Below are 54,159 nucleotides of genomic sequence, written 5' to 3' on the forward strand. Positions count from 1 at the left end.
GCGGCTGAAACCCGTGGCGGTGACCACACGGAAGAAGGGGTCGTGCACATCCGTCAAGACCGTCGCCGTGTCACTGGTCATGGCTGCTTCCCCTCTCAGCGGTGTCCGCCGGCCGCCACGCCATCATCCCAACAGCAGCGCGGGGCTGTAAGCCAACTTCGCGTCGCGTTCCAGAGCCCGGTGGTCCTCCTCGATGGACTCCAGCGCGAGGCGACGGGCCGACTCCAGCCGGTGCTGATCGGCGTCGAGTTCGGCGTCCGGTTCCGACGGGAGGCTGTCGTGCGGCTCCGGGTGGAAGGAGTTCATGCAACGGGCTCCTCTGCGATGGTCTGCGACACTCCGTGATCGGCATCTCACTCAGAGAGTGACGGACAGCGATAGTAGGCGCAATAGCCCAGCCGGGTACGGAACTTGGGGATGTCGATCAGCCGTCCGTTTCCGTATCTCCCTCCCCTCCCCCTGCTTTCTCTTCTTTTCGCTCCGCCCGGTCCGGACGGTCGAGCAGGTCTTCGAGCGCGATGAGAAGGCGTCGATTGCGCACCGTCTCCGGGTGATGCGGACCGAGTACCCGTCGCCGGTCGTCGAGCAGGCGTTCCGTCTCCTGGTGCGCCCGGGGGATCTCCCCCTGGCACAACAGCACTTGGCACCACGTGTGCCGCAGGGTCATGGCGAGCACCGAATCGGAACCTTGCGTGGTGTCCTGAAGTGCCTGCCGCACGATGTCCGCCGCCTCGTCCGGCCGCTGGGTCTTCATCAGGCATCGCGCCAGAGTCTGTCGAATACGAAGCGTCTCCATGGTGGACGGCGACCACTTGTCGAGACTTATCCGAAGTATTTCGCGCAATTCCGCCTCGGCTTCGGAAGTGCGGCCGAGAGCGAACATGGCACGCGCGAGACTGTGTCTGACCGTGACCGTATCGGAGTGGTCGGGTCCGTGTACGCGCATTTCGGATTCCGCGACGGACCTCAGCAGGCGCTCCGCCTCGTCGAAACGGAACTGTTCGAGAATGCTCCGGGCCAGCTTGTGCCGGCTGGCGAGCGTTCTGCGGTCCTCCGCTCCCAGCAGCTCCTGGCGGGCGGTCACGATGGCCCGCAGGTCCGACTCGGCGGTCGAGTAGTCACCGCTCTCCAGGGCGATGCGCGCCTTCTCGTGACGTACTTCGAGGATCTCGTCGTCGTCCGGCTGGAACCCGATCGCGTCGCAGTTGTCCAGGACGGCTGTGGCCAGTTCCTGGGCCGGTCTGAGCAGCCCCACGGCGATCAGGTACCGCAGGGTGCGCCGGGCCAGCTCCAGGGCGTCGCGCAGGACCGTGTCCCCGCGGACGTGCTGGTCACCGGCGACGCAGTCGCGGACGACCTCCATCGCGTGCGGGGCGATCGCGGTCCACAGGTCCCAGCTCGGCGGCTCGTCGGGAGGCGAGAGCCGGGTGACGTCCAGCAGCAGGTCGACGAGGAGACCGTAGTAGTCGGACCTGCGCCGCTCCATTTCCGCGTCGCCCCGCAGCAGGGCGTGGACGACGGGGTGGAGCGTCAGGCTGGGCGTCAGAAGGCCGCTCTCCGGCTCGGTGCGGCCGGCGCGCTCGACGAGTCCGAGGTCGTCCAGCCCCTTGAGCACCGCGTTGCGCCGGCGGCGGTCGAAGTCCGGCAGGAGCGGCGATGCGTCGATCGCGGTGCTCTCCAGCAGCGGCCGGTACGGGATGGGCGCGATGCCGAGGCAGGCGAACACCCGGAGCAGGGGACCGGCCTGGGGCAGGCCACGCCTCGCCAGCAGGTCCAGCGCGATACCGCAGACCTCGGCCATGGCGGACATGCCCAGCATCTCTTCCAGACCGCTGGCCGCCGTGCCGGGCGGCGACGCGCTCCTGGCCTTGAAGACCTCGCGATAGCTGTCGAAGTCGTGGATCACCGGGTCGTCCAGGGAGGGGGCCGCACGGTGCACGGAGTTGAGGTACGAGGCGGCTCCGTACAAGGCCAGCGGCAGGCCGCCCAGCGCCTTGGACAGCTCACGGGCCTGTCTGCGGGTGCCGCCCCGCGGAGCGGCCTCCAGGAGGAGCGCCGCCCCTTCCTCCGCTTCGAGGGGCGGCACCTCGTGCACGACGCACGGCGGGAGCCACCCGGCCGCCGAGCGGTCCCGGCTGGTCACGACGACCAGTCCGTCGGCCCGTACCGGCTGGCGTATCCAGCCGGTGCCGTCGGCCACCCGGCTCGCCTCGGAGGCCAGCCGGTCCGGGGTGTCGGCATTGTCGATCACCAGCAGCCACGGGTGGGGGCAGTCCTCCAGGTACCGCCACACCAGGTCCATCGGACTGCCGTCACCGCGGAACGCCTGTTCGATCTCGCCGGTGGGGGCGCCCAGCTGGCGGGCGACCTCGCGCATACAGGTGTTGATCTGGGGCACGGTGACCCACCACACCCGCCGTGATCCCGCCGTCCGGTGAGCCGCCTCCAGCGCGATACGGCTCTTGCCCGAACCCCCCAGCCCGGTCAGGACGCGCACCCTCGGCTCGCCCGCGGCGGGCGCGGCCACGAGGCCGGCGATGATGCCGCGCGGGGCGCGGCCGTGCAGCGGGACCTCGCGTCTGCCGTAGGGCGGGCTCACCGAGACACCGCCCTGCTGCGGGGGCAGTTCCTCGCCCTGGCTCCGGGCGGGTCCGGGGAGTTCCTCCGCGCTGGTGCGCCGGGGCGGCACGGCCGGCGCGGGGCCGGGTGCCGTGGGCTCCTCCTCGGCTTCGAGGAGTTCGAGCAGGACGTCCCGCAGGACCCGGTAGGAGGCGCTGTCGTGGTCGGCGGGCTGCACGATCTGGAAGTGGTCGCCCGGCACGGTGGCACCGTCCGGGAAGACCCCCCTCGCCTCGCGCGCCGGGACGACGGCGTCCTCGGTCCCGCCGTACGCCTGGATCGGGATGTGCCAGCCGCTCTCGGTGTTGCGGTCCGCCCCCACGATCGCCCGCATGACGGTCCGCTCGGTCTCCAGGACATCACGCTGGTAGGGCCGCAGCTGCCGCTCCTGCGGGTGACGCCAGAAGAACAGCGAGCGGCGCAGCGACAGGAAGAACGTCGAACCGTGGTTGGGGCAGGCGAACATGACGATCTGCGCGATGCGGCTCAGCGCGGGCCCCTGGGCCTCGTGCAGTGTCCGGGCCAGGAAGCGCTGGACGATCAGGCCGCCCTGGCTGTGGCTGACCAGGACGACACGGCCCGTTCTCGGGATCTGGACGCGCAAGTAGGTGCGGAGCGAGTCCGCTATGTCGTCGTACTCGGCGATCGCGCGGTCGGGGCGTATTTTGATCTTCCGGCTTCCATAGGGAAAGCAGTGGGCGACCACACCGCGCAATGCCTCGTCGGCGGCGAGCAGTTTCCGGAACTGGTCCCAGACTTCGACCGACGAGAACAGGCCGTGCACGAACACCACATGGACGGTCGTCCGTGATCGCAGTTCCACTGGCATCGTCGTCATCGACCGCCACCCCCTGTACCGGTGGAATATCCACCAGCCATGCACATCGCCCGTTATACCCGTCCGCAAACCGGTGAGGCATGATCAGGAAAGAAAACAGTCCCGAATGAATCGATCGACACAAAAGGCGACCGCTGTTCTGCCTCGCTCTGTCACGAACGGGCACCTCGCCTCCCGCCGGAGTCGGCGCGATGTCGCCGTCGTACGAGAACGTCAACGGGGGCCGGCATCGGAGAGAAGTCCTTAAGGTGATCCCGTTCACCGGCGAGACGAGGACACCGACCCATGGCCCTGCAGATCAACGCGACCAACCCCGAGCACCCGGCGCTCCTGCTCGAACTGCCCTGGCACACCCCGCTGGAGGAGTGGCCGGAGAAACACCTCGTGCCGCTGCCGCGCGGGATCTCCCGGCACGTGGTCCGGTACGCCCGTGCCGGGGACGAGATCGTCGCCGTCAAGGAACTGGCGGAGCGGCCCGCGCTGCGCGAGTACGAGCTGCTGCGCGACCTGGACCGCCTCGGCATCCCGGCGGTGGACGCCCTCGGCGTGGTCACCGGCCGCACGGACGCCGCGGGCGAGCCGCTGGAGCCGGTGCTGATCACCCGGCACCTCGGCGGCTCAATGCCGTACCGGTCGATGTTCGAGACGACGCTGCGCCCGGCGACCATGCACCGGCTGATGGACGCCCTGGCGGTGCTGCTGGTGCGGCTGCACCTGGCCGGGTTCGCCTGGGGCGACTGCTCGCTGTCCAACACCCTGTTCCGGCGCGACGCGGGCGCCTACGCCGCCTACCTGGTGGACGCGGAGACCGGCGAGCTGCACCCGCGGCTGAGCGAGGGCCAGCGGGACTACGACCTCGACCTCGCCCGGGTCAACATCAGCGGCGAGCTGCTCGACCTGGAGGCGTCCGGCGCGCTGCACCCGTCCGTGGACGCCATCGAGTTCGGCACCGAGATCTGCGCCCGCTACCGGAGCCTGTGGCAGGAGCTGACCCGCACCTCCGTGTACCCGGCGGGGAAGTACCACTACATAGAGCGCCGGATACGGCGGCTCAACGACCTCGGTTTCGACGTGGCCGAGATGCAGATCGAGCACGCCTCCGACGGCGACACCGTCACCTTCGTGCCCAAGGTCGTCGACGCCGGGCACCACCAGCGCCAGTTGCTGCGGCTGACGGGCCTGGACGCCGAGGAGAACCAGGCCCGGCGGCTGCTGAACGACCTGGAGTCCTGGATGGCCACCCAGGACGACTACGCCCCCGGCGACCCCCTGGGCGCCCGCCCGGAGGTCCTCGCCCACCGCTGGGTGCGCGAGGTGTTCCGGCCGACCGTGCGGGCGGTGCCGTACGAGCTGCGCGGCGCGATGGACCCGGCGGAGATCTACCACGAGCTGCTGGAGCACCGCTGGTACCTGTCCGAGCGGGCCCAGCGCGACATCGGGCTGGACACCGCCGTCCAGGACTACATCACCGACGTCCTGCCCAAGGCCCGCGAGACGCTCCGGCCCACGACCGAGGAGTGACTCACGCGTGCGGTACGACGGCCACCGGGCACCCGGCGTGGTGCAGTACCCCGTGGGCGACCGAACCGATCCGGGCGCCGACGGCCGAGCGGCGGGCGCGGCGGCCGACGACCATCAGCTGGGCCCGCCCGGCCACCGACAGCAGGACCTGCCCGGCGCTGCCCATCTCCACGTGCTCGACCACGGGCACGTCGGGAAAGCGGTCCCGCCACGGCCTGAGCGCCTCGGCCAGCGCCTTGCGCTCATAGGGTTCCAGGCCCCCGGCGTCGTCCAGCAGCTTGAGCGAGGCGGGGCTGTAGGAGAACAGCGGCGGCAGGGTCCAGGCCCGTACCGCACGTACGGTGGCCCCGCGGGCGGCGGCGGCCTCGAACGCGAACCGCAGCACCTCGGCGCTGTCCTCCGCCTCGCCCTGCTGGCCGACGACGATCTCGTGCCCGGCCACCTCGTCGGAGGGGCGGTCACCGGCGCGAACCAGGACGACGGGCCGGGTCGCCTCGGCGATGACCTGCTGGCCCACGGAACCCAGCAGGAAGCCGACGACCGCCCCGTGGCCGCGCGAGCCGAGCACCAGCACCCCGGTGCCGGCCGCCACGGCGACCAGCGTCTGGACCGGGTCGCCCTCGACCACGTCGGTGGTGACCTCCAGGCCGTGATGACGGGCCGTCACCGTGCCCACCGCCTCGGCCAGCGTCTCGCGCACCCAGCGCTCCTGCGCGTCCCGGTCCCCGGCCCGGTCCACCGCCTCCGGCTCGAACCGCCAGACGTGCACCACGCGCAGCGCCGCCCCGTGCCGGACGGCCTGCCTGGCCGCCCAGGCCAGTGCCGCCAGGCTCTCCTCCGATCCGTCCACCCCTGCCGTGATCGGGCGCGTCATGCGGTGCCTCCCTGCGTCGCGGTAAATCCGTGCGCTGTCAGTCTTCCTTACGTACCCTGCCCGCCATGACGTTGGAGTGGGAACAAGTGATCGTCGACTCGGCCGATCCGGAGGCGCTCGGCCGCTGGTGGGCCGAGGCGCTGGGCTGGGTGGTGGTGGACGACTCCTCGGGGGTGTACGAGATCCGGCCGGAGCCGGACCGGCTGCCGGGGCTGCTCTTCGTCCCGGTGCCGGACGCCAAGACCGTCAAGAACCGGCTGCACCTCGACTTCCGGCCCGTCGACCAGGCGGCCGAGGTCGCCCGGCTGCTCGCGCTGGGCGCGCGCCGCGCCGACGTCGGGCAGGGCGAGCAGTCCTGGGTGACGATGACGGACCCCGAGGGCAACGAGTTCTGCGTGCTGGGCGCGCGCCGCGGCTGACCCGGGCCGGGCGGCACACGGGATCCGGGCCGGGCCCCGCACGCCGGGCAGCGCACGACGATCGAACATACGATGGACGGCGGCCGGTGCGGTCACGGAATCCGCCGTGCCGTGAACCCGGCCGCCCGACGTGGGGGACGCATGACACAGGCCGCCGAGACGGCACGGACCGTCATCATGACCGTGGACGACGACCCGGGGGTCTCCCGGGCCGTCGCCCGCGACCTGCGGCGGCGCTACGGCGCCGCGCACCGCATCGTGCGCGCGGAGTCCGGGGAGTCCGCGCTCCAGGCGCTGCGCGAACTGAAACTCCGCGGCGATCTCGTCGCCGTGATCCTCGCCGACTACCGGATGCCGCGGATGAACGGCATCGAGTTCCTCGAACAGGCCATGGACGTCTATCCGGCCGCGCGCCGGGTGCTGCTGACCGCGTACGCGGACACCAACGCGGCCATCGACGCGATCAACGTCGTCGACCTGGACCACTACCTGCTCAAGCCGTGGGACCCGCCGGAGGAGAAGCTCTACCCGGTCCTGGACGACCTGCTGGCGGCGTGGCGGGCCGGCGACCACAAGCCGGTGCCCAGCACCAAGGTGGTCGGGCACCGCTTCTCGGCGCGCTGCTCGGAGGTACGGGAGTTCCTGGCCCGCAACCAGGTGCCGTACCGGTGGTACTCCGCCGACGAGCCCGAGGGCCGGCGGCTGCTGTCGGCCGCCGGGCAGGACGGACAGCGGCTGCCCGTGGTGATCACGCCGGACGGGACGCCGCTGGTCGAGCCCGACGCGACCGACCTCGCCGCGCGGGTGGGCCTGGCGACCACGCCGGCCGCCGACTTCTACGACCTGGTGGTGATCGGCGGCGGGCCGGCCGGACTCGGCGCGGCCGTCTACGGGGCCTCCGAGGGGCTGCGTACGGTCCTGGTGGAGCGGTCGGCGACCGGCGGACAGGCCGGGCAGAGCAGCCGCATCGAGAACTACCTCGGCTTCCCGGACGGCGTCTCCGGCGCCCAGCTCACCGACCGGGCCCGGCGGCAGGCCACGAAGTTCGGCGCCGAGATCCTCACCGCGCGGGAGGTGACCGGCCTGGAGGTCAACGGGTCGGCACGGACGGTACGGTTCTCCGACGGCTCGGCGATCGCCGCGCACAGCGTGATCCTGGCGACCGGCGTCTCCTACCGGGAACTGGCGGCCCCGGGCACCGGCGACCTGGCCGGCTGCGGCGTGTTCTACGGATCGGCGCTGACCGAGGCCGCCGCCTGCCAGGGCCACGACGTGTACATCGTCGGCGGCGCCAACTCGGCCGGACAGGCCGCGATGTACCTGGCCCGGGGCGCCAAGTCGGTGACGCTGCTGGTGCGCGGCCCGTCGCTGGCGGCGTCGATGTCGCACTACCTGATCCAGCAGATCGAGGACACGCCCAACATCGTGGTGCGCTGCGGCACGGTGGTGGAGTCCGCGCACGGCGACGGCCGCCTGGAGCGGCTCACGCTGCGGGACACGGAGTCGGGGCAGAGCGAACTGGTCGACGCGCAGTGGCTGTTCGTGTTCATCGGCGCGGCCCCGCTCACCGACTGGCTGGACGGCACGGTGGCGCGGGACGAGCGCGGGTTCATCCTGGCCGGGCCGGACCTGACCGCCGACGGACGGCCGCCGGCCGGCTGGGAGCCGGCCCGGCCGCCGTACCACCTGGAGACCAGCGTCCCCGGCGTGTTCGTGGCGGGCGACGCCCGCGCCGAGTCCGCCAAGCGGGTCGCGTCCGCCGTAGGAGAGGGTGCCATGGCCGTGATGCTCGTCCACCGGTATCTGGAGCAGTCGTGAGCGGGCGGCCGATGCCGTGCAGCCCCGGCGAGATCGGGGAGCTGTTCCTGTTCGAGAAGCTGACGCCGGAGCAGCTCGGGCGGCTGTGCGCCGAGGGCCGGGTGGAGCTGTTCGAGCCCGGCCCGGTGTACACCGAGGGAGACCCCGCCACCTGCTTCTACGTGCTGCTGGAGGGGGCCGTCGTGCTCTCCCGCCGGGTCGGCGGGGACGACGTGGAGACCAACCGGACCTCGCAGCGCGGGGTGTACGCCGGGGCGATGCAGGCCTACCTCGGGGACCGGGTGCCGCAGGTTCACACCAACTCCCTGCGGGTCACCGCGCCGACCCGGTTCTTCGTGCTGCCCGCGGACACGTTCGCGAGCATGTCGCGGGAGTGGTTCCCGATGGCGGTCCATCTGCTGGAGGGGCTGTTCTTCGGTTCGAAGAACACCCAGCGGGCCGTCGGGCAGCGCGAGCGGCTGCTGGCGCTGGGCTCGCTGTCCGCCGGGCTCACCCATGAGCTGAACAACCCGGCCGCCGCGGCGGTGCGGGCCACCGCCACGCTGCGGGAGCGGGTGGCGAAGATGCGGCACAAGCTCGCGGTGATCGCCGGGGGGCCGTTCTCCCGGGAGGCGCTGGCCGGGCTCATCGACATCCAGGAGCGCACGGCCGAGCGGGTCGCCAAGGCGCCCGCGCTGACCCCGATGGAGGCGGCCGACCGGGAGGACGCGGTCACCGACTGGCTGGACGACCACGGCATCCAGAACGGCTGGCAGTTCGCGCCGGCCTTCGTCCAGGCGGGGCTCGACACCGAGTGGCTGGACCAGGTCGCGGCGGCCGTGGACGAGGAGATCCTGCCGAACGCGGTCGGCTGGCTCAACTACACGGTCGAGACCGAGCTGCTGATGAACGAGATCGGCGACTCCACGGCCCGCATCTCCCACCTGGTGGACGCCGCCAAGCAGTACTCCCAGCTGGACCGCGCGCCGTACCGGATCGCCGACGTGCACGAACTCCTCGACTCCACCCTGCTGATGCTGTCGGGCAAGATCGGCCCGCGGATCAAGGTGGTCAAGGACTACGACCGTGCGCTCCCGGGCGTGCCCGCCTATCCGGCGGAGCTGAACCAGGTGTGGACGAACCTGATCGACAACGCGGTCTCCGCGATGGCCGGCGCGGGCGGGGAAGGCACGCTGACCGTGCGGACGGCCCGTCACCACGACCGGCTGCTGGTGGAGTTCCGCGACACGGGGCCCGGGGTGGACCCGGAGATCCGGGACCGTATCTTCGACCCGTTCTTCACCACCAAGCCGGTGGGCGAGGGCACCGGGCTCGGCCTGGACATCTCCTGGCGGATCGTGGTCAACAAGCACCACGGCAGCCTCCAGGTGGACTCCCGGCCGGGTGACACCCGCTTCCAGGTACTGCTGCCGCTCGCCGCGGCGGAGCCCGGACCGACGGCCGAGGAGCCGGTATGAGTGATGCGAGCGACGTGGGCGACGTGAGCGACGTGAGCGACGTGAGCGACGTGAGCGACGACCGGGGGATCGACCCCGCCGTACCGCCGAGCGGCGCGGGCTGCGCCGAGTGCGAGGCGGGCGGGGGCTGGTGGTTCCACCTGCGGCGCTGTGCCGCCTGCGGACACGTGGGCTGCTGCGACAGCTCGCCGGGGCAGCACGCCACCGCGCACTTCCGGGCCTCGGGGCATCCGGTGGTGCAGAGCTACGAGCCCGCCGAGGACTGGTTCTGGGACTACGCGGCCGACCGGCTGCGCGAGTCGGGCCCGGCGCTCGCCCCGCCGGTCAGCCACCCCGAGGACCAGCCGTCGCCCGGACCGGCGGGCCGGGTACCGGCGGACTGGGCGCGGTCGCTGCGCGGCTGAGGCGGGGCCCGACGCCCACCGCACCGCACCCTCAGGATCGGCCCCCGGCGGGAACCCTCGTGCCGTTCCGCCCGTTCACCCGGCACCCCCACCGGAGCGCGAGCACGACGACAGGGCGGTGCCATGAACGAGTTGGTCCCGGGCGGAAACCTCCCCCTGCCGGGCGGTCCCGTTCAGGTACGGGTGCCGGGCGGCTTCGACGTGTCCGCGCTCATCACCGGCGACGGCGGCAAGGTCGGCGGCGACGGCGACTTCGTCTTCTACAACCAGCCGGAGGCTCCCGGCGCCCGGCTGCGCGGCGACACCCTCACCGTCGACCCGCGCACCCTGCGCACCGGCGCGACCCGGGTGACGGTCGCCGTCAGCGCGGCCGACCCGGACACCGAGCTGAGCGCGCTGCCCTCCCCCACGCTGCGGGTGACGGACGCGGACGGCCGCGCCCTGGCCCGGTTCACGCCGCCGCGTCCGGGGCGCGAGACGGTGCTGCTGCTCGCGGAGTTCTACCGGCGCGGCGAGGGCTGGAAGCTGCGGGCCCTGGGGCAGGGCTACGCCGACGGACTGGCCGGGCTCGCCCGGGACTTCGGGGTGGACGTCGACGACGAGACGCCACCGGCGGTCACCGCGACGGACCCGGGGGCGGTCCCCGCGGCGGGCGGCCATCTGAGCGCCGGACAGGTCCCCGCGGCGGGCGGTCATGTGGCCGCCGGTCAGGTCCCCCCGCCGGAGGACCCCGGCTTCCTCCGGGAGGTCAACGCCGCCCGAGCCGCCGCCGGTTCCCCGCCCGTCGCGCTCGACGCCCGGCTGGCCGCCGCCGCCCGCGCGCACGCCTCGGCGATGGCCGCCGCGGGCACGCTGAGCGTGCAGACCCGGGACGGGATCTCCGTCTACCAGCGCGCCCTCGGCGCCGGATACGCCTACCTGACCGTCGGCGAGCACCTGGTGTCCGGGCCGCGCACCCCGGACGAGTTCGTCGCCCACTGCCTCGGGACCGAGGGCGCCCGCCGCACCCTGCACGACCCGGCCCACACCCACGTCGGTCTGGCCCACGTCACCGGCGGGCCCTCGGGCGACACCTACTGGACCGCGCTGTGGGCCTCGCCCCTGACCGCGGCCGGCCTGGCCCGGACGGCCGCCGAGGTCGTCGCCCTCACCAACCGGGAGCGGGCCGCGGCGGGGCTGCGGCCGCTCGCCCCCGATCCGGGGCTCACCGCCGCCGCGCAGGCGCACAGCGCGGACATGGTGGCCCGGGACTTCTACTCCCACACCTCCCCCGACGGCGGCGGCCCCCGGGACCGCGCCGTCGCCGCCGGCGTCGCACGGGGCACCATCGGCGAGAACATCGCCTGCGGGCAGCGCTCCCCGGCCGCCGTGGTGGAGGGCTGGATGAACAGCCCGGGCCACCGCGCCAACATCCTGGAGGCCGATTTCACACACATCGGGATCGGCCTGGCCGGCGGCGGCCGGGCGGGCACGTACTGGACGCAGTTGTTCGGAGGCTGACCCGATCTTGGCGGAAGGCGCCGGTCCGGGACAGGATGCCGGTATGAAGGGTGACCTCTTTACCAGCGAGCACATGGTCCAGCCGGCGCAGGCGCCGGGCATGACCGTCGAGAACTCCAAATGCATCCGGTACGCGGTGGACGGCGAGATGCTCGCCCGCCAGGGCGCCATGGTCGCCTACCGCGGCAACCTCCAGTTCGAGCGCAAGGGCCAGGGCGTGGGCGGCATGCTCAAGCGCGCGGTCACCGGGGAGGGCCTGCCGCTGATGGCGGTGCGCGGACAGGGCGAGGCGTGGTTCGCCCACGAGGCGCAGAACTGCTTCGTCGTGGAGGTGGACCAGGGCGACGAGTTCACGGTCAACGGCCGCAACGTGCTGTGTTTCGACGCCTCGTTGGCGTACCGCATCGCCACCGTCAAGGGCGCCGGCATCAGCGGGGGCGGCCTGTTCAACAGCGTCTTCACCGGCCAGGGCAGACTGGGGCTGGTGTGCGAGGGCACCCCGCTGGTCATCCCGGTCTCCCCGCAGTACCCGGTGTACGTCGACACGGACGCGGTGGTCGGCTGGACCGCCGGGCTCCAGACCTCGCTGCACCGCTCGCAGTCCCTCGGCTCGATGCTGCGCGGCGGTTCCGGGGAGGCCGTCCAGCTGATGCTCCAGGGCCAGGGGTACGTGGTGGTCCGGCCCAGCGAGGCGACCCCGCAGAAGGCCCAGCAGCGCTGAGAGGAAGCCCTATGAAGTTGATCGGAATCGCATGAGTCTGGTCGGTATCGAAGAGATCGAAGCCGTCGCGGAGCGGATCGCCGGACATGTCCTGCGCACTCCGACGGCGCCCAGTGCCGGACTGTCCACGCTGCTCGGGGTCCCGGTCACCACCAAGCTGGAACTGCTCCAGCGCACCGGCTCGTTCAAGGCGCGCGGCGCGGCGGCGAAGCTGCTGTCGCTGGGCGAGGCGGAGCGGGCCGCCGGGGTGGTCGCGGTCAGCGGCGGCAACCACGGCATCGCGCTCGCGGTCATGGCCGCCGACCTCGATGTGAAGGCCACGGTGGTGATGCCGCGCTCGGCGCCCGCCCGTTCCGTACGGATCGCCGAGGAGGCGGGCGCGTCGGTGCGGCTGACGGACGGCATGGCCGAGGCGTTCGCGCTCGCCGGGCGGCTGGGCGAGGAGGGACTGACGCCGGTGCATCCCTTCGACGACCCCGTGGTGATCGCCGGGCAGGGCACCGTCGGCCTGGAGTTCGCCGCCGACGCCGGTGACCTCACCGACGTGCTGGTGAGCATCGGGGGCGGCGGGCTGATCGCCGGGGTGGCGGCGGCGCTGCGGGCCGCCCGTCCGGACGTACGGGTGTGGGGTGTGGAGACCGAGGGTGCCGAGGCGATGTCCCGGGCGCTGGCGGCGGGCGGTCCGCTGCCGGTGGAGCTGTCGTCGATCGTCTCCACCCTCAGCGCCCCGGCCGTCTCGCGGCTGACCTACGACCATGTGTCGGCCCTGGTGACCGAGGTGCTCGTGGTGTCCGACCGGGAGGCCGTACAGGGGTCGCTGGAGCTGGCCGAGCACGCCAAGCTGTGGACCGAGCCGGCCGCCGGCTGTCTGCTGCCCGCCGCCCGGCGGGTACGGGACCGGGTCGGCGACGGGGCCCGGCTGGGGCTCGTGGTGTGCGGGGGCAACGCGACGGTCCCCGACATGGCGGCCTGGTCCGCCCGCTTCGGGCTGGACGGCGCGCCGCTCCCCCGCCGCTGACGGCGGGCCGCCGGGTCCCCCGCCGGGCTGTTTTCTCCCGGCCCGGCAGGGGACCCGGCGGTTATGGTGCAAATCGGATACACGATGATGACCGAGCAGGCCGGCCCCCGTGAACTGGTCGGCCATGTGGTGCGGGCCGAGGAGGTCGGGTTCGACTTCTCGGTCACCTCGGACCACTACTTCCCGTGGCTGCGCTCCCAGGGGCACTCCCCCTACGCGTGGAGCGTGCTGGGCGCCGCGGCCCAGGCCACCCGGCGCATCCCGCTGATGACGTACGTGACGTGCCCGACCCTGCGGTACCACCCGGCGGTGATCGCGCAGAAGGCGGCGACCGTGCAGTTGCTGTCCGAGGGGCGGTTCCGGCTGGGGCTCGGCTCGGGCGAGAACCTCAACGAGCACGTGGTGGGGCGGCGCTGGCCGACCGCCGACGTACGGCACGAGATGTTCGAGGAGGCCGTCGAGATCATCCGGGCGCTCTTCGAGGGCGGCCACGTCACCTACCGGGGCAAGCACTTCGACGTGGAGTCCGCCAAGCTGTGGGACCTCCCCGACAGTCCGCCGCCCATCGGCATGGCCGTCTCCGGCGAGCGGTCCTGCGCGCTGGCGGGCCGGCTCGCCGACCTGGTGATCGCCACCGAGCCGAAGCCGGAGCTGCTGGAGTCCTTCGACCGGCACGGCGGCACGGGCAAGCCGCGGGTGGGCCAGCTGCCGGTGTCGTACGACCCCGACCGGGAGACGGCGATCAGGCGCGCCCATGACCAGTTCCGCTGGTTCGGCCTGGGCTGGAAGGTCAACTCCGAGCTGCCGCACCCGGATTCCTTCGCGGCGGCCACCCAGTTCGTCACCCCGGACGACGTCGCCGGGTCCATCCCGTGCGGCGACGACCCGGACGCCTTCGTGGAGGCGGTACGCCCCTACGTCGAGGCCGGGTTCACCGAGATCGCGCTCGTGCAGATCGGCGGCGAGTCCCAGCCGGCCTTCCTGGACTGGTCCGAGAAGACCCTGCTGCCCGCGCTGCGCGAGGCACTGGGCGGGTCCTGAGCCCGGCCGCCCGGGACAATCACCCGGACGCCGGAGCATTGTGCCGGAGACGGGGGTACCCGGAAGGTTCCAGGCAGGTTCTTTCCCGGAGGCCCTTTCGTGAACTCCCTCGTGCACCACACGCTCGTCGTACAGCTCCAGGCGGGTGACACGGAACGCTGTCCCGTCTTCGCCCACCTGGGCTACGACGCCGCGGACCCGTTCGCGCTCACCATGGTCTTCAGCCACGACGGCCACGTACTGGCGCGCTGGACGCTGGACCGCGAGATGGTGGGCGAGGGACTGCTGCGCCCGGTCGGGACCGGCGACGTACGGCTGCGGCCCGTGTCGCGGGGGACGCTGGACGAACTGCGCATCGAGTTCCTGGGCGACCCCCGCGCCGACGGGGACCGTCATCACGCCGTGGTGTTCGCCTGGGCCCCGGCCGTCGCGGCCTTTCTGCGCGAGACGTACGCCGTCGTGCCGCCGGGCCGGGAGGAGTTCCGCGTCGACGACTTCCTGGCGGAGGTCATCGACGCGGGCTGAGGCTCCGGTTCAGTCCGAGGTGTGGCGGTACCTCGTCCACAGGGGGATGACGAACCAGCACAGCAGGTACCAGGCCACGACGCCCGCGACCAGCCACGGCACGAACCCGTCGTGCGTGGCGACGCGCAGGATCAGCAGCAGGGACGCGGTCGTCGTGGCGAGCAGCAGCACCAGGCCGAGCAGGGTGAGCCGGGAGGCCCACCGCACGGCCTGGGGCTTGACGCGCCGGCCCGAGACGAGCCGGTGCAGCGAGACCGGTCCGATCAGCGCGCCGGTCGCGGCGGCGCCGAGGACCACGGTGATCAGGTAGATGCGCTGGTCCGTGTCGGAGAGCTGCTCGTACTTGGGCTGGAACACGACCGTCAGCAGGAAGCCGAACAGGATCTGTACGCCCATCTGCGCGACGCGGACCTCCTGGATGAGCTCCGTCCACATCCGGTCGGCGCGCTCCTCCTCGGTCTCGTCGCGCCCCCGGCGCCTGCCCGTGTCCTTCGCCGCGCCCGCGCCCGCGTCCGCCACTGGTCCTCCCGGCTGTCACGACTGTCACGAATGACTGACAGCTTCCCGGGTTCCCCCCGCTCAGACACGGCGACGGGCGGACGCCCTGTTTGGGAGGGGCGGGCACGGTTACACGGACGGCGACCGAAGCACCGTACGAGGAGGTCGCCAAGGATGTCCGACACGCAGCTCACCGTGACGCTCAGCGGCGGCGGGATCGACGACGCGCGGGCGGTCGTGCACGCGCTGGAGGGCGTGTTCGGGGCGCCGGACGACCTTCCGGCGGACGACCGGGCCACGGTCCGCACCGCCACCTTCAGCTCCCCGTCGGCGCCGGACGCCTCCCGGGCGCCCGCGGCCGGCGCGCGGCTGTCCGCTCCGGTGACCGTCACCGTGCAGGGCACGCCGCAGGCCGTGACGGCGGCGAGCGAGACGCTGGCCCACGCCTTCACGACCCGCGACGAGGGCGCCGCCTCCGGCGACCAGGAGCAGGAGCGGGAACTCCACCTGGTGCCCTGAGGCGGCCTGGGCCTGCCGTCACCAGCGGCTTTCCACCTGGTCCTTGATCCGCCGCTCGTACAGCTCCGTGACGGCCGCCAGCGTGGCGTCGGACAGCTCGGGCAGCGTGGCGGCGTCCGCGTTGGCCCGGGCCTGCTCGGGCGAGCGGGCGCCGGGGATCACCGTGGTCACGCCGGGCTGCTGGACGATCCAGCGCAGCGCCAGCTGGGCCGGGGTGTACCCGTCGGGGGCCAGCGCGGCGAACTCCGCGGCGGCCTCGACCCCGGTGGCGAAGTCGACGCCGGAGAAGGTCTCGCCCTGGTCGAAGGCCTCGCCGTGCCGGTTGAAGGTGCGGTGGTCGTTGGCCGCGAAGACGGTCTCGCGGGTGTACTTGCCCGACAGCAGGCCGGAGGCGAGCGGCACCCGGGCGATGATCCCGACGCCGGCCTCCCGGGCCGCCGGGAGGACCTCGCGCAGGGGCTTCACGCGGAACGGGTTGAGGATGATCTGGACACTGGCGACGTTCGGCCGGGCGATCGCGGTGAGCGCCTCGGCGCAGGTCTCCACGCTGACGCCGTACGCCTTGATTCGCTCCTCCGCCACCAGGGTGTCCAGGGCGTCGAACACCTCGTCCGTGGAGTAGACGGGGGTCGGCGGGCAGTGCAGCTGGACCAGGTCGAGGACGTCGACGCCGAGGTTGCGCCGGGAACGGTCGTTCCAGGCGCGGAAGTTGTCGAGGACGTAGTTCTGCGGCAGCTGCTCGACGCGGCGCCCCATCTTGGTGGCGACCATGACGTGCAGATCGGGCCGGCCCCGCAGGAACGAGGCGATGGTCTCCTCGCTGCGGCCGTCGCCGTAGACGTCGGCGGTGTCGAAGAAGGTCACCCCCGCCTCGGCCGCCGCCTCCAGTACGGCCAGGGCTTCCTTGTCGTCGACGTCGCCCCAGTCGGCGCCCAGCTGCCAGGTGCCGAGACCGAGCACGGAGGCGTGCTGACCCGACCTGTCGAATGCGCGTTCTTCCATGGCGTCAGTCTGTCATCCGCCGTCCTTGGCGAGGACCCTGGTCTGGGCGAGGCGGGCCATCTTCGGGCCCAGCCGGCGCTTGGCCCGGCGCAGCGGCGCGAGCCGTCCCGCCGCCCGGTCGAGCCGGTAGTACAGACGGGGCGGGACGTGCGGCAGCAGGGGTGAGTGCCGCTGTCCGAGCAGCGCGAACATCTGCTCGGGCGGCAGGGCGAGGTAGCGCGGCAGGTTCTCGTAGAACCGGGCGCTGTAGCGGGCGGCGCTCTGCACGGGGAGCAGGGCCGCCCGGCGTTCGGCCTCGTAGCGGGCGAGGGCGTCCGGCACGGCGGAGTGCTCGCGCAGGGCGGTGGCCAGGGCGATGGCGTCCTCCAGGGCCAGGGTGGTGCCGGCGCCGATGGAGTAGTGCGTGGTGTGGGCCGCGTCGCCGAGCAGGACCAGGTTGCCGCGCGACCAGACGCGGTTGGTCAGGGTGCGGAAGGGCTGCCAGGGGAGGGCGCCGCCGGCGGCCGGCCGGGCGATCAGCGGATGGCCGTCGAGGACGTCGGCGAAGAGCTTCTCCAGCAGCACCAGCCCCTCCCCCTGGTCCGCCCGGTCCAGGCCCAGGCCGGTCCACGTCTCGGGCGCGCACTCGACGACGCAGGTGCTGTGGCCGGGACCGAAGCCGTAGCCGTAGGCCCAGATCCAGCCGTGGTCGGTCGCCGTGAAGGCGAAGGTGAAGGCGTCGAAGACCTTGGTGGTGCCGAGCCAGAGGTAGCGGTTGCGTCCGGGACGCACCTCGGTGCCGAAGTGCCCGGCGTGCCGGGCGCGCAGCGCGCTGCCCACGCCGTCGGCCGCGACGACCAGGTCGGCGGCGGGCGGCCGGTCGGCGCCGGCCTCGTGCCCGTACTCCAGCCGTACGCCGAGCGAGCGGGCCCGGGCGGCGAGGATCTCCAGCAGCCGGTGGCGCCCGATCCCGTGGCCGGTGTCCCCCCGGTGACGCGCCGTCAGCGCTCCGACGTGGGCGACGCCGTCCCGCCAGGTCACCGAGTGCTCCTCGACGGCGCGCGCCGACTCGGGGTCGTGGTGGTGGAGCCGGTCGAGCAGGGGGCGCCAGTAGGTGACGCCCCAGCCGTAGGTGGAGCCCTCCGGGTCTCGTTCGTGCACGGTGATGTCGTGCCGGGGGTCGTCCCTCTTCAACAGGATCGACAGATACAGCCCGGCGGGCCCGCCACCGACACAGGCGATCTTCACGCACCCTCCTGAAATACCGCAAAACGGTCATATGGTCCGCAGGGTAACAGTGAAGTGACGGGCGATCAGGGGATTCGCCCCGCGGGCCCCGGGTACCCGGACCGTCCACCCGACGAAAGCCGAAGGAGGCAGTACCTGATGTCGCAGGTCGAGGAATCCATCGAGGTCGGCGTGCCGGTCCACACCGCGTACGACCAGTGGACCCAGTTCGAGTCGTTCCCCGAGTTCATGAGCGGGGTCGAGCGCATCGAGCAGCGCACCGACACCCTGACGCACTGGGTGACGAACGTGAACGGGGTGCGCCGGGAGTTCGACGCGCGGATCACCGAGCAGATCCCGGACGAGCGGGTCGCGTGGACCACGGTCGCCGGTGAGACCGAGCAGGCGGGGGTCGTCACCTTCCACCGCCTCGACGACGACCACACCAAGGTGATGCTCCAGATGGAGTTCCGGCCGGACGGCGTCGCCGAGAAGGTGGGCGACAAGCTCGGGGTCGTGCAGCGGCAGACCAAGGGCGACCTGGAGCGCTTCAAGCACTTCATCGAGCGGCGCGGCCACGAGACCGGGGCCTGGCGCGGCGTGGTGTGACGCGCGCCGCCGCTACCCGGCCGCCGCGGTGCGGCACTCCGGGTGGCCCCAGCCCTTGTCGTTCTTGGCGATGGACTCGCCGGCCGCGTAGGAGCGTCCGCACAGGCAGCGCCCGGCGAACTTGGCCTTGATCGTCCGTGCGGAGCCCCCGCCGCCCTTCCGGGCGGTGGGGGCTTTGCGGCGCGGGGCCTTGGCCGGGGTGTCCGGCGCGGGCGGCGGCTCGGGGGAGCCCAGGGTGCTGCCCGCCGCCTCCTGGACGACGGCCGCGTGGCTGGCGGCACGGTCGGCGAAGTCGTTGAGCCGGTCCCCGTCGACCTGGTGGGCCGGAACGTAGCGGAACTCGACCGAGCGGCCGTCGAGCAGCTCGTCGATGCGGACGACCAGCTCCTGGTTGGCGACCGGCTTGCCGGCCGAGGTCTTCCAGCCGTTGCGCTTCCAGCCGGGCAGCCAGGTGGTGACGGCCTTCATCGCGTACTGGGAGTCCATCCGGATCTCCAGCGGCACCGCCGGGTCGGTCGCGGCCAGCAGCCGCTCCAGCGCCGTGAGTTCGGCGACGTTGTTGGTGGCCCGCCCCAGCGGGCCGGCCTCCCAGCGGTCCGGGGTCTCGCTCTCGTCCGCGACGACCCAGGCCCAGGCCGCCGGGCCGGGGTTGCCCTTCGAGGCCCCGTCGCACGCGGCCACAACACGTTCACGCATGGACTCGATGATGTCATGACCGGGTACGGGGGCCCGCCCGGGTCCCGAGCCTCGACGGCCGGCGGTCAGGAGAGGTCCGCGGCCTCCGGCAGCTCGCGCCCTGCGGGCCGCACGGCGCCGCGCACCGGCCGGAGGCCGAGTCCGTCGGCCCGGCAGCGGGTTCCCTCGGGTCGTACTGGCGGCCGACGCGTCACCGCTCCCCGGCGAAGGCCTGCTCCAGGGCGGCGATGTCCAGCTTGCGCATCGACTCCATCGCCTTGTTCGCGCGGGCGGCCTTCGCCGGGTCGGGGTCGGCGAACATCTCCATGAGCCGGCGCGGCACGACCTGCCAGGACACCCCGAACCGGTCCTTCACCCAGCCGCAGGGCCCCAGCTCGCCGCCGTTCTCGGTCAGCCGGGCCGAGTAGTGGTCGACCTCCTCCTGGGTCTCGCAGGTGACCTGGAAGGAGATCGCCTCGGTGAACCTGAACTCGGGTCCGCCGTTGAGCGCGACGAACTTCTGCCCGTTGGCGGTGAACTCGACGGTGAGCACCGTGCCGGCGGGACGGTGGCCTCCCTCGGGGTAGTGGGTGATGTCGCCGACGTGGGAGTCGGAGTCCTCGAACACCGAGACGTAGTACTGGGCGGCCTCCTCGGCCTGGTCGTCGAACCACAGGCACGTGGTGAATCCGTCGCTGGTCATCGGTACCTCCTGGGCGCGTGGAACGCGGTCATCTGTGTCGACCGGTGCGAGGCCGGAAACTCATCGCCGCCCGGCAATCCCTTCGACCGGGGCGGGCCCGCGTGCCTACCATCCCGCCGTGCTCTCCTTCCCGCCCGCCGACGACGGCGCCCTCCGCCCCTTCCGCCTCGACGTCCCGCAGCGCGACCTCGACGACCTGCACGACCGCCTGGACCGCGCCCGCTGGCCGGACCAGCCCGCCGGCGCCGGATGGGCCTACGGGGTGCCGCGGGACTACCTGCGGGAGCTGGTGCGGTACTGGCGCCACGACTACGACTGGCGGGCCGCCGAGGCGGAGCTGAACGCGTGGCCGCAGTTCACCACCACCATCGACGGCGCCCATGTGCACTTCGCCCACGTCCGCTCCCCCGAGCCGGACGCCACGCCGCTGATGATCACCCACGGCTGGCCGGGGTCGATCGCCGAGTTCCTCGACGTGGTCGGGCCGCTGACCGATCCGGCCGCGCACGGCGGCGACCCGGCCGACGCCTTCCACGTCGTGGTGCCGAGCGTGCCCGGGTTCGGTCTGTCGGGGCCGGCGCCGGACACCGGCTGGGAGGCGGGCCGGATCGCCGACGCCTGGGCCGAGCTGATGCGGCGCGTCGGCTACGGCCGGTACGGCCTCCAGGGCGGCGACTGGGGCGCGGCGATCTCCCGCGAGCTGGGCCGGGTCCACCCGGAGCGGGTGATCGGCGTGCACCTCAACCTGCTGCCGGGCGCCCAGCAGGCCACCGAGCCGACCGCCGCGGAACTGGACGCCCTCGACCCCGCGGAGCGGGAGCGCACCCTCCGGTCCTGGCGCCGCTGGGCGGCGTGGTCCCGCGAGGGCACCGGATACGCCGCCCAGCAGTCCACCCGGCCGCAGACCCTGGCGTACGCGCTCACCGACTCCCCCGTCGGGCAGCTCGCCTGGATCGTGGAGAAGTTCGCCGAGTGGACGGACTCGGCCGGGCTGCCGGAGGAGGCGGTGGACCGCGACCGGCTGCTCACCGGCGTGATGCTCTACTGGCTGACCGGCACCGCCGGTTCGTCGGCCCGCGTCTACTACGAGCGGGCGCACGCCACCGGCCGGGCCGCCGCCCCGCACGAGCCGTCCACCGCGCCGACCGCGGTCGCCGTTTTCCCCGCCGACCCGCAGATCCCGCTGCGGCACAAGGCCCGGCGTACCGAGAACCTGGTGCGGTGGACGGAGTTCGACCGGGGCGGGCACTTCGCGGCGCTGGAACAGCCCGAACTGCTGGTCGGCGATGTGCGGGCCTTCTTCCGGCAGTTCCGCGAGGGGCGGGCCGGCTGACCGCTCTGCCCTCGGCGAATCTGCCGCGGGCAGAGAAAGCCCCGGCCGGGGCGGTCCCGGGCCGACAGTGGGGACGACGGCACGATCCGAACGGAGCGAAGGAGCGCCGATGTCCCCATTCACCACCCGTCCGCTGCCGCGAGCGCAGGAGGGCGACACCCTGCCGAGCCGGTTCGACGACCACCTCGCCGCGCAGTTGCTCGCCCAGCGCATCGTCGTGCTGGGCACCCAGGTCGACGAGGTCTCCGCGAACCGGGTCTGCGCCCAGTTGCTGATCCTGTCCGCCGAGGACCCGCGCACCGACATCAGCCTGTACGTCAACAGCCCCGGCGGCTCGGTCCACGCGGGGCTGGCCATCTACGACACGATGCGGCTCATCCCCAACGACATCTCGACGCTCGCCGTGGGATTCGCCGCCAGCATGGGGCAGTTCCTGCTCAGCGTGGGCGCGGCGGGCAAGCGGTACGCGCTGCCGAACGCGCGGATCATGATGCACCAGCCGTCGGCGGGCATCGGCGGCACCACCGCCGACATCGAGATCCAGGCGGACAACCTGGAGTTCACCAAGCGGACCATCGAGCGGATCACCGCCGAGCACACCGGCCAGACGCCGGAGACGATCTCCCGGGACGGTGACCGGGACCGCTGGTTCACGGCCGAGGAGGCCAGGGAGTACGGGATCGTGGACCGGGTGGTGGAGTCCCTCGCGGACGTCCGCCCGGCCGTCACGCGGCGACGGATGGGGCTGTGACCATGGGGACGTACACCATTCCGAACGTCGTGGAGCGGACCCCGCAGGGCGAGCGGTCCTACGACGTGTTCAGCCGCCTGCTGGCGGAGCGGATCATCTTCCTCGGCACCGAGATCGACGACGGCGTCGCCAACGTCGTCATCGCCCAGCTCCTGCACCTGGAGTCGTCGGCGCCGGAGCACGAGATCTCGGTCTACCTCAACTCCCCCGGCGGCTCGTACACCTCGCTGATGGCGATCTACGACACCATGACGTTCGTACAGGCGCCGATCTCGACGTTCTGCGTCGGCCAGGCGGCCTCCACGGCGGCGGTGCTGCTGGCGGGCGGCGATCCCGGGCGGCGGTTCGTGCTGGAGCACGCGCGGGTGCTGCTCGGCCAGCCGGCCAGCGGGGGCCGGCAGGGCACGGTCTCCGATCTGGCGCTCCAGGCGAAGGAGATGGTGCGCATCCGCTCCCAGGTCGAGGAGGTGCTGGCCCGGCACACCGGTCACGACGTCACCGCGCTGCGGGCGGACATGGACCGCGACAAGGTGTTCACGGCCCGGGAGGCGGTGGCGTACGGGCTGGCCGACGAGGTGCTCGGCCGGCGGCTCGTGACGGTCTGAGCCGCGCGGTCCGGCGCCCCGCCGGGGAGGGCGCCGGACGCGCGGGGCGGACGGCTTCGGCGGGGTCAGGCCGCCAGGCAGAGCCCGTCGTGGCGGGAACGGGTGCCGCCGCGGCCGGTGGCCGAGGGGCGGGCGGTGACCCGGACGAGTTCGCCGTGGACCCGGGTCAGCAGATCGCCCAGGCCCAGGCCGAGCGCCCGGGCGGCGGCGGCGAGCACCTCCGAGGAGGCCTCCTTGCGGCCTCGCTCCACCTCGGACAGGTACGGCATGGAGATCCGGGCCGCCTCCGCCACGTCCTTCAGGGTCCGTTCCTGGGCGAGGCGTTCACGCCGCAGGACGTCACCGACCAGGTCGCGCCAGAGCGGCTCCCGGGAGGAGGGGGCCGGGTCCGCGGCGGGCGGGCGCAGGGGAATGACACGGGCTTGGTCCGGTGTTCGGCTGCTCACCTTCCCAGCCTAGGAGCGACCGGCGGGAGGGTTAAGGGGCCCGCGTTCCGCCCTGAGGGAAATCGGGGCCCGCGCGCCGCCGGCACCGCTGGTGTGCGGGCGGGCGGCGGCGGATATCCTGAGCGGGCGGTACCGGGCCATTTGGGCGGCATGTGCCGGCGCGACCCGGGTGTCCGCACCCCCGGACGGATGCAGGGAGGCGTCGAGACCGTGACTTTCGTGGCAGAGGCGAGGGACACCGCCGTGGTCCGGCCGCGGGCACCGCGCGCCGGGGAGACCGCGGACGGGGCGTTGCCGCCGGGTGCGGTGGACGGCCGGTCCGTGGCGCCGCGTGACGCGCGGGAGCTGTCCCGCCAGTTCTTCCAGCGGCTGTCCGTGCTCGAGGAGGGGACGCGCGAGTACCAGTACGCGCGGGGCACCCTGATCGAGATGAACATGTCGCTGGTGCGGTTCGCCGCCGGCCGGTTCCGTGGCCGCGGCGACGACATGGAGGACGTCGTCCAGACCGGGATGATCGGTCTGATCAAGGCCATCGACCGGTTCGAGCTGTCGCGCGAGGTGGAGTTCACCTCCTTCGCGCTGCCGTACATCGTCGGCGAGATCAAGCGCTTCTTCCGGGACACCACCTGGGCGGTGCACGTGCCCAGGCGGCTCCAGGAACTCCGCGTCGAGCTGGCCAGGGCCCGTGAGGAGCTGTCCAGCCGGCTGGACCGCGAGCCGACCGTCGCCGAGCTGGCCACGCTGATGAACCTCAGCCCGGAGCAGGTGATCGAGGGGCAGATCGCCGCCAACGGCTACCACTCCTCGTCGCTGGACGCCGCGCTCACCGGGGACGGCCCCGAGGGCGGCGAGTCGGTCCTGGCCGACTTCATCGGCGTGGAGGAGGACGGGCTGCGGCTCGTCGAGGACGTCCACTCGCTGGCGCCGCTGATGGCCGCACTCGGCGAGCGCGACCGGCGGATCCTGCACATGCGGTTCGTGGAGGAGGCCACCCAGGCGGAGATCGGCGAACGGCTCGGCTGCACGCAGATGCACGTCTCCCGGCTGATCAAGCGGATCATCGCCCGGCTGCGCGAGGGCATGCTGGGCGAGCTGGACCGCGCCTGAACGCACGGCGGGGCCCGTCTCCGCGGGCCCCGGAACCGCCTTCAGGCGGGCTCGTCCGGTGCGGGCGGGCTCACTCGGTGAGCGGGACGACCGCGCGGACGCGCTTGCCGACCGGGACCCGTTCCACGACGAGTTCGCCGGCCAGGGCGTGCACGATCTCCAGGCCGTGCCGGCCGATCCGCTCCGGGTCGCGGGGGAAACGCTTGGGCAGCGCCGCGCTGCTGTCGTAGACGGAGACCGTCACCGACGTGTCCGTGCCCTCCAGCTCCAGGATGTAGGGGCCCTGGCTGTGCCGGTCGGCGTTGGTGACCAGTTCACTCACCACCAGGAGCACCGCGCCGTCGGCGGGGCGGCCGATCGTGGCGCACCACTCGGTCCTCAGCTGCTGGAGGAAGAGCGAGGCGAAGGAACGCGCCTCGGCGATGCATCCGGGCTCGCCGGTGTAGTGTGCCGCCCGCCGTAGCGGTTCCACGGGCACGTCGAAACCAGTCGGTATCACTGCCCCGTCCAGGTGGTCGATCATGCGTTTCTCTCTCGGAAGCCGGACTGGCCGGACGCTGCTGCACCAGTCCTGGTACCCCGCCGTCGGCCGTGCATGTCCCTTCATTCTGACTGCGGGAATTGTCACAGCCGCACGGGGCACCCGGTCCGTGACCGGAGCCGTCGCGCAGCGGCGGCCGGGGCGGAACGGCGGAGGTGGACCGTGGCCTGGTGGACGTGGCTCGTCGTGGTGGTCGCGGTGCTGGTCGCCGCGGCGCTGTTGACGCTGGCGGTACAGGCCCGCCGGCGGTCCGGCACGGTCGTCGCGGTGCGGTCCGGGCGCCGGTCCGGCGGGAAGGGCGTGCGATGAACGAGCTGATGGCCGCGCGGAGTCTGACCACCCGGCCGGTGGTGACCCTGGGCGGTGACGCGGTGGCACAGGTCAAGGACACGGTCTTCGACGCGGAGGCCGGACGGATCACGGGTTTCACCCTCAGCGGGCGGGGCCTGCTGTCGGGCCCGCTGCGGGAGAGCCTGCCCTGGCCCGCCGTGCACGCGCTCGGCCATGACGCGGTGCTGGTCCGGGACCGGCGGGAGCTGGCGGAGACGGCCGCCGTGATGGCCCGCCGGGAGGCGGCGCAGGGCCGGGTGCTGGGGGCGAGGGTGCTGACGGACGCGGGCACCGACGTCGGCACGGTGCTCGACGTGGTGGTCGAGGGCGGTGGCAGTGGCCGGGTGGTCGGCTTCCGGGTGGCCGCGAGCAAGTCGCTCGCGCCGGGGTCCCGGCGCCGCCGGCGCCAGGTCTACGTGCCGCGCGGTGAGACCCTCGCCGTGTCCGGGCGGGCACTGGTCCTGCCCGCGGACGCCGTCCGCCATGTCGTGGGGAGTCTCGACGAGCTGGCCGCTCTGGCGGCCGGTGGCGTGCCGGGCCACCGGAGGGAGCCCTCGTCATGACGCTGTTCTCCGAGATACGGGGGCTGCCGGTACTCACCCTGACCGACGCGGCGGAGCTGGGGGCCGTGACGTCCCTGGCCGTCGACGCCGGCTCGGGCACGGTCACCCACCTGAGGCTGCGCGGCCGGCGTCCGCGCCGGGAGACGGTGCTGCCCTGGGCGGCGCTGCACGCCGTGGGGCCGGACGCCGTCCTGGTCCGGTCGGCGGGCCCCGCCGACCCGGTGCCGCCGCCGCACGACCCGGTGGGCAGCCGGGTGCTGACCGACGCGGGGGACGAACGGGGCACGGTCCGGGACCTCGTCTTCGACCCGGACACCGGCCGGTTGCTGACGGTGGTCACGGCCCACGGGGACATCCCGGCGGAGCGGCTGCTGGGGCTGGGCGACTACGCGCTGGTCGTCCGGGCCGGATGAGGCCGCGCCGGGCGGCGGACGACTCCGTGCGCCGCGCCCGGCGGGCGGGGATGACGGGCGCTGCTTAGCGTGGCGGGGTGAGTGTGCGCACCCCCTCCGACCACGGCTGGCCAGCGGCCCTCGGCACGGTGCTGGCCGGGCTGGCCGTCCCGTTCGCGGTCGCCGCGCTCGGGCTGTGGGCGGCCGGCGCGGCCGACCTGCCCGACGGGGCCTTCTGGCCGGTCGTCGCGGCGGTCCTCGTGACCGCGCTGGGCGGGGCGGTGGAACTGTCCGGGGACGCCGGGGAGCTGGCCGGCGCCGGGGCCGGGCTCACCGTGATGCCGCTGTCGGTGACGCTGGCCGGGGCGCTGGTGGTGGGACGGGGCTTCCTCGGGCCGCTGCGCCGCCGCACGGTGGCCGACGCGCCGGAACTGGCCCGCTGGGCCGGCCGGATCGCCGTCCTGTGGCTGCTCGCCCTGCTCGCCCTGGCCCTCGCCGCCCGGCACACCTTCGAGGTCTCCCTCGGCGAGGGGTGGCTGGACGACCTCGGTGACCTGTTCGGCGTCTCCCCGACCGTCGGCTTCACCACGGACGTGCCGCTGACCGTGTTCTCCGGCCTGCTGTGGCTGGCGGGCGTCCTCCTCGTGGCGCTGCTGGTGGCGGGCGGGGCGCCGCTGTCCGGGCGGCTCGGGCGGCTGCGGTCGGCCGCGCGTCCGGCGGCGTACGCCATGGTCGCGCTGCTGCTCGCCTGCGTCGCGGTCGGCGCCGTCGTCACGCTGGTCGTCGCGGCCACCCGGGGGCGTCCGGCGCAGACCCTCGCCGTGGTGCTGCTCGGGCTGCCCAACCTGGCGTGGCCCGCGCTGACCATCGGCATGGGCGGCACCTGGAACGGGCGGGTGGAGGGGCCGTTCGGGCTGCCGATGCCCCGCGTCCTGGACGAGGTGCTGCGCACCCCGGACGTCTCGAACGTCAACCTGGGGACGCTCACCGGCCAGGACGGGCGGGCGTGGTGGCTGCTGGCCGCCGCCGCGGTGCTGCTGCCGGCCGCCGGGTGCGTGCTGGCGGCGCGGTCGCCGGCCGGGACGCCGGCCTGGCGGGACGCCGTGCGGATGGCCTGCGCGCTGATGGCGACGGTGCTCGTGATCGGTCTGGTGGGCCGGGTCTGGGCGCAGTACGGCCTGTCGCTGCTGGGCCTCGGCGACCTGGGCGGCGGGCTCTCCGGGGAACTGTTCCTGCGGCCGCGGCTGTGGACCGTGGTCGGCCTCGCGGCGGGGTGGGGGCTGGCCGCCGGGTTCCTCGGCGCGCTGCTGACGCGCCTCGGAACCCGGCGTCGGAGGGATCAGTCGAACGCGGCGGCGAACGCCCCGGGCTCGTAGGAACCGCCCTTCTGACGGGTGATCACGGCGAGCCGGTTGGCCGCGTTGATCAGCCCGACCAGGCAGACCAGCGCGGCGGTCTGATCGTCGTCGTAGTGCTTGCGTACCAGCTGCCAGGTCTCGTCGGACACGCCCTGGTGGGCGTCGGCGAGCCGGGTGCCCTCCTCGGCGAGGGCCAGCGCGGCCCGTTCGGCCTCGGTGAAGACGGTGGACTCGCGCCAGGTGGCGACCAGGCTGAGCCGCACCGCGCTCTCCCCGGCCGCCGCGGCCTCCTTGGCGTGCATGTCGACGCAGTGGCCGCAGCCGTTGATCTGACTGGCGCGCAGCGACACCAGTTCCTGCGTGGACCTCGGCAGCGGCGACTGCTGGAGCACCACCGCCGTGCCCGCGAACCGCTTGGCGAACTTGGCCGCGATCTCGTTCTCGAACAGGTTGAACCGGGTTTCCATGGCGTCGTCCTCACTCGTGTCCGTGCGTCGGATGCCCACAGGACGCCGGTGCTCCGTTCCCTGTGACGTGGCGGAAATGTGACGTGCGCCACCGGCCGGTGCTGTCACGGAACCGCCCCGGCCGGCGTCTCGGGTACGTGACGACAGAACACAGCGACCGAGCCACCGAGGCGTTCGTCGCCCACCGCAACCTGCTGTTCACCGTGGCCTACGAGATGCTCGGCTCCGCCGCCGACGCGGAGGACGTGCTCCAGGAGACCTGGCTGCGGTGGGCGGGCGTCGATCTCGGCGAGGTACGGGACCCGCGGGCCTACCTGGTCCGCGTCACCACGCGCCAGGCACTGAGCCGGCTGCGCGCGCTGGGCCGCCGCAAGGAGTCCTACGTCGGCTCCTGGCTGCCGGAGCCCCTGCTGACCACCCCGGACGTGGCCGAGGACGTCGAACTGGCCGACAGCGTCTCGATGGCCATGCTGCTGGTGCTGGAGACGCTGGCGCCCGTCGAGCGGGCGGTGTTCGTACTGCGCGAGGTGTTCGCCCTGGAGTACGGGGAGATCGCCGACGCCGTCGGCAAGAGCCCGGCCGCGGTCCGGCAGATCGCGCACCGGGCCCGGGCCCATGTCGCGGCGCGCCGGCCGCGCGGGACCGTCTCCCCCGCCGACACCCGGGACGCGCTCGCCGCGTTCCGGCGGGCGGTCGAGACGGGCGACCTGCAGGGCCTGCTCGACATCCTCGCGCCGGACGTCGTACTGCTGGGCGACGGCGGCGGAGTCCGGCAGGCCGTCCTGCGGCCCGTCGACGGCGCCGACAAGGTGGCCCGGCTGCTGCTCGGCGCGCTGGGCCGGCTCACCGCCGAGGTCTCGCTGCGGCCGGCGCAGGTCAACGGCCACCCGGCGCTGGTCGTGCGGCTCGACGGCGGCTTGGACAGCGTGGTGGCGGTGCGCGTCGACGACGGCCTCATCACCGGCCTGTACGCCGTGCGCAACCCCGAGAAGCTGTCGCGCATGGAGCGGGAGACGGCACTGCGCCGGTGACGCCGGTCAGGCGACGGGCACCACCAGGGCCGGGCCGGTGCGCTGCATGCGCAGGGCGTCCACCGACTCGGCGAGCAGTTCGTACTCGGTGGTCTCGTCGCTGGTGGCGACCCGCACCAGCCGCCCGGCGGCCAGTTCCTCGCCGACCAGTTCCTGCTGCACCACGTCGGCGCACCAGGCGCGCAGCGCCCGCGGGACGTCCGGGGCGTCGTCGGCGACCGGGGTCAGGGCGCCGCGCGGCAGGTGCGGCCGGTCGGGCTGCGGATCGAGCCGCTCGGCGATCCAGAAGGCGCGGTCGCGCAGCCACCACAGGGCGAGGGCGAGGGTGGGCGCCCGGTAGGTCCCCAGGGGGACGCCGATCCGTCGCCCGTCACAGACTCCGTACGCGGTGACATGGCACAGGAACTCGTCGTGCACGTCTCCCCTCCCCCGTCGCGTGCGTCGTGCGCTGTGGGTGAGGGCGCTGTCGCGTGGCGTGATGCGCCCTAGGAGTCGAGTATGTTCACTGCTGAACCACTGTCACCACGTCTTTCCGGCCAGTCTCTTGGCATATTCACAGCTTCGACTGGCCGGAACTCCGCCTAGGCTGCGACGAGTTCGTCGATCCGGGCCAGTTCGCCGGCGTCGAAGTCCAGGTTGCCGACGGCCGCGACGCTGTCCTCCAGCTGCGCCGGGCTGCTCGCGCCGACCAGCGCGGAGGTCACCCGGCCCCCGCGCAGCACCCAGGCCAGGGCCATCTGCGCCAGGGACTGGCCGCGGGACGTGGCGATCGAGTCGAGCGCGCGCAGCTTGGCGACGAGGTCCTCGGTGACCGCGTCCGAGTTCAGGAAGGGGCTGTCGCTCGCCGCCCGCGAGTCCTCCGGGATGCCGTCGAGGTAGCGGCCGGTCAGCAGGCCCTGCTCCAGCGGGGAGTAGGCGATGGAGCCCACCTCCAGCTCGTCGAGCGTGTCCAGCAGGCCCTCGCTCTCCGGGCGGCGGTCGAGCATCGAGTAGCGCGGCTGGTGGATCAGCAGCGGCGTGCCGAGGTCGGCGAGGATGCGCGCGGCCTCCCGCGTCTGCTCCGCCGAGTAGTTGGAGACGCCGACGTAGAGCGCCTTGCCCTGTTGCACCGCCGAGTGGAGGGCGCCCATCGTCTCCTCCAGCGGAGTCTCCGGGTCGGGGCGGTGCGAGTAGAAGATGTCGACGTACTCCAGGCCCATCCGCTTCAGGCTCTGGTCGAGGGAGGACAGCAGGTACTTGCGCGAACCCCACTCGCCGTACGGGCCGGGCCACATCAGGTAGCCGGCCTTGGTGGAGATCACCAGCTCGTCGCGGTACGGCGCGAAGTCGGCCTTCAGGGCCTCGCCGAGGGCGGACTCGGCGGCGCCGGGCGGCGGGCCGTAGTTGTTGGCCAGGTCGAAGTGGGTGACGCCGAGGTCGAAGGCGCGGCGCAGGATGGCGCGCTGGGTCTCCACCGGGCGGTCCGGGCCGAAGTTGTGCCACAGGCCGAGCGAGAGCGCGGGGAGCTTGAGGCCGCTGCGTCCGGTGCGCCGGTAGGGCAGGGTCGCGTAGCGGTCGGGGTGTGCGGTGTACAACGCGTCTCCAGAGGGGTCGGTACGACGGAACCGGCTCCCACTCTCGCGCCGGTCCCGGCGAGTGGTCCAACAGGAGAATCCGATGGGATTCAGCGACTACGCTTCTCAGTCGTGGAACTTCGCCATCTCCAGCACTTCGTCGCGGTCGCCGAGGACCAGCACTTCACCCGGGCGGCGGAACGCCTGGTCGTCTCCCAGTCGGGCCTGTCGGCGTCCATCCGGGCGCTGGAGCGGGAGCTGCGGGCACCGCTGTTCGTCCGCACCACCCGCCGGGTGACGCTGACCGAGGCCGGGCGGGCGCTGCTGGGCGAGGCGCAGCGCATCCTGGCACAGGTGCGGGCGGCGCACGAGGCGGTCGCCGCGGTGCAGGGCGTGCTGCGCGGCACGCTCTCGGTGGGCACCGAGCAGTGCATCGCCGGGGTGCCGGTGGCCGGGCTGCTGGCCGGTTTCCGCCGCCGTCACCCGGACGTGGAGATCCGGCTGCGGCAGGCGGGCTCCGGCGAGCTGGCGGAGGAGGTCGCCGCGGGCCGCCTCGACCTGGCCTTCGCCTACCGGATCCAGCCGGACAGCGACCGGCTGCGCTCGGTGTCGCTGTCGGCCGAGCCGATGACCGTGCTGTGCCACCCGGGTCACCACCTCGCCGGGCGCGGCGCGGTACTGGCCCCCCGCGACCTGGCCGACGAGGTCTTCGTCGACTTCCACCCGGACTGGGGGCCGCGCCGCGTCACCGACACCGCGTTCGCCGCGGCGGGCGTGCGGCGCACCGTCGCGCTGGAGGTCAACGACGTGCACGGGCTGCTCGATCTGATCGACGAGGACCTGGGCGTCGCCGTCGTGCCGCGCCACTTCCGGCACAAGCGGGCGTCCCTGACCTCGCTGCCGCTGAAGGAGACCGACGACGTGCTGTACGAGACCGTGGCCCTGCTGCCGCCCCCGCAGGCCACCAGCCCGGCCGCCCGGGCGCTGATGGCGCTGCTGGAGACGAGGAGCGCCTGACGGACGCGTGCGTCATGGTGGACGTATGCATGCCAAGGACATCCTCATCGAGGGCTACGGCCGTGTCCGGGAAGAGGTCCACGCCGCCGTCGACGGCGTCGGCCCCGACGAGCTGGCCGCCCGCCCCTCCCCCGACGCCAACTCCGTCGCCTGGCTGATCTGGCATCTGACCCGGGTCCAGGACGACCACATCGCGGACGCCTTCGGCCTGGACCAGGTGTGGCTGGCCCAGGACTGGGAGAAGCGCTTCGGGCTCGGCCTGCCCGCCCGCGACACCGGGTACGGGCACAGTCCCGCGCAGGTCGCGAAGGTGCGGGTCGGCTCGGCGGACCTGCTGACCGGCTACTACGACGCCGTGCACGAGCAGACGCTCGGCGCCCTGCGCTCCCTGACCGCCCGGGACCTGGAGCGCGTGGTGGACGACACCTGGGACCCGCCGGTCACGCTGGCCGTCCGGCTGGTCAGCGTCCTGTCCGACGACCTCCAGCACGCGGGGCAGGCCGCCTACGCGCGCGGGCTCCTTCAGAGCACGGCGGCGTAACCGGGCAGGACGACGTCCTCGATCAGGGCCTCGCGCTCGTCGAACGGGACGAAGGCGCTCTTGAGGGCGTTGACCGTGACCGTGCGCAGGTCCTCGGCCGTCCAGCCCGCCTGCTCCACCAGCAAGGACATCTCGCGGGTCATCGTCGTGCCCGAGACCAGGCGGTTGTCGGTGTTGAGGGTGACCCGGAAGCCGAGGTCCTTCAGCGCCGTGATCGGGTGCTCGGCGATGGAGGCCGCGGCGCCGGTCTGGAGGTTGGAGGTGGGGCACATCTCCAGGGCGATCCGGCGGTCCCGCACCCAGCCGGCCAGGCGGCCCAGCTTGCCGGCCGCGAGGTCGGGGATGTCGTCGGTGATGCGCACCCCGTGGCCGATGCGCTGGGCGCCGCACACCTGGACCGCCTGGTGGATGCTGGGCAGGCCGTACGCCTCCCCGGCGTGGATGGTGAACGGCACGTTCTCGCTCCGCAGGTGGGCGAAGGCGGCGAGGTGGTCGGCGGGCGGGAAGCCGTCCTCGGCGCCCGCGATGTCGAAGCCGACGACCCCGGCGTCCCGGAAGGCGACCGCGAGGTCGGCGGCCTCACGGACGCGGTCGAACATCCGCATCCCGCACAGCAGGGTGCCCACCCGGACGGGCGTACCGGCCGCCGCGGCCTTCGCCATGCCCGCGGCCAGGCCCTCCTGGACGGTCTCGACGACCTCGGGCAGGGTCAGACCGCCCCGCAGCATCAGCTCGGGGGCGTAGCGCACCTCGGCGTAGACCACGCCGTCGGCGGCGAGGTCGAGGACGTACTCCTCGGCGGCGCGCAGCAGGCCCTCACGGGTCTGGAGCACGGCGAGGGTGTGTTCGAAGGTGGCTATGTAGCGCACCAGGTCACCGGAGTTGGCGGCCGCGTAGAACCAGTCGGCCAGTGCGTCGGGGCCGTCGGCGGGCAGGGTGTGGCCGGCCTCCCGGGCCAGTTCCACGACGGTGGCGGGGCGCAGGCCGCCGTCGAGGTGGTCGTGCAGCACGGCCTTGGGGAGCCGGCGGAGGGTGTCGGTGTCGAGCGTGGTCATGCGTCGGTGTCCTCGGATGTGGTGGGCTGGAGCAGGTCCCAGCGGTTGCCGTACAGGTCCTGGAAGACCGCGACCGTGCCGTAGGGCTCGTGCCGGGGCTCCTCCAGGAAGGTCACGCCGGCCGCCGTCATACGGGCGTGGTCGCGGGCGAAGTCGTCGGTGTGCAGGAAGAAGCCGACGCGCCCGCCGGTCTGGTCGCCGATCCGGGCGCGCTGCCGCTCGCCCTTGGCCCGGGCCAGCAACAGCGCGGTGCCGCCTCCGGTGCCCGGCTCGACGACGACCCAGCGGGAGCCGTCGGGCCGGGGCGCGTCCTCGGCCAGGCGGAAGCCCAGGGCGCCGGTGTAGAAGCGGACGGCCTCGTCGTAGTCGTCGACGACGAGGGTGACCAGGGCGATACGGGACATCGGGACCTCTCCGGGCGGGGTGAGGGGAGAGGGTAGTACGGATGGCAGTTATACGTAAAACTGCCAGGCCATCCGTACCACCCCCCGTCGGCCCCCCGTCGGCCCTCCTCGTCAGCCGAGCCGGGCCAGGTCCTCCCCGGTGAGGCGCAGCGCCCCCGCGGCCACGTTCTCGGCGAGGTGGGCGGGGTCGCCGGTGCCGGGGACGGCGAGTACGTGCGGGCCTTGATGCAGGGTCCAGGCGATCCGGACCTGCGCGGGGCTCGCGCCGTGCGCCCGGGCGACCGCGCGGACGCCGGCGTCGTGGTCGGCGGCGGCCCGCTGGGGCCCGGCCTCGCCGGCGATGGCGTAGAACGGCACGAAGGCGATGCCCTGGTCACGGCACAGACGCACGAGTTCGTCGGTGGCGGGGTCGTGGAAGCCGAGGCCGTAGCGGTTCTGGACGCAGACGACCGGGGCGATGGCCTGAGCCTCGGCGAGGTGGCGCGGCTCGACGGCGGAGAGCCCGAGGTGGCGGATCAGGCCTGCCCGGCGGAGTTCGGCGAGGGCGCCGAAGTGCTCGGCGACCGAGTCCTGGCGCATGCGGCGCAGGTAGACGACGTCGAGGTGGTCACGGCCGAGCCCGCGCAGGTTCTCCTCGACGTGGCCGCGCAGGTCCTCGGGGCGCGCGGAGGTGCCCCACGCGCCGGACCAGTCCCGGAACGGGCCGACCTTGGCGGCGATCACCAGATCGTCGGGGTAGGGCGCCAGCGCGCTGTTGATCAGTTCGTTGGCGGAGCGGAGGGAGGAGAAGTAGAAGGCGGCGGTGTCGATGTGGTTGACGCCGAGGTCGACCGCCCGGCGCAGCACGGTGAGGGACCGTTCGCGGTCGGCCGGTGTGCCGAGGTGGAAGGCGGCGCTGCCCGTCAGCCGCATCGCGCCGAGGCCGACGCGGCGGACGGGCAGGTCACCGAGGGTCCAGGTACCGGACGCGTGGGCGGTGATCGTTTCCGAGGTCATCGGCGGAGTCTGGCACACGCCCGGTGGCAGGGATCAGCAGTACAGGTTGGGGCCCGGGTCGACCCCGAGGATCTGCGCGAAGCGCTGGTACGTCGTCACCCGGTTCTGCACCTGCGCGGGGTTGCCGCCGTCGCACTCCACGTAGCCGTTGATGGAGCGGATGGTCTGGCCGAAGCCGGCGCCGTTGACCATGGCGTTGTGCGGGGTCATGGTGCCGGGGCCGGACTGGGTGTTCCAGTACCACAGGCCCGTCTTCCAGGCCACGGCCGCGTCGTTCTGCACCAGCCAGGGGTTGTTCAGCAGGTCGAGGCCGAGGGCGTCGCCCGCGGCCTTGTAGTTGTAGTTCCAGCTGAGCTGGATGGGACCGCGTCCGTAGTAGGCCGCCTGTCCCGCCGGGCAGCCGTAGGACCGGTTCCAGTCGCAGTAGTGCGCGTAGTTGGAGGTGTCCTGCTCGACGATGTGCACCAGTCCGCCGGTCTCGTGGCTGACGTTGGCGAGGAAGGCGGCGGCCTCCTGCTTCTTGACGGTGTCGCTGCCGGTGGTGGCGAAGCCGGGGTAGGCGCCGAGCGCGGCGGTGAGCCCGCCGTAGGTGTAGAACCCGTTCCGGCTCGGGAACATCTGGTTGAACTGGGCCTCGGAGACCACGAAGTTCCCGACCGGCGTGGAGCCGCCGTCGCAGGCGTACGGCTCCCAGTACCAGGTGCTGATGACCGGGTCGTAGCCCGGGTTGGCGTGTTCGGCGATGTACGCCTTGCCGTCGGTGTAGCGGACGATGTCACCGGCGGCGTACCACGTGCCCGCCACCCAGCTCGGGTAGCTCGAACAGGCGGCGGCGGACGCCTGGGTGGCCGGCATCAGCACCGGCACGGCGCCGGCGAGGGCGAGGACGGCCACGACCGCGGAGATACGACGTCTCGACACGGGATCAACTCCTTGGCGGAGCACGGCCGTTCCCGACACGGGGCAGGGTGCGGCGGGCCCTGGGGACGGCCGTGGTGGGGGGGGTGGTCACCACACTCAACCGCATTGGTATGTACCAGTCAAGGGTGTAGACCAGTCCGCCTCGGCCGCCCCGGGGCCGCCACACCGGGGCCGTCCCGCGCTCACGCCCCGACGGAGCGCGCCGCCGGCCGGTCAGTCGTCGTCGGACGCCGGCACGACGACGAGGAACGCGTCCGACTTCAGATCCATGACGACCGTCGCGGGCTCACCCTGGGCCCGTCGTGCGGCGGCGAACTCCTCCGCCGGCCACGAACCGCGCGGAGCTCCCGCCGGAAATCGCTCCAACACCTTCGCGCCCATAGCGGCAGACACCTCCAGGAGGGGAAACCGGTGGCCGATCGGCTCGGCCGGGTACGTTCCGCCTGCCCGCGTTCGTTCCGCGCATACCCCCCTCCCCTGTCACCCCGGCCGCACGGCGGGCAGCCTTCGCCCGCCACTACACATAAGGGCGACATAAGGAGCAGAATGGGAGATGTTGCGACAGTCATCGCATACCGCATCAGACGCGGACGGTCTGCCAGTCAAAGGAGACGACCATGGCCAACGTCTCGCACACCAGAGGCGACACCAGAAGCGACATAAGCAGCCACCCCGACGCCCCGGAGATGCGGGCCCGGTACGACCGTGTGCTCGGCGGCCGGGACGTGGCACTCGTGGACGGGCCGGTCTTCCTGCTCGGTCTGTACTGCGCCGTGTCCCCCTGGATCCTCCACTTCACGACGAGCCAGCCCTCGCTGGTCGCCCACAACCTGATCATGGGCATCGCGATCGGCCTGCTGGCCCTGGGGTTCACGCGGGCCCCGGAGCGCATGTACGGCCTCAGCGGAGCCATGTGCGCCATCGGCGTGTGGATGATCATCTCGCCGTGGATCGTGGGTTCCTCCCCGGACGCCGGAGTCATCTGGAACAACATCATCATCGGTGCCCTGGCCCTGATGCTGGGGACGGTCTGCGCCGGTACGGCGGCGAAGGCCGCCAAGTCCTAGCCGATCCGCGCCCCCTACGGGCCGGCCCGCTCCGCGCGGGCCGGCCCGCCGCGCGCTCCGGCGCCGACCGCTCACTCCCGGCCCGGCCGGACGGGACTGTGTCCGCCCCGAGCGGGCAGACGCCCGGTGCGGGGGTCTTGACGGAAAGGGGCGGAGATGGAAGTCGACGGAATCATCAGCGCGATCGTGATCGGCATCGTCATCGGTGTCCTGGGGCGCCTCGTGATCCCGGGCCGGCAGCGCATCGGCGTGCTGTGGACCATCCTCGTGGGCATCGTGGCCGCGCTGATCGGCTCCGCGATCGCCGGCGCGTTCGGCGTGGCGGACACCGACGGCGTGGACTGGGTCGAGTGGCTCATCCAGATCGGGCTGGCCGCGCTCGGCGTGGCCGCGCTGGACCGGTCGAAGGCACGCCGCTGACGGCGTACCCCGGGACGCGCGGACAGCGACGGCACCCCCCACCGCGGGCGGCGCACCGGACCATCCGGTGCGCCGCCCGCGACGCGTAGGGTGGGGCGCCTCGACCACTCCGCGGAAGGTCCGGACGCCATGACCGTGAAGGACACCGAGCTGCCCCATCTGCGCCGGTGTGTGCAGCTGGCCGCCGAAGCGCTGGCGGCCGGGGACGAACCCTTCGGCTCGGTCCTGGTGAGCGGGGACGGCACCGTGCTGGCCGAGGACCACAACCGGGTCGCCTCCGGCGACCGCACCCGCCACCCCGAGTTCGCGCTCGCCCGCTGGGCCGCGGACCGCCTCACCCCGGCGCAGCGCGCCGCCGCGACGGTCTACACCTCGGGCGAGCACTGTCCCATGTGCGCCGCCGCCCACGCCTGGGTCGGCCTCGGCCGCATCGTCTACGTCGCCTCCTCGCGACAGCTCGTGACGTGGCTCACCGAGCTGGGCGTCCCCGCCGCTCCGGTCCGCGCGCTGCCGGTCCAGGAGATCGCCCCTGGCGTGGCCGTGGAGGGCCCGGTGCCCGAGCTGACGGAGGAAATCCGCGCGCTGCACGTGCGGTTCCACACCGGGCGGGGCTGACCGGGCAGGTCACACCCGGTCCGTCCGCCGGCGGACCGTACCCGCCGGCCGGTCGCCGGGGCCGGGGCGGAAGCGCCGGAAGAGGGCCGCGCCGCCGAGGACGAGTGCGGTGCCGCCCAGCAGGGCGGGGACGGTCAGGTGGGCTCCGGTGCGGGCGAGCGCGGCCGAGGCGGCCCGCGGGTCGGTGAGGTCCGGCGCGGCCGTGGGCGGTGCCTGCTCCTCGGCCTTCGGCACCGACGGCGCCGACGGCCCGGGATCCGTGTCCGGCGCCGGCGGCCCAGGAACCGTATCCGGCGCCGGCGGCCCGGGCCACGAAGGGCGGCGCGGCGGCGGCCCGGGACGGTCGCCGGAACCGTTCGCGGACTCGTCGCCGACCGACGGAACGCCGATGCCCACCACGCCCACCGAGTGGCCACTGCTGTTCACCGGCAGCCGCACCCCGTCGCCCGCGAGCACGCCTGGCGAGTCCCGCTCACCGCCCTCGATGGAGGCGTCGGCCCGCCCGGTCCCACGGCCGGTGCCACCCGCGCTCCCGCAGCCGTTGCCGGCGACGGGGTCGAGCAGCCCGGCCACGCCCACGGTGTTCCCGCACACGCTCACCGGGACGTCCACCGGGAGCCGGCCGGTGGTGCCGGTGACCAGCCCCGGTGAACCGGCGGCGGAGCCCCCCGCACCGGCGCCGCCGGCCGCGAGGGCCGCGCCGGCCGTGAGCGTCACGGCCAGCGCGCCGCAGACCGCGGTGAGCACACCGATCGGGGTGACCCTTCCCATGGGTTCCCTGCCTTCCCGACATGGTCGCGGGCGCTCGCCCGCACCGACGAGAACGCGAGTGGGCCATCCGGGTCATGGCTCGTCCGTCTTTCACTCCCGTCGAGTGGCACGTTTGTCGAACACGTGGGGCGCGTCCCTCGAACAAACGGCAGGGCGCGCGGAGCGAGCCCGCCCGGAGGCGGGTCGTCACCGGCCCGCTTATGGTGATCGAGGGCGCCGTTCTCCGGTCCCCGACGGGGCGCCCGGGAGGCATCGATGCTGGCCAAGCTGTCGACCCGGCCCACGGCCCCGCGCTGGGCGATACCCGGAGTCCTGGGCCTGTCCCTGCTGGGCGCGGGCCTGCCCGCCGCCACCGCGGACGGCTCCGCGGCCGAGGGATCAGGGGCCGGGCTGTCGCGGTTCTACGACCAGCGGGTCACGTGGTCCGCCTGCGAGGGTCTGGACATGCCCGAGGACCTCCAGTGCGGGAAGGTCACCGTGCCCCTCGACTACGCCCGGCCGGGGAAGGAGACCCTCGACCTGGCCCTCGCCCGGTACCGGGCGACCGGCGAGCGCAAGGGCTCGGTGCTGCTGAACTTCGGCGGGCCGGGCGGCTCCGGCGTCAGCGAACTGTCCGCCGGCGGCAAGGACTTCATGCACCTCACCAACGGCTACGACGTCGTCTCCTTCGATCCGCGCGGCGTCGGCCGGTCCTCCCCGGTCAGCTGCGGTCCGGGCTCGGTCGAGATCGTGGAGGCGACCGACGGGGACAAGGGGCTGAGGGACCCGCGGGACGCGCTGCAGCGGCTGCGGAAGGCCGCGGCACAGTGCGAGAAGCACTCCGGGCCCGTGCTGTCCCACATAGGCACCGTCGACGCCGCCCGCGACCTGGACGTGATGCGCCGGGCGCTCGGTGACGACAAGCTCAACTACCTGGGCTTCTCCTACGGGACGCGGCTCGGCGCGGTGTACGCCGCGCGGTTCCCCCACCGGGTGGGCCGCCTGGTCCTGGACGGTGTGGACACCCTGACCGAACCGCTCGCGGAACAGGGCCTGGCGGGGGCGCGGGGGCAGCAGACCGCGCTGGAGAACTTCCTCGACTGGTGTGTGCAGGACATCGCCTGCCCGTTCGGCCAGGACAGCAGGGACGCCCGTCGCCAGGTCGAGAAGCTCGTCGCGTCCCTCGACGACGAACCGGTGCCCTCGGTCTTCGGTGAGCCCTTCTCCGGACAGGACCTGGTCGGCGCCCTCGGGGAGGCGCTCTACAGCCGGGAGCTGTGGCCGTCGCTGGAGCGGGCCGTCGCGCAGCTGGTCGAGGACGGCGACTCGAGCCGCCTGGAGGGTTTCGTGTCCGGCGGGGTCGGCTTCCCCGTCCGGCAGGGCGCGGACGGGGGGCTCACCGACCCGCAGGACGTGCCGCTGGACAACCTCCCGGCGGCACTGATGGCGATCAACTGCGCCGACGACCCGGACCGCCCCACCGCGAACCAGGTGACCCGGTCCCTGGGCCGGCTGCGGGAGCGGTACGAGCAGGCGTCACCGGTCTTCGGCCGGTACCGGCTCACCCAGGTGCTGATGTGCTACGGCCGCCCCAAGGGCACCGACTACATCCGCGACGAGGTCAAGGGCGTCGGCACGCCGAAGATGCTGCTGGTCGGCACGCGCGGCGACCCGGCGACGCCGTACCGCTGGACGCAGGAGACGGCCGAGCGGCTGGGCCCCTCGGCCGTGGTCCTCGACAACAAGGGCGAGGGGCACACCGGGTACTCGTCCTCCAAGTGCGTGCACCGCAAGGTCGACGACTTCCTGCTGCACGGCTCCCTGCCGCCCGACGGCAGTTCCTGCGGGCCGGAGGGCGGCGGGGAGGCGGGGCGCTGAGCCGTCAGCCGAGGACGAGTTCGGGGTCGTACATCTCCAGCCAGAGGGCGAGGTCGAGGGCGCGTTCGAGGCCCCGCCGGTCCGCCTGGCCGGTCATCGGGGCCTCCCGGTCCACGGCGCGGCGCAGCCGGGCGGGGTCGACGAGTTCGAAGACCCGGTGGTCCGGGCGGGCGAGCAGGTCCCGGGCCTGGTCCTGGAGGGCCGCCGCGTACTCGGGGTCCTGCGTCGACGGGTAGGGGCTCTTGACCCGGTCGTAGACGGACTTGGGCAGGACGTCGGCGGTGGCCTCGCGCAGCAGGGTCTTCTCCCGGCCGTCGTAGGACTTCAGCGCCCAGGGCGTGTTGTAGACGTACTCCACGAGCCGGTGGTCGCAGAACGGGACGCGGACCTCCAGGCCGACGGCCATGCTGGCGCGGTCCTTGCGGTCGAGCAGGATGCGTACGAAACGGGTCAGGTGGAGGTGGGAGATGCGCCGCATCCGGTACTCGAAGTCGCTCTCGCCGTCCAGGCGCCGGATGCCCGCGACGGCGTCGCGGTAGCCGTCGGCGACGTAGGAGGAGAGGTCCAGGGCCTTCGTCAGGTCGGGGCGCAGTACGTCGGCGTCGTCCCCGAAGTGGCGGCCCATCGTCACCAGCCAGGGGAAGGCGTCGGCGGTGCGCGCCGCCTCGTCGAAGAACTGGAGGTAGCCGCCGAAGACCTCGTCGGCGGACTCGCCGGACAGCGCGACGGTGGAGTGCTCGCGGATGGCCCGGAAGAGCAGGTAGAGGGAGGCGTCCATGTCGCCGAGACCGGCGGGCAGGTCGCGGGCCCGGATCACCTTCGCGCGGATCCTGGGGTCGGCCAGCGCCTGGGAGTCCAGCACGATGTCCTGGTGGTCGGTGCCGGCCGTGCGGGCCACGTCGTGCACGAACGGGGTGTCGGGGGTGCCGCGCAGTTCGTCGGCGACGAAGTTCTCGGCCTGGCCGGCGAAGTCGACGGCGAAGCTGCGGATCTTCTCGCCCTGCCCGGCCAGCTGCCGGGCGCCGAGCGCGGTCAGTGCGGAGGAGTCCAGCCCGCCGGAGAGCAGGGTGCAGCGGGGCACGTCGGCGACGAGCTGGCGGCGCACGATGTCGTCGAGGAGGGTGCGGACGTGGGCGACGGTGGCGTCCCGGTCGTCGGTGTGCGGGCGGGTCTCCAGCTCCCAGTAGCGGCGCTGCCGTACGCCGTCGCGGTCGACGGTGACGACGGTGCCGGGCTCGACCTCGTGGATGCCGTCCCACACGGCGTGTCCCGGCGTCTTGATCATGGTGAACAGTTCGCGCAGCCCGTCGAGCCGGACCCGGCGGCGGGCCAGCGGGTTGGCGAGGATCGCCTTGGGCTCGGAGCCGAAGAGGACGCCGTCGGCGGTGGGGTGGTGGTAGAAGGGCTTGATGCCCATGCGGTCGCGGACCATGACGAGCTTGTCGGCGCGGCCGTCCCAGATCGCGAAGGCGTACATGCCGTTGAGGCGCTCGGCGAGCGCGTCGCCCCACTCCAGGTAGCCGCGGAGCACCACCTCGGTGTCGGAGTCGGTGGTGAAGCGGTGGCCGCGGCCGGCCAGGTCGCGGCGCAGCTCGGTGAAGTTGTAGGTCTCGCCCGAGTAGACGAGGGCGACCGTGCCGTGCGGGGTCTCGGCGGTCATCGGCTGCCGGCCGCCGGGCAGGTCGATGATGGCGAGCCTGCGGTGGCCGAGCGCCGCGGGACCCTGGACCCAGACGCCGCGGTCGTCCGGTCCGCGGCAGGACATCGTCTCCGTCATCGCATCCAATGCCGCCCGCTCGGCCCCCAGATCGCGGTCGAAGGAGACCCAGCCGGTGATGCCGCACATGTGCTACCTCCTGCGTCCGGTCGGCCGGAGAGTCCGCCCTGACGTGCGTTTTCGCAAGCGCGAGCGAACCATCCGGCAAACCAGTTGTACTTGCCATCTACATACCGAGCCTGCGCGCCACGAGCGGGAACGGTCAATGCGGCCGTAACGCGATCGACACACGAAGGCCCGTCATTTCGGCCACACTTTGCGATCGCGATACCTTCGGACCCGCCCATGAGGGGCCGGGGCCGCGCGGAACCGGCCACGGGCAAAAACTTCCCCAACGCCGTCAGGGGCCGCCGTCCGCCCGCCCTTGACGGCCGTGACACCCTGGTCGCGCGGCACGACCGGGAGGAGCCGACGGGACATGGGGCAGTCGCTGGGCGTGGCGGTGCTGGGCGCGGGGCACATGGGCGCCGATCACCTACGACGTCTGGACACGGTGGTGAGCGGCGCCCGGGTGGTCGCCGTCGCCGATCCCGACGCCGGCCGGGCCGAGGCGGCGGTCGCCGGGCGGGAGGGCGTCGCGGTCCGCACCGATCCCGAGGCCGCGCTCGACGCGCCCGGCGTCGAGGCGGTGCTGATCGCCTCCCCCGGCGAGGCCCACGAGGCGGCGCTGCTCGCCGCCTTCGAGCGGAACCTGCCGGTGCTGTGCGAGAAGCCGATGGTGCCCGACCCGGCGGGCGCGCTGCGGGTCGTGGAGGCCGAACTCCGGCTCGGGAAGCGGCTGGCGCAGATCGGGTTCATGCGCCGCTACGACACCGAGTACGCGCGGCTCAAGTCGACGCTGGACAGCGGGCGGCTGGGGCGTCCGCTGATGCTGCACTGCGTGCACCGCAACGTCTCCTCCCCGCCCCACTTCACCTCGGCGATGCTGGTGAACAGCTCCCTCTCGCACGAGATCGACGCCGCCCGCTGGCTGCTCGGACAGGAGCCGGTCGCGGTGACCGTGCACCGGCCGCGGCCGTCCGCCGGCGCGCCCGCCGGGCTGCACGACCCGCAGTTCGTGCTCCTGGAGACCGACGGGGGCGTCCTGGTCGACGTGGAGGTCTTCGTCAACTGCGGCTTCGGTTACCAGGTCCGCTGCGAGGCCGTCTGCGAGGCGGGCGGCGTCCGGATCGGGGAGGAGCACTCCATCGCCGTGACGGCGGCGGACGGCGTGCGCCAGGAGGTGCCGCGGGACTACCTCGTACGGTTCGCCGACGCCTACGACCGCGAGGTGCGCGCCTGGGTCGACGCCGCCCGGCACGGCCGGGCCACCGGACCGAGCGCCTGGGACGGCTACGCGGCGTCCGCGGTCGCCGAGGCCGGCGTCCGCGCCCTGGAGTCCGGCACCCGTACGGCCGTCGGCCTCGCCCCGCGCCCGGACCTGTACGGGGAGAACGCGACGGCGTAGAACACCAGGGCGACTCCGGCGGAACGCGCCCTGCCCGCACCTCAACTCCCGTAGCCCGTCTACGTCTTGGTCCACCGAGAGGGCATGAGAAACGACCGGACGAGTCGCTCGCCCGGGACTGTGGCATATGCCCCCGGCATCGCCGTATCGTGTGTTGCCAAATCCCTCACAGAGCGTCGCGGGCTGTGCCACAGTCATTACGTCCCCGCGCCCGTTCCGTCCCCGCCTGGCCGTACCGTCTGCACACCGGAGTGCGTCATGCCGTCCCCTCTCTCCGCGGACCCTCCCTCCGCACAGCCGTCGGAACACGGCTCGGTGGAGGCGCTGATAGCGCAGGCGCGACGGCTCAAGGGCGAGGTGGACGCGGTACGGCGCGGCGCCCGCGGGAACGGGGCGGACCCCAGGGGCCGCTGGCAGCTCGCCCTCTACGACCTGGCCCTGCACCAGCTCGACGACCTCGACCAGCACTTGGCCCAGCTGCGCGACGGCCCGCTGCCCCGGACGCCGACCGCCGGGCCCGCCGCCCGGGCCGGGTCGCTGCTCAGCCGGGTCGGCAGCGCGGAGTGGAACCTGCTGACGGACGGGGCCGACTGGTCCCCTGAGCTGTACCGGATCCTCGGCCGCGACCCCGCCGCTCCCCCGCTCACCCTGGACGAGCTGCCCTCCGTGGTCCTGGAGCAGGACCGGCCCGAGCTGACCGCGATGGTCACCGGCTGTCTCGTCGACGCGCGGCCGATCAACGGCGAGTTCCGTGTCGTCCGGCCCGACGGCACGGTGCGGACGGTGCACATGATGGGCGAACCCGTGCTCGACGCCCACGGCAGCACCGCCTCGATGTGGGCGGTACTGCGCGACGTCAGCGAACTGCGCCGCAGCCAGCGGGCGGTGCACGAGACCCGTGACTCCCTGCCCGCCGCCGAGCACCGGGTGCCGCCCCGGCCCGGGGCCCCGGGCGGGGCACCGGAGAGCGCGCCGCCCCGCCTGCCCGGCCCGCCTCGGCTGTCCCGTACGGCCGGACTGGAGCCGGCCGTAGCGCTGCCGCCGGAGACCGCCGGGCCGGCCGTCTGGTACGACGCCTGCGAGATCGCCGAGGGCGTGACCTTCCTGAGCGCCGGCTCCCTCACCGGGCCCGGCCCGGGCGGGACCGCGGACCCGGCGCTGGTGGCCGGCACCCTGCGCGGCATGGCGCTGGCCGGCCTGACCCCCGCGGCACTGCTCGACCGCCTCGGCCGCCTGCCCGGCACCGCCGCCCGGCCCGCCCTGGACGGCGCCGTGTGCTGTACCTACCGGGCCGCCGACCGCACGCTGGTGTGGGCGCACACCGGACGCCCCGCCCCGCTGCTCTTCCGCGGCGGGACGGGGCGCGTGCTGGGCCCCGGGCGCGAGGAGACCCTCGAAGCCGGGGACCTGCTGCTCGTGCACACCGGGACGGCACCGGCGGACCGGCTCCTCGCCCTGGCCCCCCGCCTGGCCGGGACGGGCCCGGCCCAGGACGCCGTACGGCTGGTGGCGCGGGAGTGCGGCGGAGCGGACCCGGCCGGACGCCGGGACGCCGGCTGTGTACTGGCCGCCCGGGTGAGGGCGTAGGAGATCAGACGTGGGCTACGCGGAGGCGCTGTTGCCGGATTTGCCCTTTCCCTTCGCCTTCGGCAGCGCCAGCCTGATCTCCTCCCGCAGTTGCCGGATGTCCGGATAGCCGGCGTACTCGGCGGTGAGCCGGTACATCTGGCGCAGCCGGTCCCAGGTGCGGTGGGAGGAGTTGGAACCCATCGCCATCAGGGCCAGCCGGGCGTAGCGGTCCGCCTGTTCCGGGTCGTCGGCGATGAAGCAGGCCGAGGCCATGGAGAGATGGTCGAAGATCTTCGACCGCCCCCGGGCGTCGGTCCGCAGGTCCAGTGCCTTCCCGGCGTAGTACTGCGCGTGTGCCGCCGCGCCCGGGTCGAACTCGGCCAGCGTGCGGTAGGCGAGCGCCGTCATGCCGTACAGGTCCTCCTCCGTGAAGAGCTGCATCCAGTCCGGCTGTTCGATGTCGTCACGGTCGGAGACGAACAGGTCCTCGGCCTGGCCGAGGGTGCGGCGCATCGCCTGGCCCTTGCCCATCGACGCCTGCGCCCACGCCTCGATGGTGTGGAACATCGCCCGGGTTCGCGGCAGCAGCCGCTCCCCGGAACCGGACGTGGCGAGCTTCATCAGGTCCAGCGCGTCGTCGGGCCGGCCCAGGTGCACCATCTGGCGGGCCGCCCGGGAGAGCGCCTCACCGGCCCGGGGCCGGTCACCGCCCTCACGCGCGGCGTGGGCGGCGATGAGGAAGTACTTCTGGGCCGTGGGTTCCAGGCCGACGTCGTGCGACATCCAGCCGGCCAGGACGGCGAGGTTGGCGGCGACGCCCCACAGGCGCCGCTGGAGATAGGGAGGGTGCCGGTAGGCGAGCATGCCGCCCACCTCGTTGAGCTGGCCCACCACCGCCTTGCGCTGGAGCCCGCCCCCGCGGGCGGCGTCCCAGGCGCGGAACACTTCGACCGAACGCTCCAGTTCCTCGATCTCCTGCGACCCGATGGGGGCGGCCTCGTAACGGTCGAACCCGGCGGAGTCAGCGGTGTGCAGGGGACGGTCGAGGTCGGGAGCGTCGGCAGCCAGAGCAGGGTCGGTGTGCAGCCAGTCGTGCATGGCGCCGCTGAGTGCGGATCCCGCGGCGAGCGCGGCGCCCGCGCCCACCAAGCCGCGTCGGTTGAGCATGAGGTCCATTCCCGTGAATTCGGTGAGGACCGCGGCGGTCCGCTCGGGCGCCCACGGCACTCCGTCGGGATGTTCCTCGCTCCCGCCGCCCTGCCGTCTCCCCGCACGCCCGTGCCGGACCAGACCGAGATCCTCGATGGTCACGACACGGCCGAGACGCTCGGTGAACAGCACCGCCAGCACCCTCGGCACCGGATCGCGCGGGATCTCTCCCATGTCGATCCACCGCCGCACCCGCGAGGTGTCGGTCGCCAGCTGGGGGTGGCCCATGGCCGCCGCCTGCCGGTTGACCAGCCTCGCGAGTTCGCCCTTGGACCAGCCGGCCAGGCCGAACAGGTCCGAGAGCCGGGTGTTGGGTCGTCCGCTCACGTCAAGCCCCCAGGTTCTCGGCTGAGTTGACAGTAGCCGCGGGCAGGTTGCCGGGCGACTATTCGCCAGGGTTCGCCAGGGTTCGCCAGATGGTGTGCCAGGGCCGGTCGGGTGTCAGGTAGGAGTGCGTCACCCCGACTTGGCCGCCGCCGGGACACTCCCCAGGGTGGCCCGACGACGGCCGGTCGGGCGGCGCGGCCCACGTGCCGTGCCGGAACACGGCACAGGCACAGCACGCATTCGCCGGCCCGGACTGAACGGCTGGACACACGGTCCAGCCGGCAGCCGGCAGCCGGCCCAGGCAGCACAGCAGGAACACGAAGGGATCTGTCTCGCCCATGTACGCAGCATCGTCCTCCGTGTCCGCCCCGCCCCGGTCGCCGCACGCCCGCCCGGTGGGCAGCGGCCCGTATCTGGCCCCTCCGCGACCGGCGGGCCCCGTCCTCGGCGCGGGCAGGGCGCGGCGCGCCACCGGGCCCGGCGCACCACCCCTCAGCGGGAGAATCGACTTGTCCGGCCCCCAGGGTGCCCAGCTCCGTACGGCGATCGCCGCCGTGCACCGGATCTGCCCGGAGTTCTCGCCGGTCCAGGTGCTGCGGCGCAGCGGACGGTCGGTCCTGCTGGTCGGCACCACGGGGCGCAACACGGCCGTCGCCAAGTGCCTGCTGGACCACTCGCCCGCGTGGGCAGAGCGGATCCGGCACGAAATAGCGGCCTACCGCACGTTCGTCCGGCACCGCCCGCCGGCGCGGGTGCCGAGGCTGATCGCGGCGGACCCGGACAACTGCACGCTCGTGATCGAGCGGATGCCGGGACGGGTGGCCGCCGTACAGCGGCACCCGGTGGAGGCTCCTCCGCGGGCGGACATCAGGGCGGCGCTCGGCGCGGTCTGCCGGCTCAACGCCTGGCGGCCGCCGGCGGACACCTTCGGCCAGCCCCTGAAGTACGCGGAGCGGATCTCCCGGTACCACGAGCTGGGACTGCTCACCGACCGGGACCTGGGCGACCTCCAGAAGCTGCTGCACGGCATCGCGCACGCGGCCGGGGGCCAGCCGATGGGCCAGTTCTGCCACGGCGACGCGCTGCTGTCGAACATCCTCCTGTCACCGGCCGGTCCAGTGCTGGTGGACTGGGAGCACGCGGGCTGGTACCTGCCGGGCTACGACCTGGCGACGCTGTGGTCGGTGCTCGGCGACGCGCCGGTGGCCCGGCGGCAGATCAGCCAGCTCGCCCAGTCGGGCGGCCCGGCCTCGCGGGACGCGTTCCTGGTCAACCTGATGCTGGTGCTGACCCGGGAGATCCGTACCTACGAGACGGCCGTGCAGCGTTCGATGCGGGACGGGGCCCCCGCGGCACCGGTGGCGCCGGGTGCCACGACATCGGGTGAGGAGCAGCGGCTGCTGCTGCGCCGGCTGCACGACGACTGTCAGCTGGCCCGCCGGGCCGTGCGGGCGGCGGTCGGCACGCGCTGAGCGAAGGCGCCGGAGGAGCCGGAGAAGCCAGAGGTCCGCGGTGTCTCCGCAAGGGCACACCGCGGACCTTTTCGCGCGCCTGCCGCCGGGGGGGCGGACGGTGGGCTTTCGGGGTCCTGCCGCCGGGGACGGCCAGTGGGCTCTTCGTATGCCTCCCGACGGCACGGCCATCGGACCTTTCGGGTTCCTCCCGTTCCTCCCGCCGACGCCGTCGGCGGTCTACTCCACTGACGCCGCCCAGGCCCGCGGGTCGCCGCCCGGAAACCCTCCTGCCCCCTCGCTGACGTGGGAAGTCCAGTCGCCGCAGGCGTGATTGACGGGACGTCGGACCGGCGGGTACCACTGACGGACGCCCGGCCCGCACGACCCGCCAACGCCCCACGTCACAGGAGGCTGTCTTGCGAGGATCCGCCCCCGGCCCCGCTTCCGTCCCCGTCGGCAGCCGCCGTCGCGTCCTGCCCGTCACGGCGGTGCTGCTGCTGCCGCTGCTCGGCGCCGCCCCGCCCACCGGCCCGGCGTCCGCCTCCGCGTCCGTCTCCGTCCCCTCCGCCATGTCCGCGTCCGCGTCCGTGTCCGCCCCGGACGGTCTCCAGCGGGCGTTCGCCGCCGCGGCGGCCGAGTACCGGGTGCCGCAGAGCGTGCTGCTGGGTGTCTCCTACCTCCAGTCCCGCTGGGACGCGCACGGCGGCGCGCCGAGCGTGACCGGAGGGTACGGCCCGATGCACCTCACCGACGCCCGTACCGCCCTGGCCGGCGCCTCCTCGCACCACGACGAGGGCACCGAGGACCCGCGCGGCGACGACGCCCGGCCCGCACTGCGCCCCGGGCCGGCCGCACCGGTGACCGAAGCGCTGCCGGCCCGGCTGTCCACCCTGCCCCGGGCGGCCGGGCTGACCGGGCTGAGCAACCGGGCGCTGCGCACCGACCCGGCCGCCAACGTGGCCGGGGGTGCCGCGCTGCTGGCCGCCGCCCAGCGGGAGCTGGGCGAGCCCCTGAGTGCCGACCCGGCCGACTGGTACGGAGCGGTGGCCCGTTTCTCCGGCGCCGACGACACGGCGACCGCGTCGGCGTACGCCGATGACGTCTACGCGGTGATCCGGGCCGGCGAGCGGCGCACGACGGACGCGGGCCAGCGGGTCGTGCTGGCCGCCCGGCCCGACGTGGCCCCGGAGACCGGGCAGTTGGCGCGCACCGGGCTGCGTACGGCGTCGGCGGCCGGCACCGAGTGCCCGCGCACCGTCTCCTGCGAGTGGATACCGGCGCCGTACGAGGAGTTCGGGGACGGCGACTACGGCAACCACGACCTGGGCCACAGGCCCGCCTCGCAGCGCGTCCGGTACATCGTCGTGCACGACACCGAGGGCGCCTGGGACGGCGTGCTGGACATGGTGCGGGACCCCGCCTACGTCTCGTGGAACTACACGCTGCGCTCCACCGACGGCCACATCGCCCAGCACGTGAAGGCGAAGGACGTGGCCTGGCACGCGGGCAACTGGTACGTCAACGCGGGCTCGATCGGCCTGGAGCACGAGGGGTTCCTGGCTCAGCCGGACGCCTGGTACACGGAGGCGATGTACCGGTCGTCGGCGCGGCTGGTGAGGTACCTGTCGAAGAAGTACGGCATTCCGCTGGACCGGCAGCACATCCTGGGCCACGACAACGTGCCCGGCCCGACCACGTCCGCGATCCCGGGCATGCACACCGATCCGGGCCCGTACTGGGACTGGGCGCACTACTTCCGGCTGCTGGGCCGGCCCTTCCACGCGACCGCCGGGAAGAACGCCGCCGTGGTGACGATCCGCCCCGGCTACGCGGCCAACCGGCCGGTGTTCACGGGCTGCGAGAGCGCGGGCGAGCCGTGCGCGGCGCACGGCTCCAGCGCGGTGCGGCTGTACTCCGACCACTCCGAGGACGCGCCGCTGATCAAGGACATCGGCCTGGGCACGGCACCGACCACGGGCGTGAACGACCTGTCCTCCCGGGTGTCCACCGGTCAGCAGTACGCGGTGGCCGGCCGGTGGGGGGACTGGACGGCCGTCTGGTACCTGGGCCAGAAGGCGTGGTTCAGGAACCCGCCGTCCCGGCCCACCGCCGTGCCCGCGAAGGGCACGACGGTGACCGCGCGGGAAGGGGCGGAGAGTGTCCCGGTGTACGGGCGGGCCTACCCGGAGGCGTCGGCCTATCCGGAGGGGGTGCCGGTCCAGGCGGTGTCCCCGCTGCCGTACCGGCTGCCCGCGGGCCAGCGGTACGTGGTCGGTGACGAGGTCCCCGGCGAGTACTACTACGCGGTCACCTTCTCCGAGGACGCGCACCGGGTGGTGACCGGCGAGGACCGGTACTACGAGATCCAGTACGGCCACCGGGTCGCGTACGTGCGCGCCGCCGACGTGGAGGTCGTGCGCTGAGCCTCAGCCCTGCTGGAACAGTTCCGCCGGGAGCGGTTTCAGCAGGGCGTACAGGTCGTCGGTGATGGGGCGGTCCCAGGCGGCGATGGTCACCAGGACGTTGTCGCTGCGGTCGAACTGCACGCAGGAGATCCGGCTCTCGGAGAGCTTCAGGCGGCGCACGATCAGGAGGTTGTCGCCCTGCATCACGGGGGTGTCCTCGGTGCCGACGACGGTCACCTCCTCGTCGTTCTCCAGGGCCAGCAGCAACTGGGCGACCTCGAACGGGATCTCTCCCTCGGGGACCTCGCGGGCCGGGGAGCCCTCCGGCAGGTTGCCGATGATCATCGCGGGGCCGCGGCCGCCGAACAGGTCGTAGCGCAGGAAGACGCCCTGGCAGGTACCGTCCGGGGCGGGCAGCAGGCCGGCGCCCAGATTGCCGGGCCAGTCACCCGGGTCCATGGCCAGTACGTCGAAGTCGGGCCCGGCGGGCGTGGCGCTGCGGCGGCGGAGGAACGACATGCCGCCCATGGTACGTGGTCGCGCCCGACGGGCCCGGTGCCCTCGGCCGGTCAGGGGGCGGGGGTCCCGGGGGCGCGGGTCACTCCTCCGGCGGTGCGGGCGGCACCACCGCGACCGGGGCGGCGGCGTGCAGCAGCACGGCGTGGGCGACCGAGCCCATCATCCGGGCCGGGGCCAGCAGGCGCCGCCGGTGGCGACCGACGACGACCAGGTCGGCGTCGGCGGAGGCGGCGACGAGGTTGCCGGCGGCGTCGCCCGGCACGGCGTGCGTCTCGGCCCGGACGCCGGGGTGCCGTCCGCGGTGGGGGGCGAGCAGGCCGTCGGCGAGGACCCGGGTCTCGCTCGCCACGGCGACCTCGTCGATGACCGGGGCCACCGCCTGGCCGGGGGCCGTCATCCAGCTCTGCACCGGCCACGGGTAGGCGGCGACCACCTGGAGGCGGGCGTCGCGCAGCGCGGCCTCGGCGAAGGCGAACGCGAGCGTGGCCTCGTCGGGGCTGTCGACGTGCAGTCCGACGACCACCCGAGGGCCGGGCCCGGCCGGTGCGGTGCCGTGCACCTCGCGGCCGGGGCGCGGCACCACGACGACGGGGCACTCCGCGTCGCGGGCGGCGGCCAGCGAGCTGGAGCCGAGCAGCAGACTGGTGAAGCCGCCGCGGCCCCGGGAACCGAGCACCAGGAGCTGGGCCTCGGCGCCGAGTTCCGGCAGGGCGGCGGCGGGGACGCCGTCCGCGCCGACGTACTCGACGGCCGGTCCGCCGTCCTGCTCTTCCCGCAGGCGGGCACGGGCCGCGTCGAGGACGGGGTCGTCGTCCGGGTCGGGCGGCGGCACGACGGCCATGACCTCGGCCTGCGCCCAGGCGGCGTACTGCCGCACGTGCACCACCCGCAGGGGGGCGTCGCGTCTGCGGGCGGCGTCCCGGGCCCAGTCCAAGGCGCGCAGGCTGTCGTCCGAACCGTCGGTCGCGGCGACGACGGGCAGGGTGCTCATGGGTCCCTCACCTCCGGGGAGTACGGCCTCACCCCTCCCGGTCGGCCCACCCACGCCGCCGGGCGTCTCAGGTGAGGTCGAACTCCCCTTCCCGCGCTCCCGACACGAAGGCCCCCCATTCGTCGGGGGTGAAGATCAGGGAGGGGCTTTCCGGGCGGGCACTGTTGCGCATGGCGATGAAACCCTCGACGAAGGCGATCTGGACATCGCCCCGGCCGCGGCTGCTGGACTGCCAGTGCGCGTTGCTGAGGTCCAGCTCCGGCTTGTCCCAGCCGATGAGCGGGCGCTGGTGGGTGGTGGTCTCGGCCACGTCCGTGCTCCTCCCGATTGCGTCGTCCGCGGGTCAGCCTAGCGATCGGGTGCAATCGCCAACAGGCCGTGCGGGCGGGACCTTTCGGGAGAGGGCCGGTCCGTCGCGGGCGCGGATCACCGGCCCGGTGCGCCGGGCCGGCCGGCCCGCCCGGCGCCTACTGGTCGAAGACGGCCTTCTGCACCTCGTTGGGCCCGTCGAAGTTGTCCTTCTTCAGTCCGTCGAGGCGGCTGACGACCTTGTCGTCGGCCTTGTTCTTGCGGGCGCAGTCGACGAGCGACTTCTTGTCCGCCGGGTAGTCCGCGCCTCTGAGGGCCTTCTGCAGGTCGATGGGGCTGAGGTCGGCCATGGCGGTCTCCTTGTCGTACAGAGTCACGCGCTTGCGCGCATTGCGCGCATCGCATGCATTGCGGGTTTCGCGTGCGGTTGTCCGCTATGTCGCGGTACCCGTTCCGTCGCGGCGCATGCGCCCCTCAGTGCGCCGGGTCAGTCCGTCGGGTCAGTCCGTCGGGGCAGTGCGTCGGGTCAGCAGGCCGGGTTCTCCAGGACGGCCATGGCCGCGTTGTGCCCGGGTACGCCGCTCACCCCGCCGCCGCGGACCGCGCCGGCGCCGCACAGCAGGACGTTCGGGTACGGGGTCTCCACGCCCCAGCGGCCGGTGCCTTCCTGGGCGTACGGCCAGGTCAGCTCGCGGTGGAAGATGTTGCCGCCGGGCAGCCCGAGGTCGCGCTCCAGGTCCAGCGGGGTCCTCACCTCGACGCAGGGGCGGCCGTCCGCGTCGGTGGCCAGGCAGTCGGCGAGGGGCTCGGCCAGGTGGGCGTCGAGCTGGGCCAGGGTCGCCCGGAGCAGGTCCTGCCGCACGGCGTCGTGGTCCCGGGCGAAGAGCCGGGCGGGGGTGTGCAGGCCGAACAGGGTGAGCGTGTGGTGGCCCCGCCCGGCCAGGTCCGGGCCGAGGATCGAGGGGTCGGTGAGCGAGTGGCAGTAGATCTCCGAGGGCGGGGCGGCGGGCGGCCTGCCTGCCGCCGCCTGGGCGTGGGCGGCGGCCAGTTGCCGGTAGCCCTCGGCGACGTGGAAGGTCCCCGCGAACGCCTCCCGGGGGTCGACCGCCGGGTCGCGCAGGGCCGGGAGCCGCGTCAGCAGCATGTTCACCTTGAGCTGCGCGCCCTCGGCGGGCGGCGGAGGAGGAGCGCCGGTCAGCTCCGCCAGCGCCTGCGGGGAGGCGCCGACCAGGACGTGGCGGGCGGCGGCGACGCCCTCGCCGTCGGCCGTGCGCCAGGTGACCTCGGCCGACCGGCCGTCGGTGTCGACGCGTACCGCCTCGTGGCCGGTGGCGAGTACGGCGCCCGCGTCGCGCGCCGCCGCGGCCAGCGCGTCGGTGAGCGCTCCCATGCCGCCGACCGGCACGTCCCAGGCGCCGGTACCGCCGCCGATCACGTGGTACAGGAAGCAGCGGTTCTGTCTCAGGGACGGGTCGTGGGCGTCGGCGAAGGTGCCGATCAGGGCGTCGGTGAGGACCACGCCGCGTACCAGGTCGTCGGCGAAGTGCTCCTCGATCGCGACGCCGACCGGCTCCTCGAACAGGGACCGCCAGGCCGTCTCGTCGTCGACCCGGCGGCGCAGTTCCGCCCGGGTGGGCAGGGGCTCGGTGAGGGTTGGGAAGACCGTGCGGGCGACGCGGCCGGTCATGCCGTAGAACCGCCGCCAGGCCGCGTACTCCCGCTCGCCGCCGGTGAGCCGGGCGAAGGAGGCGCGGGTGCGCCGCTCGTCCCCGCCGACCAGCAGGCCGGTGGGCCGCCCGTCCCGCTCCACGGGTGTGTACGAGGAGACGGTACGGGGCCGGAGGCGGAAGTCGAGGCCGAGGTCCCGGACGATCTTCGCGGGCAGCAGGCTGACCAGGTAGGAGTAGCGGGACAGCCGGGCGTCGACACCGGCGAACGGCCGCGTGGACACGGCCGCGCCCCCGGTGCGGGCCAGCCGCTCCAGCACCAGGACCGAGCGGCCGGCACGGGCCAGGTAGGCGGCGGCGACCAGGCCGTTGTGGCC

58 protein-coding genes (2 of these 58 cut by a window edge) are annotated in these 54,159 nt (G+C 73.5%); 31 read left to right on the forward strand and 27 right to left on the reverse strand.

Annotated elements, in window-relative coordinates; translation table 11 throughout:
• The 3 genes from ACIQR3_RS18025 to ACIQR3_RS18035 form a co-directional block, all read right to left on the reverse strand.
• On the reverse strand, window positions 1-81 hold the start of the coding sequence (locus tag ACIQR3_RS18025; protein WP_403539731.1) for a proline hydroxylase. The gene continues 741 nt to the left of window position 1, outside the view; 81 of the gene's 822 nt are visible here — the first part of the coding sequence; the start codon lies at window positions 79-81; its stop codon lies off the left edge, out of view.
• 42 nt (window positions 82-123) lie between these two features.
• The gene (locus ACIQR3_RS18030) at window positions 124-306 is read right to left on the reverse strand and encodes a hypothetical protein (protein ID WP_403539733.1); all 183 of its coding nucleotides are present in this window, start codon (window positions 304-306) and stop codon (window positions 124-126) included.
• A 118-nt stretch (window positions 307-424) separates the two neighbouring features.
• Entirely contained in the window at window positions 425-3,457 is a 3,033-nt protein-coding gene (locus ACIQR3_RS18035) for an alpha/beta fold hydrolase (RefSeq protein WP_403539735.1), read from the reverse strand.
• Window positions 3,458-3,742: 285 nt separating this feature from the next.
• Between ACIQR3_RS18035 and ACIQR3_RS18040 the strand changes: the two genes are divergently transcribed.
• Window positions 3,743-4,978, forward strand: a complete 1,236-nt coding sequence (locus ACIQR3_RS18040; RefSeq protein WP_403539737.1) for a DUF4032 domain-containing protein — start codon at window positions 3,743-3,745, stop codon at window positions 4,976-4,978.
• A gap of 1 nt (window position 4,979) precedes the next feature.
• Here ACIQR3_RS18040 and ACIQR3_RS18045 read toward each other — a convergent pair whose 3' ends face one another.
• A complete protein-coding gene (locus ACIQR3_RS18045; protein ID WP_403539739.1) occupies window positions 4,980-5,852 on the reverse strand; it encodes a universal stress protein in 873 nt (290 codons plus the stop codon).
• A gap of 65 nt (window positions 5,853-5,917) precedes the next feature.
• Between ACIQR3_RS18045 and ACIQR3_RS18050 the strand changes: the two genes are divergently transcribed.
• From ACIQR3_RS18050 to ACIQR3_RS18090, 9 genes are all read left to right on the forward strand, one after another.
• Window positions 5,918-6,271 (forward strand): VOC family protein, encoded by a 354-nt coding sequence (locus ACIQR3_RS18050; RefSeq protein ID WP_403539742.1) that lies wholly within the window; start codon window positions 5,918-5,920, stop codon window positions 6,269-6,271.
• A 141-nt stretch (window positions 6,272-6,412) separates the two neighbouring features.
• Entirely contained in the window at window positions 6,413-8,089 is a 1,677-nt protein-coding gene (locus ACIQR3_RS18055) for an FAD-dependent oxidoreductase (RefSeq protein WP_403539744.1), read from the forward strand.
• Between the two features lie 11 nt (window positions 8,090-8,100).
• On the forward strand, window positions 8,101-9,546 hold the full coding sequence (locus ACIQR3_RS18060; RefSeq protein ID WP_403540061.1) for an ATP-binding protein: 1,446 nt from the start codon (window positions 8,101-8,103) through the stop codon (window positions 9,544-9,546).
• A 50-nt stretch (window positions 9,547-9,596) separates the two neighbouring features.
• Window positions 9,597-9,950, forward strand: coding sequence for a UBP-type zinc finger domain-containing protein (locus ACIQR3_RS18065; RefSeq protein WP_403540064.1), 354 nt, complete (start codon window positions 9,597-9,599; stop codon window positions 9,948-9,950).
• 123 nt (window positions 9,951-10,073) lie between these two features.
• Complete coding sequence (locus ACIQR3_RS18070) at window positions 10,074-11,450, forward strand: CAP domain-containing protein (RefSeq protein WP_403539747.1); 1,377 nt, start codon at window positions 10,074-10,076, stop codon at window positions 11,448-11,450.
• 43 nt (window positions 11,451-11,493) lie between these two features.
• On the forward strand, window positions 11,494-12,171 hold the full coding sequence (locus ACIQR3_RS18075) for an AIM24 family protein (RefSeq protein WP_403539748.1): 678 nt from the start codon (window positions 11,494-11,496) through the stop codon (window positions 12,169-12,171).
• Between the two features lie 37 nt (window positions 12,172-12,208).
• Window positions 12,209-13,189: a threonine/serine dehydratase gene (locus ACIQR3_RS18080; protein ID WP_403540065.1), complete on the forward strand. Its 981-nt coding sequence runs from the start codon at window positions 12,209-12,211 to the stop codon at window positions 13,187-13,189.
• Between the two features lie 63 nt (window positions 13,190-13,252).
• On the forward strand, window positions 13,253-14,230 hold the full coding sequence (locus ACIQR3_RS18085) for an LLM class F420-dependent oxidoreductase (RefSeq protein WP_403539750.1): 978 nt from the start codon (window positions 13,253-13,255) through the stop codon (window positions 14,228-14,230).
• Window positions 14,231-14,329: 99 nt separating this feature from the next.
• A complete protein-coding gene (locus ACIQR3_RS18090) occupies window positions 14,330-14,755 on the forward strand; it encodes an SsgA family sporulation/cell division regulator (RefSeq protein ID WP_403539751.1) in 426 nt (141 codons plus the stop codon).
• Between the two features lie 9 nt (window positions 14,756-14,764).
• Here the strand turns inward: ACIQR3_RS18090 and ACIQR3_RS18095 are convergent, their stop codons facing one another.
• Complete coding sequence (locus tag ACIQR3_RS18095) at window positions 14,765-15,274, reverse strand: DUF6328 family protein (protein ID WP_403539754.1); 510 nt, start codon at window positions 15,272-15,274, stop codon at window positions 14,765-14,767.
• A 153-nt stretch (window positions 15,275-15,427) separates the two neighbouring features.
• Here ACIQR3_RS18095 and ACIQR3_RS18100 point away from each other — a divergent pair, with 153 nt between their 5' ends.
• Window positions 15,428-15,772: a hypothetical protein gene (locus tag ACIQR3_RS18100; protein WP_215167167.1), complete on the forward strand. Its 345-nt coding sequence runs from the start codon at window positions 15,428-15,430 to the stop codon at window positions 15,770-15,772.
• 18 nt (window positions 15,773-15,790) lie between these two features.
• Here ACIQR3_RS18100 and ACIQR3_RS18105 read toward each other — a convergent pair whose 3' ends face one another.
• A complete protein-coding gene (locus ACIQR3_RS18105) occupies window positions 15,791-16,774 on the reverse strand; it encodes an aldo/keto reductase (protein WP_403539758.1) in 984 nt (327 codons plus the stop codon).
• A gap of 12 nt (window positions 16,775-16,786) precedes the next feature.
• Entirely contained in the window at window positions 16,787-18,001 is a 1,215-nt protein-coding gene (locus ACIQR3_RS18110; protein ID WP_403539760.1) for an FAD-dependent monooxygenase, read from the reverse strand.
• 138 nt (window positions 18,002-18,139) lie between these two features.
• On the opposite strand from ACIQR3_RS18110, the gene ACIQR3_RS18115 reads away from it, so the two are divergent.
• Window positions 18,140-18,589, forward strand: a complete 450-nt coding sequence (locus ACIQR3_RS18115) for an SRPBCC family protein (protein WP_215167164.1) — start codon at window positions 18,140-18,142, stop codon at window positions 18,587-18,589.
• A 12-nt stretch (window positions 18,590-18,601) separates the two neighbouring features.
• On the opposite strand, the gene ACIQR3_RS18120 is transcribed toward ACIQR3_RS18115, so the two are convergent.
• Both ACIQR3_RS18120 and ACIQR3_RS18125 read right to left on the reverse strand, forming a co-directional pair.
• Entirely contained in the window at window positions 18,602-19,285 is a 684-nt protein-coding gene (locus ACIQR3_RS18120; protein ID WP_403539763.1) for a ribonuclease H, read from the reverse strand.
• Window positions 19,286-19,475: 190 nt separating this feature from the next.
• The gene (locus ACIQR3_RS18125) at window positions 19,476-19,967 is read right to left on the reverse strand and encodes a VOC family protein (protein ID WP_403539766.1); all 492 of its coding nucleotides are present in this window, start codon (window positions 19,965-19,967) and stop codon (window positions 19,476-19,478) included.
• Window positions 19,968-20,085: 118 nt separating this feature from the next.
• Between ACIQR3_RS18125 and ACIQR3_RS18130 the strand changes: the two genes are divergently transcribed.
• From ACIQR3_RS18130 to ACIQR3_RS18140, 3 genes are all read left to right on the forward strand, one after another.
• Entirely contained in the window at window positions 20,086-21,300 is a 1,215-nt protein-coding gene (locus ACIQR3_RS18130) for an epoxide hydrolase family protein (protein WP_403539767.1), read from the forward strand.
• A gap of 109 nt (window positions 21,301-21,409) precedes the next feature.
• Entirely contained in the window at window positions 21,410-22,051 is a 642-nt protein-coding gene (locus tag ACIQR3_RS18135; RefSeq protein WP_403539770.1) for an ATP-dependent Clp protease proteolytic subunit, read from the forward strand.
• Between the two features lie 2 nt (window positions 22,052-22,053).
• Window positions 22,054-22,656, forward strand: coding sequence for a ClpP family protease (locus ACIQR3_RS18140; protein WP_403539772.1), 603 nt, complete (start codon window positions 22,054-22,056; stop codon window positions 22,654-22,656).
• A gap of 65 nt (window positions 22,657-22,721) precedes the next feature.
• On the opposite strand, the gene ACIQR3_RS18145 is transcribed toward ACIQR3_RS18140, so the two are convergent.
• Window positions 22,722-23,102, reverse strand: coding sequence for a helix-turn-helix domain-containing protein (locus ACIQR3_RS18145; RefSeq protein WP_403539773.1), 381 nt, complete (start codon window positions 23,100-23,102; stop codon window positions 22,722-22,724).
• A gap of 189 nt (window positions 23,103-23,291) precedes the next feature.
• Here ACIQR3_RS18145 and ACIQR3_RS18150 point away from each other — a divergent pair, with 189 nt between their 5' ends.
• Complete coding sequence (locus ACIQR3_RS18150; protein ID WP_403539776.1) at window positions 23,292-24,209, forward strand: RNA polymerase sigma factor SigF; 918 nt, start codon at window positions 23,292-23,294, stop codon at window positions 24,207-24,209.
• Window positions 24,210-24,279: 70 nt separating this feature from the next.
• On the opposite strand, the gene ACIQR3_RS18155 is transcribed toward ACIQR3_RS18150, so the two are convergent.
• Window positions 24,280-24,732 (reverse strand): ATP-binding protein, encoded by a 453-nt coding sequence (locus tag ACIQR3_RS18155; protein WP_403539779.1) that lies wholly within the window; start codon window positions 24,730-24,732, stop codon window positions 24,280-24,282.
• Between the two features lie 180 nt (window positions 24,733-24,912).
• On the opposite strand from ACIQR3_RS18155, the gene ACIQR3_RS18160 reads away from it, so the two are divergent.
• The 4 genes from ACIQR3_RS18160 to ACIQR3_RS18175 all read left to right on the forward strand — a co-directional run bounded on the left by ACIQR3_RS18160 (window position 24,913) and on the right by ACIQR3_RS18175 (window position 27,411).
• The gene (locus ACIQR3_RS18160) at window positions 24,913-25,059 is read left to right on the forward strand and encodes a hypothetical protein (RefSeq protein WP_403539781.1); all 147 of its coding nucleotides are present in this window, start codon (window positions 24,913-24,915) and stop codon (window positions 25,057-25,059) included.
• Window positions 25,056-25,643 carry a PRC-barrel domain-containing protein gene (locus ACIQR3_RS18165; RefSeq protein ID WP_403539783.1) on the forward strand — a complete coding sequence of 196 codons (588 nt, stop codon included), beginning with the start codon at window positions 25,056-25,058 and terminating at the stop codon, window positions 25,641-25,643. The genes ACIQR3_RS18160 and ACIQR3_RS18165 overlap by 4 nt, the downstream gene beginning before the upstream one ends.
• Window positions 25,640-26,056 (forward strand): PRC-barrel domain-containing protein, encoded by a 417-nt coding sequence (locus ACIQR3_RS18170; RefSeq protein ID WP_403539784.1) that lies wholly within the window; start codon window positions 25,640-25,642, stop codon window positions 26,054-26,056. Before ACIQR3_RS18165 ends, ACIQR3_RS18170 begins: the two co-directional genes overlap by 4 nt.
• Window positions 26,057-26,133: 77 nt before the next feature.
• Window positions 26,134-27,411, forward strand: a complete 1,278-nt coding sequence (locus ACIQR3_RS18175) for a streptophobe family protein (protein WP_403539786.1) — start codon at window positions 26,134-26,136, stop codon at window positions 27,409-27,411.
• On the opposite strand, the gene ACIQR3_RS18180 is transcribed toward ACIQR3_RS18175, so the two are convergent.
• A complete protein-coding gene (locus ACIQR3_RS18180) occupies window positions 27,375-27,860 on the reverse strand; it encodes a carboxymuconolactone decarboxylase family protein (protein WP_403539789.1) in 486 nt (161 codons plus the stop codon). The genes ACIQR3_RS18175 and ACIQR3_RS18180 overlap by 37 nt on opposite strands.
• Window positions 27,861-27,997: 137 nt before the next feature.
• Here ACIQR3_RS18180 and ACIQR3_RS18185 point away from each other — a divergent pair, with 137 nt between their 5' ends.
• Window positions 27,998-28,891, forward strand: coding sequence for an RNA polymerase sigma-70 factor (locus ACIQR3_RS18185; protein ID WP_403539792.1), 894 nt, complete (start codon window positions 27,998-28,000; stop codon window positions 28,889-28,891).
• 6 nt (window positions 28,892-28,897) lie between these two features.
• Here the strand turns inward: ACIQR3_RS18185 and ACIQR3_RS18190 are convergent, their stop codons facing one another.
• Together ACIQR3_RS18190 and mgrA are read right to left on the reverse strand one after the other, a co-directional pair.
• Window positions 28,898-29,308 carry a hypothetical protein gene (locus ACIQR3_RS18190; RefSeq protein WP_215167151.1) on the reverse strand — a complete coding sequence of 137 codons (411 nt, stop codon included), beginning with the start codon at window positions 29,306-29,308 and terminating at the stop codon, window positions 28,898-28,900.
• A gap of 164 nt (window positions 29,309-29,472) precedes the next feature.
• A complete protein-coding gene (gene mgrA / locus ACIQR3_RS18195) occupies window positions 29,473-30,465 on the reverse strand; it encodes an L-glyceraldehyde 3-phosphate reductase (RefSeq protein ID WP_403539795.1) in 993 nt (330 codons plus the stop codon).
• A gap of 111 nt (window positions 30,466-30,576) precedes the next feature.
• Between mgrA and ACIQR3_RS18200 the strand changes: the two genes are divergently transcribed.
• A complete protein-coding gene (locus ACIQR3_RS18200) occupies window positions 30,577-31,461 on the forward strand; it encodes a LysR substrate-binding domain-containing protein (protein ID WP_403539797.1) in 885 nt (294 codons plus the stop codon).
• A gap of 25 nt (window positions 31,462-31,486) precedes the next feature.
• Window positions 31,487-32,002 (forward strand): DinB family protein, encoded by a 516-nt coding sequence (locus ACIQR3_RS18205; protein WP_403539799.1) that lies wholly within the window; start codon window positions 31,487-31,489, stop codon window positions 32,000-32,002.
• Here the strand turns inward: ACIQR3_RS18205 and ACIQR3_RS18210 are convergent.
• From ACIQR3_RS18210 to ACIQR3_RS18230, 5 genes are all read right to left on the reverse strand, one after another.
• On the reverse strand, window positions 31,984-33,057 hold the full coding sequence (locus ACIQR3_RS18210) for an adenosine deaminase (protein WP_403539800.1): 1,074 nt from the start codon (window positions 33,055-33,057) through the stop codon (window positions 31,984-31,986). The two genes, ACIQR3_RS18205 and ACIQR3_RS18210, sit on opposite strands and share 19 nt — an antisense overlap.
• On the reverse strand, window positions 33,054-33,461 hold the full coding sequence (locus tag ACIQR3_RS18215) for a VOC family protein (RefSeq protein ID WP_403539802.1): 408 nt from the start codon (window positions 33,459-33,461) through the stop codon (window positions 33,054-33,056). Before ACIQR3_RS18215 ends, ACIQR3_RS18210 begins: the two co-directional genes overlap by 4 nt.
• 111 nt (window positions 33,462-33,572) lie before the next feature.
• Window positions 33,573-34,457 carry an aldo/keto reductase gene (locus ACIQR3_RS18220; protein WP_403539804.1) on the reverse strand — a complete coding sequence of 295 codons (885 nt, stop codon included), beginning with the start codon at window positions 34,455-34,457 and terminating at the stop codon, window positions 33,573-33,575.
• A gap of 33 nt (window positions 34,458-34,490) precedes the next feature.
• Complete coding sequence (locus tag ACIQR3_RS18225; RefSeq protein ID WP_403539807.1) at window positions 34,491-35,378, reverse strand: glycoside hydrolase family 19 protein; 888 nt, start codon at window positions 35,376-35,378, stop codon at window positions 34,491-34,493.
• Between the two features lie 213 nt (window positions 35,379-35,591).
• Window positions 35,592-35,759, reverse strand: coding sequence for a hypothetical protein (locus ACIQR3_RS18230; protein WP_361166524.1), 168 nt, complete (start codon window positions 35,757-35,759; stop codon window positions 35,592-35,594).
• Window positions 35,760-35,995: 236 nt separating this feature from the next.
• Here ACIQR3_RS18230 and ACIQR3_RS18235 point away from each other — a divergent pair, with 236 nt between their 5' ends.
• The 3 genes from ACIQR3_RS18235 to ACIQR3_RS18245 all read left to right on the forward strand — a co-directional run bounded on the left by ACIQR3_RS18235 (window position 35,996) and on the right by ACIQR3_RS18245 (window position 37,480).
• Window positions 35,996-36,445, forward strand: a complete 450-nt coding sequence (locus ACIQR3_RS18235; RefSeq protein WP_403539810.1) for an SPW repeat protein — start codon at window positions 35,996-35,998, stop codon at window positions 36,443-36,445.
• A 156-nt stretch (window positions 36,446-36,601) separates the two neighbouring features.
• On the forward strand, window positions 36,602-36,865 hold the full coding sequence (locus tag ACIQR3_RS18240) for a GlsB/YeaQ/YmgE family stress response membrane protein (RefSeq protein WP_403539813.1): 264 nt from the start codon (window positions 36,602-36,604) through the stop codon (window positions 36,863-36,865).
• Between the two features lie 129 nt (window positions 36,866-36,994).
• Window positions 36,995-37,480 carry a nucleoside deaminase gene (locus ACIQR3_RS18245; protein ID WP_403539814.1) on the forward strand — a complete coding sequence of 162 codons (486 nt, stop codon included), beginning with the start codon at window positions 36,995-36,997 and terminating at the stop codon, window positions 37,478-37,480.
• A gap of 9 nt (window positions 37,481-37,489) precedes the next feature.
• Here ACIQR3_RS18245 and ACIQR3_RS18250 read toward each other — a convergent pair whose 3' ends face one another.
• Complete coding sequence (locus tag ACIQR3_RS18250; RefSeq protein WP_403539816.1) at window positions 37,490-38,251, reverse strand: chaplin family protein; 762 nt, start codon at window positions 38,249-38,251, stop codon at window positions 37,490-37,492.
• A gap of 255 nt (window positions 38,252-38,506) precedes the next feature.
• Between ACIQR3_RS18250 and ACIQR3_RS18255 the strand changes: the two genes are divergently transcribed.
• Window positions 38,507-40,108: an alpha/beta fold hydrolase gene (locus tag ACIQR3_RS18255; RefSeq protein WP_403539819.1), complete on the forward strand. Its 1,602-nt coding sequence runs from the start codon at window positions 38,507-38,509 to the stop codon at window positions 40,106-40,108.
• A gap of 4 nt (window positions 40,109-40,112) precedes the next feature.
• Here the strand turns inward: ACIQR3_RS18255 and asnB are convergent, their stop codons facing one another.
• Window positions 40,113-41,954 carry an asparagine synthase (glutamine-hydrolyzing) gene (asnB, locus tag ACIQR3_RS18260; RefSeq protein WP_403539822.1) on the reverse strand — a complete coding sequence of 614 codons (1,842 nt, stop codon included), beginning with the start codon at window positions 41,952-41,954 and terminating at the stop codon, window positions 40,113-40,115.
• A 349-nt stretch (window positions 41,955-42,303) separates the two neighbouring features.
• Between asnB and ACIQR3_RS18265 the strand changes: the two genes are divergently transcribed.
• Window positions 42,304-43,332, forward strand: coding sequence for a Gfo/Idh/MocA family protein (locus ACIQR3_RS18265; RefSeq protein WP_403539825.1), 1,029 nt, complete (start codon window positions 42,304-42,306; stop codon window positions 43,330-43,332).
• Between the two features lie 258 nt (window positions 43,333-43,590).
• Window positions 43,591-44,919 (forward strand): PAS domain-containing protein, encoded by a 1,329-nt coding sequence (locus tag ACIQR3_RS18270; RefSeq protein ID WP_403539827.1) that lies wholly within the window; start codon window positions 43,591-43,593, stop codon window positions 44,917-44,919.
• Between the two features lie 15 nt (window positions 44,920-44,934).
• Here ACIQR3_RS18270 and ACIQR3_RS18275 read toward each other — a convergent pair whose 3' ends face one another.
• Window positions 44,935-46,437: a hypothetical protein gene (locus ACIQR3_RS18275; protein WP_403539830.1), complete on the reverse strand. Its 1,503-nt coding sequence runs from the start codon at window positions 46,435-46,437 to the stop codon at window positions 44,935-44,937.
• A 338-nt stretch (window positions 46,438-46,775) separates the two neighbouring features.
• Here ACIQR3_RS18275 and ACIQR3_RS18280 point away from each other — a divergent pair, with 338 nt between their 5' ends.
• Entirely contained in the window at window positions 46,776-47,909 is a 1,134-nt protein-coding gene (locus ACIQR3_RS18280; RefSeq protein WP_403539832.1) for an aminoglycoside phosphotransferase family protein, read from the forward strand.
• Between the two features lie 398 nt (window positions 47,910-48,307).
• Window positions 48,308-50,314 carry an N-acetylmuramoyl-L-alanine amidase gene (locus ACIQR3_RS18285; protein ID WP_403539834.1) on the forward strand — a complete coding sequence of 669 codons (2,007 nt, stop codon included), beginning with the start codon at window positions 48,308-48,310 and terminating at the stop codon, window positions 50,312-50,314.
• Window positions 50,315-50,317: 3 nt separating this feature from the next.
• On the opposite strand, the gene ACIQR3_RS18290 is transcribed toward ACIQR3_RS18285, so the two are convergent.
• The 5 genes from ACIQR3_RS18290 to ACIQR3_RS18310 form a co-directional block, all read right to left on the reverse strand.
• Entirely contained in the window at window positions 50,318-50,815 is a 498-nt protein-coding gene (locus ACIQR3_RS18290) for a hypothetical protein (protein WP_215167132.1), read from the reverse strand.
• A 79-nt stretch (window positions 50,816-50,894) separates the two neighbouring features.
• Window positions 50,895-51,806, reverse strand: a complete 912-nt coding sequence (locus tag ACIQR3_RS18295; RefSeq protein WP_403539837.1) for a universal stress protein — start codon at window positions 51,804-51,806, stop codon at window positions 50,895-50,897.
• Between the two features lie 67 nt (window positions 51,807-51,873).
• Entirely contained in the window at window positions 51,874-52,116 is a 243-nt protein-coding gene (locus ACIQR3_RS18300; protein WP_403539839.1) for a DUF397 domain-containing protein, read from the reverse strand.
• Window positions 52,117-52,273: 157 nt separating this feature from the next.
• Entirely contained in the window at window positions 52,274-52,465 is a 192-nt protein-coding gene (locus tag ACIQR3_RS18305) for a DUF2795 domain-containing protein (protein WP_403539841.1), read from the reverse strand.
• 176 nt (window positions 52,466-52,641) lie between these two features.
• Window positions 52,642-54,159, reverse strand: partial view of a phytoene desaturase family protein gene (locus tag ACIQR3_RS18310; RefSeq protein WP_403539843.1) — the 3' portion only. It continues 60 nt past the right edge of the window; the window shows 1,518 of its 1,578 coding nt (coding positions 61-1,578); its start codon lies off the right edge, out of view — the gene reads right to left on this strand; it ends in the stop codon at window positions 52,642-52,644.

This window comes from Streptomyces sp. NPDC090994, assembly GCF_044768905.1.
Taxonomy (GTDB): Bacteria; Actinomycetota; Actinomycetes; order Streptomycetales; family Streptomycetaceae; genus Streptomyces.

Excerpts from the sequence above, each read along its gene's own strand:
- ACIQR3_RS18265 (WP_403539825.1), top strand. The coding sequence starts at position 42,304 with ATGGGGCAGTCGCTGGGCGTGGCGGTGCTGGGCGCGGGGCACATGGGC.
- ACIQR3_RS18205 (WP_403539799.1), top strand. The coding sequence starts at position 31,487 with ATGCATGCCAAGGACATCCTCATCGAGGGCTACGGCCGTGTCCGGGAA.
- ACIQR3_RS18030 (WP_403539733.1), bottom strand. The coding sequence starts at position 306 with ATGAACTCCTTCCACCCGGAGCCGCACGACAGCCTCCCGTCGGAACCG.
- ACIQR3_RS18210 (WP_403539800.1), bottom strand. The coding sequence starts at position 33,057 with ATGACCACGCTCGACACCGACACCCTCCGCCGGCTCCCCAAGGCCGTG.
- ACIQR3_RS18035 (WP_403539735.1), bottom strand. The coding sequence starts at position 3,457 with ATGACGACGATGCCAGTGGAACTGCGATCACGGACGACCGTCCATGTG.
- ACIQR3_RS18075 (WP_403539748.1), top strand. The coding sequence starts at position 11,494 with ATGAAGGGTGACCTCTTTACCAGCGAGCACATGGTCCAGCCGGCGCAG.
- ACIQR3_RS18230 (WP_361166524.1), bottom strand. The coding sequence starts at position 35,759 with ATGGGCGCGAAGGTGTTGGAGCGATTTCCGGCGGGAGCTCCGCGCGGT.
- ACIQR3_RS18125 (WP_403539766.1), bottom strand. The coding sequence starts at position 19,967 with ATGACCAGCGACGGATTCACCACGTGCCTGTGGTTCGACGACCAGGCC.
- ACIQR3_RS18060 (WP_403540061.1), top strand. The coding sequence starts at position 8,101 with ATGCCGTGCAGCCCCGGCGAGATCGGGGAGCTGTTCCTGTTCGAGAAG.
- ACIQR3_RS18280 (WP_403539832.1), top strand. The coding sequence starts at position 46,776 with ATGTACGCAGCATCGTCCTCCGTGTCCGCCCCGCCCCGGTCGCCGCAC.
- ACIQR3_RS18050 (WP_403539742.1), top strand. The coding sequence starts at position 5,918 with ATGACGTTGGAGTGGGAACAAGTGATCGTCGACTCGGCCGATCCGGAG.
- ACIQR3_RS18055 (WP_403539744.1), top strand. The coding sequence starts at position 6,413 with ATGACACAGGCCGCCGAGACGGCACGGACCGTCATCATGACCGTGGAC.
- ACIQR3_RS18290 (WP_215167132.1), bottom strand. The coding sequence starts at position 50,815 with ATGTCGTTCCTCCGCCGCCGCAGCGCCACGCCCGCCGGGCCCGACTTC.
- ACIQR3_RS18250 (WP_403539816.1), bottom strand. The coding sequence starts at position 38,251 with ATGGGAAGGGTCACCCCGATCGGTGTGCTCACCGCGGTCTGCGGCGCG.
- ACIQR3_RS18240 (WP_403539813.1), top strand. The coding sequence starts at position 36,602 with ATGGAAGTCGACGGAATCATCAGCGCGATCGTGATCGGCATCGTCATC.
- ACIQR3_RS18155 (WP_403539779.1), bottom strand. The coding sequence starts at position 24,732 with ATGATCGACCACCTGGACGGGGCAGTGATACCGACTGGTTTCGACGTG.
- ACIQR3_RS18105 (WP_403539758.1), bottom strand. The coding sequence starts at position 16,774 with ATGGAAGAACGCGCATTCGACAGGTCGGGTCAGCACGCCTCCGTGCTC.
- ACIQR3_RS18180 (WP_403539789.1), bottom strand. The coding sequence starts at position 27,860 with ATGGAAACCCGGTTCAACCTGTTCGAGAACGAGATCGCGGCCAAGTTC.
- ACIQR3_RS18070 (WP_403539747.1), top strand. The coding sequence starts at position 10,074 with ATGAACGAGTTGGTCCCGGGCGGAAACCTCCCCCTGCCGGGCGGTCCC.
- ACIQR3_RS18295 (WP_403539837.1), bottom strand. The coding sequence starts at position 51,806 with ATGAGCACCCTGCCCGTCGTCGCCGCGACCGACGGTTCGGACGACAGC.
- ACIQR3_RS18085 (WP_403539750.1), top strand. The coding sequence starts at position 13,253 with ATGGTGCAAATCGGATACACGATGATGACCGAGCAGGCCGGCCCCCGT.
- ACIQR3_RS18120 (WP_403539763.1), bottom strand. The coding sequence starts at position 19,285 with ATGCGTGAACGTGTTGTGGCCGCGTGCGACGGGGCCTCGAAGGGCAAC.
- ACIQR3_RS18140 (WP_403539772.1), top strand. The coding sequence starts at position 22,054 with ATGGGGACGTACACCATTCCGAACGTCGTGGAGCGGACCCCGCAGGGC.
- ACIQR3_RS18215 (WP_403539802.1), bottom strand. The coding sequence starts at position 33,461 with ATGTCCCGTATCGCCCTGGTCACCCTCGTCGTCGACGACTACGACGAG.
- ACIQR3_RS18235 (WP_403539810.1), top strand. The coding sequence starts at position 35,996 with ATGGCCAACGTCTCGCACACCAGAGGCGACACCAGAAGCGACATAAGC.
- ACIQR3_RS18170 (WP_403539784.1), top strand. The coding sequence starts at position 25,640 with ATGACGCTGTTCTCCGAGATACGGGGGCTGCCGGTACTCACCCTGACC.
- ACIQR3_RS18040 (WP_403539737.1), top strand. The coding sequence starts at position 3,743 with ATGGCCCTGCAGATCAACGCGACCAACCCCGAGCACCCGGCGCTCCTG.
- ACIQR3_RS18165 (WP_403539783.1), top strand. The coding sequence starts at position 25,056 with ATGAACGAGCTGATGGCCGCGCGGAGTCTGACCACCCGGCCGGTGGTG.
- ACIQR3_RS18150 (WP_403539776.1), top strand. The coding sequence starts at position 23,292 with ATGCAGGGAGGCGTCGAGACCGTGACTTTCGTGGCAGAGGCGAGGGAC.
- ACIQR3_RS18305 (WP_403539841.1), bottom strand. The coding sequence starts at position 52,465 with ATGGCCGACCTCAGCCCCATCGACCTGCAGAAGGCCCTCAGAGGCGCG.
- ACIQR3_RS18100 (WP_215167167.1), top strand. The coding sequence starts at position 15,428 with ATGTCCGACACGCAGCTCACCGTGACGCTCAGCGGCGGCGGGATCGAC.
- ACIQR3_RS18115 (WP_215167164.1), top strand. The coding sequence starts at position 18,140 with ATGTCGCAGGTCGAGGAATCCATCGAGGTCGGCGTGCCGGTCCACACC.
- ACIQR3_RS18255 (WP_403539819.1), top strand. The coding sequence starts at position 38,507 with ATGCTGGCCAAGCTGTCGACCCGGCCCACGGCCCCGCGCTGGGCGATA.
- ACIQR3_RS18045 (WP_403539739.1), bottom strand. The coding sequence starts at position 5,852 with ATGACGCGCCCGATCACGGCAGGGGTGGACGGATCGGAGGAGAGCCTG.
- ACIQR3_RS18220 (WP_403539804.1), bottom strand. The coding sequence starts at position 34,457 with ATGACCTCGGAAACGATCACCGCCCACGCGTCCGGTACCTGGACCCTC.
- ACIQR3_RS18245 (WP_403539814.1), top strand. The coding sequence starts at position 36,995 with ATGACCGTGAAGGACACCGAGCTGCCCCATCTGCGCCGGTGTGTGCAG.
- ACIQR3_RS18135 (WP_403539770.1), top strand. The coding sequence starts at position 21,410 with ATGTCCCCATTCACCACCCGTCCGCTGCCGCGAGCGCAGGAGGGCGAC.
- asnB (WP_403539822.1), bottom strand. The coding sequence starts at position 41,954 with ATGTGCGGCATCACCGGCTGGGTCTCCTTCGACCGCGATCTGGGGGCC.
- ACIQR3_RS18270 (WP_403539827.1), top strand. The coding sequence starts at position 43,591 with ATGCCGTCCCCTCTCTCCGCGGACCCTCCCTCCGCACAGCCGTCGGAA.